This window comes from Vibrio sp. qd031, from assembly GCF_002100145.1.
In the GTDB taxonomy this organism is placed as follows: domain Bacteria; phylum Pseudomonadota; class Gammaproteobacteria; order Enterobacterales; family Vibrionaceae; genus Vibrio.
Window position 1 is genome coordinate 348,123 of sequence record NZ_JXQD01000024.1, and the last position, 57,671, is coordinate 405,793.

The window sequence follows — 57,671 nt, forward strand, 5'->3', positions numbered from 1 at the left end:
CGTTATATTTAAAATGCAGCTCTCGTGGTGGCATGCGAGATTTAATTCCTTGTGCATCCAACCACCACTGCTGAGTATCACTGATCGCTTTGAAGACGTAATGAGTCACGTCACGATCACCATTGAGAGGAATTTCTGCGCTCCATTGCGCAAGTCGCCCTTTGTCTTCGCCGCGCGTCATCTCAATCAAATACTCTTCATTATCCGGCTCAATACGAACATAAACCGTTAAAAGCTCATCGATTTTGGTTTGCAGTACAAGTCTAAGGGTTGAGGTGGTAGCAGTGACACCGTCGCACGTTGAAGCATGATGTAAAAAGGGAGCAGTCATGAAGCGCAATCTCGAAGTTTGTTTAGGCGGACATTGTAGAAAACCTTAGGCACAAAAAAAGCGCGATCCGAAATAGAGCAAGTAAACTCTAAACGTGATCACGCTTTGTAGGGACTGAGCGCTCAATAAAACGCTCATACCCCGTTGTCGGTTAACTCAATAGTAAGCTATCGTCAGCGAGTTCTTCACCCCGTACCTTGGTAAACATCTCTAAAAGGTCACTGACTTGCATGTTACTTCGCTGCTCCCCTGCAACATCCAATACGATTTCACCTTGGTGCAGCATCACCGTACGATCGCCACACGCCAATGCATCTTTCATTGAGTGAGTCACCATCATAGCGGTTAAGTTAAATTCCTTAATCACCGTTTTGGTCAAATCGATGACAAATGCAGCCATTCGGGGATCAAGCGCTGCAGTATGTTCATCAAGTAGCAGTAATTTGCTGTCCGACAACGTCGCCATCACCAAGCTAACCGCTTGCCGTTGACCACCTGAAAGTAGGCCAATGTTGTCACCCAATCGATCTTCTAGACCCAAGCCTAAAATACTAATACGGTCTTGAAACAATCGGCGACGTTTACTGGACAAGGCTAAACCCCAGCCCCGCTTTGAGCCGCGGCTAAACGCCAACGCCATATTTTCTTCAATAGTGAGATCAGCACAAGTCCCTGCTAATGGATCCTGAAACACTCGCGCACACAAACTGGCACGTTGATGAACATTATTACGTGTGACATCTTGGCCGTCGATGACCACTTTACCAGCAATCATCGGTGTTTCACCGGTCACGGCGCCAAGCAGCGTAGATTTACCCGCACCGTTAGAGCCAATAACGGTCAAAAACTGATCTTTTGGCACCTCCAAATCAATGCCTCGTAATGCCCTGTTCTCTAGGATAGTGCCCGGATTAAAAGTGACTTGAATATCGTCTAACTGGATCATACAGACTCCTTAGCGGCTTTCGCTTCCGCCATACGTCTTTTCGCTTTCATACGGCTTTTTAATTTAGGAGCTATTAAGGCCAAAGCAACTAACAGAGCAGTCACCAAGTTAAGGTCTGATGCTTGCAGACCAAACATCCCATTACTCAGCGCAAAAGCAACGGCTAGACGGTACAGCACCGAACCAAGAACAACCGCAATTACTGCAACCCATATTTTTGTGCTAGACAAAATAGTTTGACCCAATATTACCGCGGCAAGGCCAACCACGATAGTCCCCACACCTGAGGTAACATCGGCAAAACTGTTCGCTTGAGCAAACAACGCTCCTGCAAAGCCCACAAAGCCGTTAGAGAGAACTAAACCGAAGTAAGTATGAAAAGAAACGCTGACGCCTTGCGCTTTCACCATACGCTGGTTCACACCAGTGGCGCGCAGCGCTAGCCCAAAGTCACTATTGAGTAAGCGTACAACAAACCACATCGAAGCAAGTACAAGTACCGCAATCACTAGCGGGCGAATGTACATCGGGTTACCAAAGGCTTCGAACGGGGTGAGCAATGTGTCTTGGCCCAGCAACGCAACGTTTGGTCGGCCCATGATACGAATATTAATAGAAAAAGCGGCAATCATAGTGAGAATGGATGCGAGCAAGTGTAATATACCGCATCGAACCGCTAAAAATGCGGTGACCCATCCACTTAATCCAGCGGCGACAATGGCCATTGCCGTCGCAACCCAAGGGTCGATTCCTCCCACAATCGCGGTCGCCGCTACTGCAGCTCCCATAGGGAAACTACCGTCCACAGTAAGATCGGGAAAGTCCAGCACCTTAAACGTTAAAAACACGCCTAACGCAACCAGACCAAAAATGAGCCCTAATTCCAAGGCTCCAAAAAAGGCAAAAGCAGACATTACAACTCCCTCTCTGCTGCTTTAGGGCTGGTTAATACCAGCCCTTTAATGGTGCTAGTGTTCAACGTTATTTTACGCTAGTTGCTCTATCCATCACTGATTTAGGGATCTCAATACCTAGCGCTTTCGCCGCTGTCGCATTAACCACTAAATCAGAACCTTGAGCAACGCGCACATCCAAGTCACCCGGAGCTTGGCCATCGAGTATAGCGGCAACGTAGTCTGCAGTTTGTACGCCCACTTGGTAGTAATCAAAACCTAGGCTCGCAATAGCACCAGAATTCACATACGAGTTCTCGCCGCCAAATACTGGCGTTTTCGCTTGATTAGCTGCCACAATCATGCCTTCAATAGCGCTTGCCACGGTGTTGTCGGTTGGCGCGTAAATCACGTCAGATTTTGCGGCAATCGCCAGCGTGGCTGCTTGCACATCGGCAGTTTTTAGCGCGGTCGCTTCTACTACTTCTAAACCCGCTGCTTGAGCACTGGTTTTAAGAAGTTCAACCAAAGAGACTGCGTTTGCTTCACCTGGGTTATACACTACACCGATAGAGCTCACTTCTGGCATGATCTCTTTGATCAGAGCCACGTGCTGCGCAACGGGCGACAAGTCAGATAAACCCGTTACATTAGATCCAGGATTTTTAAGTTGATTGACAAGTTTTGCACCAAGTGGATCGGTAACTGCGGTGAAGACCACGGGAATCGTTTTGGTCGCAGAAACGAGAGCTTGCGCGGTTGGCGTTGCAATACCGACAAGTACATCTGGGTTTTCGCCGACAAATTGACGAGCGATTTGAACCGCAATAGCGGGGTTGCCTTGCGCCGTTTTATAATCAAAATCTAGATTTTCACCTTGCTTATAGCCATGTTTTTCAAGTCCGTCGATCAAACCTTGGCGTGTTGCATCGAGCGCAGGGTGTTCAACAATCTGCGAAACGGCTACTTTTGCCATGTCCGCCATAACACTGCCACTCGTAAGTAGCGCTGCGCCCGCGATGCACGCGGCAGCGATCAGTTTATTTGCTTTCATCTTCACTCCTTGATTCAGCATATTAATTGCAATGTTGTGTGTGCGTATTGCACTTTTAGGTCGTTCGACTGCTCATTTGGCAGCGAATCGTTGTTTTCTTCACCATTATTAACACCTTAGACGAAGAAAGAAAAGCCAAAGGGCAACATTATCGCAACATACGGAGCATCACACTGCTATTTTGTCGATGTGGCGTTAAGATGTTTATGGAATTTCAAACCTTCAACATCGCCGTATCAAACGTCGCCGCCAAACGGGTTAAACAAGCACAAATACTTAGTCGTGCTTGCAAAAAAAAACTCCACCGCATGGGTGGAGTTTACAATGAATCACTACGATTGAATTAGAACCAGCGCTCGAGTGAAGAGCGGTCGAGCTGCTTGAATGCTCGATTGAGTATTTGGGCTAACTCTTTATAACGAGGTTTACTCTTTGCTGGCTCCAACGCGACGCCTGTCTCGGCAATTTTGGCATGCAACTCTCGATACCATCCTGCCAATGCTGGAGGCAGCACACTGTGAGAGCGATGACCTAACCACCACATCCCTTGCAACGGCAAACTCATCGCAAACAACGCCACCACTATCGCTTGTGGCAAAGCGTGAGAATTTTGAAACGCCATCTGCGTCAAAACACTGATCGCAGCCACTGCAGGCATCACCTTAACAGCGAACTTAGTGGCTTTAATAATGCGCTGCTCTGGAAACAGTGGGCTCAGCTCTTTTCGCATTGGCCAAGTATCCATATATTTTTGCCCATCTTTTAAGCAATGGAACAATCCGGCTTGTTGACTCATGGATGCCTCACTAAAAAAATTTTAAAAACTAAAATAAACACGTAAAAAATTGACCAAAGTTAACAAAGCTTCAATTAATTTTGTTATATTTACACTCTGCCAGTACGTCAGGCCGATCATTTTCATTACGCTTACCTACACTTTAGGCGCAATTGAACCCTGATTGCAAGGATCGAACGTGTCGTCATGTAATCAACGTACGCGCTCACAAACGGAAGTGATCAATTTTTATACGAGAATAGTGTGATTTTTAATGGATCGACTATTCTTTTGATTATTTAATCCTACTGATGAAAATCAGCCATTAATAGGTATGCACTAAATGTCAAAGCTAGTCTTAGTTTTAAACTGTGGTAGTTCTTCTCTTAAATTCGCAATCGTAGACGCGGACAACGGCAACGAGCACCTAACCGGTCTTGCTGAATGTCTTCACCTTCCAGAAGCTCGCATCAAGTGGAAACTTGATGGTAAACACGAAGCACAACTAGGTGAAGGTGCCGCACACGATGAAGCACTATCATTCATCGTTGAAACCATCCTAGCCTCTAAGCCAGAGCTTGCCGATCAACTTAAAGCGATTGGTCACCGTGTTGTACACGGTGGAGAGAAATTCACTAGTTCTGTTCTTATCGATGACGAAGTCGTACGTGGTATCGAAGATTGTGCAACTCTCGCCCCTCTTCATAACCCTGCGGCAATCATCGGCATTAAAGCGGCTCAAAAAGCATTCCCAAGTTTGCCAATGTCTGCAGTATTCGATACCGCATTCCACCAAACTATGCCACAAGAAGCGTACCTATACGCGCTTCCGTACAACCTTTACAAAGAGCACGGTATCCGCCGCTACGGTATGCACGGTACATCTCACCTATTTATCGCTCGTGAAGTTGCAGAGCAACTTGGCAAGCCTGCGGACCAAGTTAACATCATTAACTGTCACCTTGGTAACGGCGCATCGGTATGTGCCATCAAGAACGGCCAGTCGGTTGACACCTCAATGGGTCTAACACCTCTAGAAGGTCTTGTTATGGGTACTCGTTGTGGTGACATCGACCCTGCAATCATCTTCCACCTGCACGACGCACTGGGTTACTCTGTTGAGCAAATCAACACCATGCTAACAAAAGAGTCTGGCCTACAAGGTCTCACTGAAGTGACGTCTGATTGTCGTTTTGTTGAAGACAACTACGGCGACAAAGAAGAAGCGACTCGCGCGATGGACGTATTCTGCCACCGCCTAGCGAAATACGTAGCAGGTTACACAGCGACTCTAGACGGCCGTCTAGACGCTATCGTATTCACTGGTGGTATCGGTGAAAACTCTGCTCCAATCCGTGAAATGGTTCTTAACCGTCTAGGTGTATTTGGCATCGAAGTCGATGGCGAAGCAAACCTTAAAGCACGCTTTGGTGGAGAAGGTAAAATCACTTCGTCTGACAGCCGCATCCCAGCGTTGGTAATTTCAACCAACGAAGAGTTGGTGATTGCTGAAGACACTGCGCGTCTCGCAAGCCTGTAATACTGTATTAGGCTGACCATCGGTCAGCCTTTTTTTTGATTCAGCGCCATGCGCCCCTCGTATGCGTGTTGACGATCTAATTATAAAGACAGAGGTTCTTAACGAATGTCCCGTACAATCATGCTTATCCCTATTAGTGCTGGTGTTGGTCTAACTAGCGTTAGTTTGGGTGTGCTCCGTGCCATGGAGCGTAAAGGTGTTAACGTTTCTTTCTTCAAGCCAATCGCACAGCCACGTTCTGGCAGCGACCAGCCTGATCTAAGCACTACTATTCTGAAGAACAGCAGCGACATCACAGTGGCAGAGCCAATGAAGATGAGCGAAGCTGAGTCACTGATCAGCTCTGAGAAAACCGATGTATTGCTAGAAAGCATCGTAGAAAACTACTCTCGAGTGAGCAAAAACTCTGAAGTGACTCTTATTGAAGGTTTGGTTCCGACACGCAAGCACCCATTTGCGAACCAGGTAAACCGCGAAGTGGCTCAAACTCTAGGCGCAGAGATCGTCTTTGTTGCGACGCCAGGCACCGACAATCCGTCACAGCTTAAAGAGCGCATCGAAATTGCGTGCTCAAACTACAGTGGCACAAAGAACAAAAACATCAGTGGCGTAATCATCAACAAACTGAATGCACCCGTTGATGATGATGGTCGTACTCGCCCTGATCTTTCTGAAGTATTTGACGATGGCGCAGCAGCGCAGCAAGCTAACCTTGAAGTAATGCAAATCTTCAACTCTAGCCCAATCCGCGTTCTAGGTTGTGTGCCTTGGAGCATCGAGCTTATTGCGACTCGTGCTATCGATATGGCGAAACACCTTAACGCAGAAGTGATCAACGAAGGTGAAATCCACACTCGTCGTATCAAGAGCATCACTTTCTGTGCGCGTTCTGTGCCACACATGGTTGAGCACTTTAAACCTGGATCACTGCTGGTAACGTCGGCAGACCGTCCAGACGTCATCATCGCGGCAGCTCTGTCTGCAATGAACGGTGTTGAAATTGGTGCAATGCTGCTTACTGGCGGCTACGATCTACCAAAAGAGATCCAAGACCTTTGCCAACGTGCATTCGACACAGGCCTACCTGTGATTAAAGCACAAGGTAACACTTGGCAAACATCACTTAACCTCCAGAGCTTCACTCTAGAAGTACCTGCAGACGATAAAGAGCGTATCGAATACATCAACGATCACGTTGCCAGCCACATCGATGGTCCGTGGATCGACTCTCTATCTGAAGGTACTCAAGGTACTCGTCGTCTAAGCCCACCAGCATTCCGTTACCAGCTAACAGAGCTTGCTCGTAAAGCGGCTAAGCGCATTGTTCTTCCTGAAGGCGAAGAGCCGCGTACTGTTAAAGCAGCAGCAATCTGTGCTGAGCGCGGTATCGCGAACTGTGTCCTTCTGGGTAACCCAGATGAGATTCGCCGTGTTGCAGCACAGCAAGGTGTTGAACTAGGCGCAGGCGTTGAAATCATCGATTCGAACAAGGTACGTGAAAACTACGTTCCGCGTCTTGTTGAGCTTCGTGGTAAAAAAGGCATGACGGAAGTTGTTGCCCGTGAAAAACTTGAAGACTCAGTGTACCTAGGTACGATGATGCTTGAGAACAACGAAGTTGACGGTCTAGTATCTGGTGCGGTTCACACCACAGCAAATACTATCGTACCTCCGTTCCAAATCATCAAAACAGCACCTAACACCTCAATCGTGTCGTCAATCTTCTTTATGCTTCTGCCTGATCAAGTATTGGTCTACGGTGACTGTGCGATCAACCCAGATCCAAACGCAGAGCAGCTTGCAGAAATCGCGATTCAATCAGCAGAATCTGCAGCGGCATTTGGTATCGACCCTCGCGTTGCAATGATTTCGTACTCTACCGGTGAATCAGGTAAAGGTGCAGACGTTGATAAAGTGCGTGAAGCAACTAAGATCGCTCAACAGAAACGCCCTGATCTTGTGATTGATGGTCCGCTTCAATACGATGCGGCAATCATGGAAAACGTGGCAGCGTCTAAAGCGCCAAATTCTCCAGTCGCGGGTAAAGCGACCGTATTTGTATTCCCAGACCTAAATACAGGTAACACGACATACAAAGCGGTTCAACGTTCTGCAGACCTAGTCTCTATCGGTCCTATGCTGCAAGGCATGCGTAAGCCGGTGAACGATTTGTCACGTGGTGCATTGGTTGACGACATCGTCTACACCATCGCACTTACAGCGATTCAAGCGAGCCAAGCTGACGCCTAATCGCCTCAGTAATTGATTGAAGCCCCAACTCGAAAGAGCTGGGGTTTTTTTATGTCCCAGTGTCACTAAGTCACTACCTTTGAAGGTGTGAAAAAGTGCGCTTTGCGACTGAGAGTGCTAATAGACTTAGTCGAGACATCACCAGACTTCCTGTTTATCATTGATGATTAAAGCCTTTTGGGTACCAATAGGCACACAACCAACACAATTGTGTCGCTACTGGATCGCATGTATGAAGCGACAATGATCGACTACCGATACTACTTTAAGGCTGGTATAGGCCAAAAATCGTGCAATAAAGGGGTATGGTATTCACAGACAGATGTTTTTCATCTGCTGCTGATCTTAAGGGTAGCCTACATCACAGAGGGCCTTTCTCTACTTACTATTGACACCAACCTTTAATGGCTCATTTAGGGAAGTGTGTATTCCAGCCAATAACGTCGAAACAGGAAAAACCCGATCAATAACTCGGATATGCATGAAACTATTAGCTTTTGTTGCATATGGAGTTTACCTGCCGTAGGGAATTTACTATGGTCAATAGATAAGCAATTTTGACTCGCATGGACTTGGCCGCATGAACCAAACACTCAGCACCATCTTGAATCACCGCTCAATCCGAAAATTTACCGACGAAGTCATCAAAGAGGCTCAGTTGTCGCAAATTATTAGCGCCGGATTAGCGGCGTCCTCGTCGAGCCTTTTACAAGTGGTATCCATTATTCGTGTCAGTGATAAAAGCAAACGAGCCGCGCTGGCTCGCTATGCTGGTAACCAGGCCTACGTTGAACAAGCTGCTGAATTCTTAGTATTTTGTATCGACTACCAGCGCCATGCGACTATTAACCCAGACGTCCAAGCAGACTTTACCGAACTCACTGTTATTGGCGCGGTTGACTGCGGAATTATGGCGCAAAATTGTCTCCTCGCTGCCGAGTCGATGGGATTAGGCGGGGTCTATATTGGCGGGCTACGTAACAGTGCGCAACAAGTCGACGAACTGCTTAATCTACCCAGCAATACTGCCGTATTATTCGGACTCTGTTTGGGTCATCCCGATCAAGATCCAGACGTTAAGCCTCGCTTACCTTCTCACGTCATCGTACATCAAGACCAGTATGAGCCGCTTAATATGACTGATATCGACGCCTACGACAGTGCCATGCAGCACTATTATGCCACTCGTTCCAGCAATCAAAAACAGAGCAAATGGTCGACGCAAGTGACGGGTAAACTCGCGGGTGAGTCACGCCCTCATATATTGCCTTACTTAAACAGCAAAGGGCTGACAAAGCGCTAGTTTCGAGAAGTGCGCAACCTAGCAGATAAAATGGTTCGACGGTGAGCAATCAAACACCAATCAGCGGCTCATTTTAGCACCCCCCTCGAGATAAATTGTCATTAGCAAAGGAGTTGCTTTTGTTCAAATTCAGAGTAAAAAACAAGCTGCCCATTCGTATTACGGTTGGTGGCATGTTTGTCATAGCCACTATTCTCACGGCAACCCTAGCCATCTTTTTACAATATTACTTTACAAAAGAACTGGCGAAAGAAAATACCTTATCACGATACGCGAACGCCTCTTCCATTATCACTAAATCGATCAGTGAGCTCGATCGTAACGCCAGCTATACGGCGGATCTGTTTGCGGAGATCACCGAAAAGCACCTCGACCACACCAAGGATATTTTACCTTTAGCACAAACATTTGCACGGGCATTAAGGGCGAACAATACCTTATATTCCCTTTATATTGGTAACGATGACGACGAATTCCTGCAGCTGATTAATCTAGAGGCATCGAGCCTGATAAGAGATGAAATTGGTGCATCTGCCGTCGACCGCTGGGTGCTCATCACCCATACATCGAGCAATAATGAACGTATTCGCCGCACAGCCTTTATGAATGATGAGTTCGTTACTCGAGAACTCGTCGAGGAGGCCAGTAACTACTACCCTACCCAACGTGCCTGGTATAACAGAGATGCTACTGAGTTAGTCTATAAAACCGACCCCTATCTGTTTCACAATTTAAAACTTACTGGGCAAACTTACTCTAAAGCCATTCCAAAACACAATGTGGTGCTCGGTGTCGACATTGTTTTATCGGCGATAGCACTGAGTATCTCGGAAAACATCATCACCCAAGATGAACGAAATCAAGCTGAAGCGTATCTGTTTAATGGCAGTGGCGACATCATTGCGTCCAACCAAAAAATCGAGCCTTCCATTACAATCCCAAAAAGCGCTCCTCTGGTTTTGAACCCACAACAGCAGCAGCTGATTCAAAGCACCCGCAACTTAGCCATCTCAAATCAGAATGACTGGGCTCCCATAGATTTTGCGTTGGCGGGTCAACCCAAAGGCTTCGCAATCGATCTTCTCAATCTTATAAAACAAAACACAGGTTTAACGTTCGATTACATTAATGGAAGAACTTGGGCAGAATTAGTCGACAGTTACAAAGTCGGCGCAATAGATATTTTGCACTCATTACAACACTATGACCAAAGCCTTGGCATCTATTCAAAACCCTTATTTGAGATGCCATTTGGGTTGCTCACCCACCATAAACAACGCTCGGTTACTCACTTAAAACAGTGGGGAAAGGGCAAAAAAATAGGCATGCTTACTGGATTGTCCATTATTCCAGAGCTTCAAAAACAATACAGTGAGTTAACCGTTGTTTCCTATACAGACCGCGATCTCGCATTAAAAGATCTCAAAAGTGGCAAGATTGACGGAGTGCTAGACAGCTCCGCCATACTCAAACAGGTATTGAGCATCGCCTTTGACGATGACTATATTTTACACTCGACACTCGAAGACGTGAACAACGACTTCCCCAGTGAATATTATCTGGTCATGCAACCTCGAGATGCTGATGTTCTCTCGGTTATCAACCTTGCGATTGACAACATCAGCGACGAGCAACGACAGGCCCTGAAACTCAAGTGGTTAGAATCTGAGTTTGGTCAAACCAACGCCGCATATTCGACCCATGTCCCGTATAAGGTTCTTCTAGACCTAGCGAGCGACACGGCAAAACACGACAAACTGCACCTGGTGCCAATAGAAGGTGAAATGCACTACTTTTATGTCACTACCGTTGGCCAAAGTGGGGTGTTTGAAGAATATTTTGCTGTGGTATTGTCTGTTGAAGCTATGACAGCGACGGCGCGGGAGAAAGTCGTCACTTCAATATTCATTACCGTGGGCGTAATGATTTTGTTGTTGCCACTTGCCTGGGTTTTCGGGACGCCTATTGTCTCCCCAATTACCCAACTGCAGCTTGAAACACAAAAAATCAAACAGCGCCGCTACGATGAGGTGAAACTCGTCGATACCCCAATCAAAGAGGTATGGGAATTATCACGCTCTATCCACGAAATGTCCCATGTCATTAGAGATTACGAATCAGCTCAAAAAGAATTTATTGAATCCACCATAAAGGTCATCGCCGAGGCCATTGATGACAAATCGCCATACACTGCAGGACACTGTAACCGTGTTCCAGAACTTGGCATCATGCTGTCACAAGCGCTGGAACAGGCAGACTCTGGCCCCTTCAAAGACTTTGCATTCAAAAACGATGACGAACGCCGCGAATTTCGTATGGCGGCATGGCTACACGACTGCGGCAAGATCACCACCCCCGAACACATCATCGACAAAGGCAGTAAACTAGAAACCATTTACAATCGTATTCACGAAATCCGTATGCGCTTTGAGGTGTTGTGGCGTGACGCGGAAATTAACACTCTCAAACAACTTCAAGGCACCTTAGAGTCGCATCAAAAACAAGCACTCATCGATCAACTTGCTGAACAGCAACGACAGCTTCAACTCGACTTTGCCTTTGTCGCAAAAGCCAACATCGGTGGCGAGTTTATGAGTGATGAGGACATAGAAAGAATCAATACGTTGTCGACTCAAACTTGGACACGGTACTTTGACAATCGTCTGGGTTTATCGCCTTTCGAAGAGTTGGCAATGAGCAATAGCGCAATTGACTACCCTTGTGAGGAGCCGCTATTGGCGGATAAAGCCGAGCACATTGTTCCTCGGACTCACGGTGGTGAGTTTGATCCCAAGCTCAACATCAATATACGAGTTCCAGAGCATCAATATAACTTGGGAGAGATATATAATTTAACCATCCGCCGAGGCACGCTTACTGATGAAGATCGCTACAAGATCAACGAACACATGATTAGCGGCATCAAGATGTTAGAACGCTTACCCTTCCCTCCTGAACTTAGCCGGGTACCGCGTTATGCTTCCACGCACCACGAAACACTCAAAGGCACCGGCTACCCTCGGAAACTCACCGCCGAGCAACTGTCTATTCCTGAGCGTATTTTAGTTATCTCGGATATATATGAAGCGCTTACCGCCTCAGACAGACCCTATAAAAAGGCCAAACCAATCAGTGTCGCAGTGGATATTATGTATAAGATGGCGCTGGATGAGCATTTTGATATGGCACTGTTCCAGTTTTTCTTAACCAGCGGCACCTATTTGAAATACGCCCAACGCTTCCTACCTAGCAAACAAGTGGACGAAGTGGATATCAGTAAGTACCTTAGCGATACTTAGCGCAACACAAAAAAAGCGCCGTATCGATATTGATACGGCGCTTCCTGTAAGCCTGTTGCTATTCTAGGCCACTGGCCATGGGATTAGCAGCGTTTAGCTACCTTGAATCCCCACAATCAGCCAAGGGGCGTTATCTTGGGTCATATCGCGCTCTAAATGCCATACATCGGTAATGTCTTCTTCGACACCTTCGACTGCGTCACGGTAACGGCCTTTAAATTGAAGACTCAGTTGCGCACGCTCAGCGTTGTAGTCAGCACGAACGATTTCAGCATCGATAAAGATGATATCTGTATGCTGCTCACCGTCTAACTCATTGCGATCAGCCACCAGTTCTTGATACAAGTCGTCACTCACGTACTCTTTAATCGTTTCAAGCTGATTGTGGTTCCACGCGCCTTGCAAAATACGGTAATGCTCACGAGAGCCGTCCACAAACGCTGACTGGTCAAAGCCTGGGTAGAAGTTATGCGGTACATCTGATTGTGCTTGAGTACCAAAACCACCACCATTATTAGGCGTGAAATTAGTATTGAAGTCATGATCGCCTTTTGCGTCACGCTGATAACCTTGTGAACCGGTTTGTGCGCCAGAATAGGCCGTGCGTTGCTGATTCATGCTTCCAGCCTTTGCACCAAGCATGCCTCGCAAGAACTTAAACCCAAAGAAGGCAATCGCACCAAGGATCAAAATATCCATAAAGTTGACGCCTTCAAATGCGCCACCAAAAAATGCGGCGAGCAAACCACCTGCAAGCAGGCCGCCCATTAGGCCACCCATCAAACCACTTTTATTCCCTTGAGTGGTGTTGTTGCGATTAATGTTGTTGGTATTTTGCTGTTGTTTCGGTGCAGGAGCCGTTTTAAAGCTCTTACCAAAGGATTTACCACCACCAAAGCGTTTTGCTTCAGCAATTGGTGATGCCACCAGCGACATACTGGCCACTAGGAGTACAAGTACAGATAGTAACTTCTTCATATTCACTCTTTTTATAATCAATTGGGTCCAAGATTGTAGGTAACTGGACAGCTTTTGGCGCGCATTAGATGTATCAAAGTGTAAAAACCATTGTAAATCATACATTTACATAAAATGAAAACTAAAAGCATTACCTTGTAGCACGCCGATAGATAAAGATATGGGGGTGGTATTGGCAAATTTCAATCGTGAACAGGTTGAACAAGAGAAAGGACTAAACTTGTTGCGTTGTTGGCTTAATGTTGCTCGCTCTATTGAGCATCTGATGGATCTTTTTTAGCACCCACTTTAAGGGCTGTCACGACCAACAACACCAAAAACGCCGCCAGCTGAGAGATTGACGAAACCAAGCCGTCGGTTACCAGGCCAACTCCTAACAACAGCAATACAATCGCAACGACCATAAGTTCCTTCCTAAACCATCTGTGTCAGGCAATTATTGAGCGTTGCGAGTAAAAGGTTAAATCACCTTTTCGCCTAACTAATAGGAAAGTGGTCTAAGTGCCTTCACACGATTACTGTCGCTGTTGTTTAACCCAATGGGTTAACTGTTTTCGGTTAAGCTTTACACCACCCTGCATTGAGGATGGAATCGGATAGTAGTCAATGGGCCATTTGAACTTGATCAATAAAGTCTGTAACTTCTGCTCAGTTTGCTTACGAGAAAAAGCGTGCGATGGGGTATATAAAGCGACAGGACGAAAGCCAAACTCATCATCTTCAACCGCGACAACCAACACTTGTTGAAAGCCGCCCGTGCTTAATAGCGCGGACTCGATCTCTTCGCAGTGAATGCTCTCGCCCCCCGAAATAAACGCATTATCTCGCCGGCCTACAATAAACCATTGCCCATCGCGAAAATGACCTAAATCGTTGGTGAGGTACCAACCGTCTTTCGTTGTAAGCGGCGTTAGAGCACCATCGACCAATACGCCTTTGGCTAGCATAGGACCTCGAACAGCCACTTCATCATCAATTGACGTTACTTCGCGACCTAGCAGTGCTTGACCCACGCCGTGCTGCCCATCAAATGCTTTAGCGCATATGGTCGATGCCATTTCGGTCATCGCGTAGCCCACATAGCAACTTGCACCTCGTAGCCTTGCTTGTTCAACGAGATTGGGGTCAATGTAACTGCCACCTAAAAGGATCTTGATTGGCGATGCGTAAGGCTGCGCTAACCAGCGCTGCAGTTGAATAGCAACCATTGAGGTCAGAGTAACAGGGATTGAGAGTGTCTGCGGTTTATCACTAATAGAAAGACAACTGCCGCTGACTAACCATCGCCACACCATTGCTAACCCTGAAACATGATAGAGCGGCAAGGTGAGCAGAGCATTATCACTTCTTTGCCATTGCATTAACTCACACACACCTTGTGCCGAGTGTATGTGAGCATTGGCATCATGAACCACCGCTTTTGGCGTACCGGTAGAGCCTGAACTTAACACCACAGAGGCAATATCCATTCGGGCTGGTAACACCGACTCCACGGATGAACTGGAATAGTTGTAACGGTCAAGTGTGGTAGACGATGGCAACACGTCTTCATCACTAAGTGGATAGTAATGGGTCGCACCCACCTGTTTGCCGATCTCTACCAGCGTGTTTAGCGGGAATCGATTGACCACAATCGCGACTGCGCCTAACCACAAACAGCTTAGATAGAGGTGTAACACCTCCGACTGATGACGCCCGATCACTAATATCCGAGAATCTCTACCCACCCCCTGTTGGTGCAGGTGATGGGCAAACCGTTCGATGCCTGTCTGCAATGTCGCCCACGTACAGTGACGATCATCAAGCTGAAGCGCAACCGAGTGTGGCTCTGTGCCAGCATGTTTACTCATTAGCGCTGCAAGCTCATTGGTCATCATGACTGAGAGACTCACGGCTAAAGGCTGAGCACGAGCTCTTGCGAATCTAGAGTCGCAATAGGCAGATCGCTTCCCGGCCATGGCGTATGAAGCTGCTGCTGAAACAGATCTAAAGTGTCCAAACCAGGTACATCTAGTGGTGTTAACCAGCGTGCAAAGCGTGCTAATTGTGTAAGGCCTATGCTCGTTTCTAAGGTCGAACTGATCACCGCTTTAAGGTTTAGCGCTTTTGCTTGCTCAACAATATATTGGCACTTAGTTACCGATCCAATCAAACTCGGTTTTATAACAATCGCTTTTGCACCAGTAAGCTGAGAGAGATCAAAGTTAGGTTCACGAACGGCTTCTTGAAGTGTTTCGTCCCAGCCAATTGCAATACCATTGTTAATGCCAAAGGTGAGGCTTTGCCCAGGTTTTGCGCACGGCTCTTCAATAAAAGAGATGCGTTGGCGATACGCCGGTTTCACGTACTGTGCAAACTTATCCGCCTGCTCAGTTGTCCAAGTGCGGTTAGCGTCCAGACGTAATTTTAAGTCAGGAATAGACTCTAAAAACAAATTCACCAACATGCCATCGCGAACTGGCTCATACAAGCCTACTTTAATTTTGGCCACTTTTTCGCCTTGCAACTTCGCGAGTCTTGGCAGTAGCTCATCCGGATCGCCAGTGCACAGTGGAGCCGATATAAAGTTACCTTCTTGCGGTAATTCTCCATGCAGCTCAAGCTCCGCCATGGATAGCCCAAACGCAACCGATGGTGAGGCCATGTGCAATTCAAAACGGCCAGTATCAATCCACGCATGCAAATAGCGACGCGCCTCTAGATACGCTTGATCAATCGTTTCTTCACTCCAGCCAGGAAGGGGAGAAATTTCACTCAGTGCTCGTCGATCATTTTCAATCAATTCAACAACCCAGCCTTCTCGCTCGGTTATTTTTTTATCGCGTAATACCACTCCGCTGTCCATAGGAAGTCTATATCGATAAAGTTGTGCTTTTCTCATTGTAAACCTTTTGTTTTATAACCACTGCGCAAGGGTGTTTGCGACAAATCGCGGGTTGTCTTTATGCGTATTATGTCCCGCGTTGGGCACGACTGTTGTAGGGATGCCCGAGTGTGTGTACAGCGTTCTAAACTTATTATCTTTTTCGCCCACGATAAGCTGTAACGGCGTATCGCAAGCAAGTAATTTGGGTAGCAAATAAGGTTGTTTGCCCAAACTGGTGGCTTCGAGCATCAATGCAACTGAGGACAGTCGGTTTCGTTTTCTTTGTGCAATTAGCGCTTGGCGTTGCTGCTCGCTTACATCCGAAAACACCGGCTGTTGATACCATAAACTTAATGCTTTCTCTGCGCTCATTGTATTGAAACGCTGCGCCCAAAGTTTGTCATGTTTACGGCGTTCTATTCTCAATTGATCATTCTCTAGACCAAAGTTTCCCCCTTCAATCACCAGGGTTTTCAGCTCTGAAAATTGCAGGTAGTGATGGGTCAGCGCGAACATTAACACTCGTGCACCCAAAGAGTAGCCCACCAACACTAAGTTGCTCATACCTAATTGGATGATCGATTGGCAACAAGAACGCAGCTGCTCACCAATAGCGTCAAACGTGATGGCAACATTGTAGTCAACCTCTGCAACAGATGCGGCATCTGCACCATGAGCAGGTAGATCAACGCCAAAACATCGTGCATCGGTTAAACCACCAAGCTGTTCAACCACACCACTCCAGTCTTGATGATCACCCAACAACCCATGAACAAACAGCACAGCCGTGTGATTGTCAGATTGTTGACGAATCCTAGGGTACTCAATCAGTTTCATGCAGTGTTTGTGCCAGACTGTTTTTTAGCGTTGCGATATGTTGCTTTGCTTGCCCTGGTTCGACCACGGCCTCGATAAGCAAAGCGCCACTGCCCGTTTTGAGATGCTGCTCCATACGAGCCAATAAAGATTGCACAGTTTTGGGCATCGCGTAGTCCAAACCAAACATTTGCGCCGCCATTTTAAACTGAAAGCCGTGCGGCATTTGATACAGTTTCTCTCGATGGTCGGGATCGACCGGCAGCATATCAAAGATTGCGCCGCCGTCATTGTTGACCACCACAATCACCAAGGGAGTAGAGATGGAAGATAGGCGCGCCAATGAATTCAAATCATACAGCATTGACGTGTCGCCAACGACGGTTACCATAGGCCGAGCTCGTAATTGAGCAACGCCACTTGCGGTGGCAACCAGTCCATCTATCCCACTGGCGCCTCGGTTGGAATACACTTCGATAGTGTTTAACCTACTGTACATATCCATCAACCTTACAATCAGGCTGTTACCGACAAACAGGTCCCACTGGGACGAAAGTTGGCTAAGCGCGTGTGCAATGCCCACTTCATTGATTGGTTGATGTGTTTGGCTGTGAGTGTCTAGAGCCAATAACAATTGAGTTGCAGCGCGTTTTTCTTGCGTGTACTCGCTCAATGAGGTCGATTGATAGGTTTGGACATCAATCCAATCCCCTATATCTGAATGATGCTGAGTGGCATTGAGTCTATTTGGATCGCACAGTCGCCAGTCTGAGCTCACTACGTGATAGTCCAACGACGCGTTAAGCTGATGCTGCTCCACCAACCATTGATTAAGCCTTTTCGATACTACCCGAGCGCCAAATTGCACCACTTGAGTAACGTCAGAAAACGCTCTGGTTGGGCACAAGGGTAGCCACACGTCATACCCCGAAAACTCACTCGACACACCACTTTGTATGTCACACAGCACCGGCCACCCTACCTGCTGAGCAAACTGTTTGGCTTTTTGAGCGTCATTGAGCGAAAGGCTGCCAATGATCACTAAACCTTGCGACTTTAGTGAAATCGCATCAGCGCTATGTTTTTTTGGCGATCGGCTCACTGTTGCTAAAGGTGGGAGTTCGCAAAATAGTGCATCCACTTCGGCCTCGTTATCCACATAAAGTGGCTCTCTAAACGGGCAGTTGAGATGAATGGCTCCGCCTTTGTGTTGCTGGTTCAGCAAAGCATCTCGCACAGGTTGTATTAACGCTTGAGATAAAGCATCGATTGTTGGACACGGCAGATCCACAGCCTCTGTCACATGAGTTGAGAACAGTCCTTGCTGAACGATCGCTTGATTTGCACCGATGCCAATCAGTTCGGGCGGGCGATCAGCGGTTAAAAGTACCAGCTTTTCACCAGTCAAGTTTGCTTCCGCTACCGCAGGAAGCAAATTAGCCACCGCTGTACCTGAGGTCACGACAATAGCAATGGGTGCTTGATGAACTTTTGCCATGCCAAGTGCCACAAAGCCTAAACCACGTTCATCAAAATGCGTATGCACTTCGATGGCGTTGTTTGCTTGAGCTTCTAACGTTAAGGGTGTCGAGCGAGAGCCTGGTGCAATACAGACATGGCGAACTCCGAACTGCTCAAGCAGACGAAACAGCTGCCTTGCCCAAACTCGATTCACCGCAGCTTGAGAGTGACTGGTAGGAATCATTACGACGCCACTTCCAACGAGCTGGATTCGACCATTAAACTTAACAGTGTGGACATTTTTTTATCCAGTTCATGCCATTCGTGCTCAGGGTTTGAACCCGTAACAATGCCGGCGCCGGTAAACAGTTTCACTTTGCCTGCAATAAACAAAGCAGAGCGGATCGCAACGCAAAACTCGGCGTGCTGCTGACTGATGTATCCCACCGAACCGCTGTACCAGCCTCTAAAGAAATGTTCGTTATCGGCAATAAATTGCATGGCAAGCTTTCTCGGCAGCCCAGCGACTGCAGCGGTAGGTTGCAAGGCATCCAAAATCACAAACTTTGGCACGTCGGTATTGAGCCTTGCCTCTATGTGTCGCCTTAGATGTTGTACACGTCGAAGTTTCAACAGCTTTGCGTCTTGTGCTATGGTCACTTTTTGGCAATAAGGGGCTAATCGCTGTGCAATATCATCGACCACCAACTGGTTCTCGTTGAGGTTCTTTTTGTCGTTCATCAACCAATGTGCCAGCTCCATATCTTTGTTGGCACTATCGCCGCGGCCAATGGTTCCAGCCAGCGCTTCCGTTTCTATATCCAGACCATTTCGGCGATACAAGCATTCTGGGCTCGCACCAATAAATTGTTGGTTGGCATCGACCGAAAACAAAAAATGATAGCTATAGGGATTGTTCATTAGGCTGGTTTTCAGCAGTTGATACGCTGAAATATCGTCGGCAAGTTTTACATTGGTTTCCCGTGCCAACACCACTTTTTGCAGCTCAGTGTGCTTAATGTCATTCAACGCTTTTTCTACTGTGGAATGCCACTGGACTTTATTAGGGGTATGTTCAAGCGATTGGACGTGGGTAGACAGCGTTTTTAATGGCTTAAAATCAAATTTGAGTTGGCGTAATACGTGGATCGTCAACGTCGGATCGTTAGCCACGTTCACCGACAAAAACCACTGATTATCTCGGCGGGTTAACTCAATTTGCGGCATAAAGTAAAACGATTTAAGGCAACGGTTGCGCTGAGGATTATCGTATTCGAAGGCTCTCCCCCCCCAAATACGTTGCGACGGCTGCAACACCAAATACGCGGGTGCGAGCTCAATAAAGGTGGCGACTTGCCCTAAAGCGATGACTTCTTCCGCACCACTGCGTGATTGCCAATAAAACTGCGGATAAATAACTTGGCTCGATAACCAATCCACAGGATGAAACTTAAGTGCAGGCAAAGGCACTTCAAGACGTGTCTTTGCTGGCGTCGTCGGTTCGATCTTTGCGATCAACTCGTTCACGTAGTTTTCTAGGTGCGCCAAACCAACCTCTAGTTATGGAAAGCCAAATTAGTGTTTGGGATAAAGTGGACTAACTCTATGGTGTGCAGGCAGTGAGATCAAGCCTCGACTATTGGAAATGAGGGCTTTTACTCACAGCCGGACAGTTTTACGTCAATTCTCAGTGTTAACTAGCAGATTTTTATACTAAATAGCTAACTTTTAGTGTAGCTTAAAATCCATAGTCATTAGAAATAACGGGGTCTTACGATGGAAAATATCGCAATGTCGTCAAAGCTCGATAATGTGTGCTACGACATACGCGGTCCAGTACTTAAACATGCTAAGCGCATGGAAGAGGAAGGGCACAAAATACTTAAACTGAATATTGGTAACCCCGCCCCATTCGGTTTTGATACACCGGACGAAATTTTGGTCGATGTATTGCGCAATTTGCCCACCTCACAGGGGTATTGCGATTCAAAGGGCATTTACCCTGCTCGCAAGGCGGTGGTGCAATACTATCAGCGCAAGGGGATCATGAGCCTAGACGTCGAAGACGTTTATATGGGTAATGGTGTGTCGGAGCTTATCTTGATGGCAATGCAAGCGCTGCTTAATAACGGTGATGAACTGCTGGTTCCCGCTCCCGACTACCCCTTGTGGACAGCCTCAGTGTCATTGTCTGGCGGAACGCCAGTGCATTATTTGTGTGACGAGTCCTCCGACTGGTATCCAGATCTCGATGACATCAAGAAGAAAATCACCCCTAAAACACGCGGTATTGTGCTTATCAATCCCAACAACCCTACGGGTGCGGTATACAGTCGTGACTTTTTGCAGCAAGTAATTGAAATTGCAAGACAACATGGACTGATCATCTTCGCTGACGAAATCTACGAGAAAATCCTTTACGATGGCGCAACACACACGTCTATCGCGACACTTACCGATGACGTTGTCTGTGTTACGTTTAATGGCTTGTCAAAAGCCTACCGTATCTGTGGTTTCCGCAGTGGGTGGATGTTTGTCACCGGCCCTACTCATCTCACTGCAGGTTATCGCGACGGTCTGGATATGCTTGCATCAATGCGCTTGTGCGCCAATGTACCGATGCAGCACGCGGTGCAAACCGCTCTAGGCGGCTATCAAAGCATCAATGAGCTGATTTTGCCAGGTGGCCGGTTGCTCGAGCAACGTGACAAAGCCTATGAATTGATCACTTCCATTCCTGGGGTCAGTTGTGTAAAACCCAAAGGTGCGCTGTACTTATTCCCTAAACTGGATCAAAAGAAATTCAATATTCAAAATGATCAACAAATGGTTTTAGACTTTTTACAGCAAGAGAAAGTACTGTTAGTTCAAGGCTCAGGATTTAACTGGCCAAAGCCGGATCACTTTAGAATTGTCTTTCTTCCGCATATAGAGGATCTTGAGGTGGCCATTGGCCGGCTTGAGCGCTTCTTATCGACTTATCGCCAGTAATACGTCTACGCCGCTGCAGCTATTGGTGCAGCGGCTAAAATAATAGGAGAACGTGCATGAGCCAACAATCTACCCCACATAGCCACTTCTTCGCACATCTTGCTCGAATGAAGCTGATCCAGCGCTGGCCGCTAATGCGCTCTATCACGGCAGAAAACATTTCAGAGCACAGTTTACAAGTCGCCTTTGTGGCACACGCATTAGCTGTCATCAAAAATAAAAAGTTTGATGGGCAAGTTAATCCAGAAAAAGCAGCGCTTATTGGTATGTATCACGACACCAGTGAGGTGCTTACCGGCGATTTACCGACTCCCATTAAGTACTTTAATCCCGACATTGCGAACGAATACAAGAAAATCGAACGCGCAGCAGAGCAAAAACTACTCGGTATGCTGCCAGAAGAGTTTCGTGACGATTTTGCCCCCTTTTTAGTCGAAGCAGAGTCTCACTGCGCTGAGTCTGTCATTGTTAAACAAGCCGATTCAATCTGCGCCTATTTAAAATGCTTGGAAGAGCTCGCTGCTGGGAATCACGAATACACCTTGGCTAAACGACGTTTAGAAGCGACTTTAGACAAAAGACGCTCACCCGAGATGGATTATTTCTTAGAGGTATTCGCGCCGAGCTTCGAACTCAACCTCGATGAAATAAGCTAACATTACGCGGCACAAGGAGTGCTTATGCAGCCTACGGACATGCAAAAATCTAAGCCATTTCAAGATCAAATGGCTTGGACGCAACGCCAAAATCAAGAACAAAAAACACGACAAAATGATCACCGTGACCCATACCAACGGGATCGCGCTCGTGTATTGCATTCCGCCGCTTTTCGACGCCTACAAGCAAAAACTCAAGTTCATGGCGCGGGCAGCCACGACTTTCATCGGACCCGATTAACACACTCTTTGGAGGCGGCGCAAATTGGCTCTGGCATTCTTGCCCAGCTGCAATCCAAACACCCCGAACATGGCGCATGGCTTAACTCCGACAGTCTTATTGAATCACTTTGCTTAGCCCACGACATTGGGCATCCCCCATTTGGTCACGGGGGGGAAATAGCGCTGAACTATATGATGCGTCATCACGGTGGATTTGAAGGCAACGCGCAGACGTTTCGCATTGTGAATCACCTAGAGCCTTATACTAAATCTAACGGCATGAACTTATCTCGGCGCAGCGTCCTTGGGCTGGTAAAGTACCCATGTTTGTTAAGTGAGGTGCGAAAGCAGCAACCAACCAAAGAAATCGACAATCCTCGCCAGCTCAAAGCCGCTGACTGGGCGCCCGCGAAAGGGATCTACGATTGTGACCACCTTGATTGGAAGTGGGTCTTAGAGCCGCTGTCAAACAACGATCAAAAGCGCATAAGCCAACGCCTTCCAGCCCCCGGGCCGGCAGCACACAGTAAAACGCGTTTTAAATCGCTAGACTGCTCTATTATGGAGTTGGCCGACGACATTGCCTATGGTGTGCACGATTTAGAAGACGCCATCGTCCTAGGAAAAGTCCACAAACATCAATGGATGGAGAGCGGCGCCAGTCGTCTAGCAGAGTGTGGCGATCCGTGGTTTGAACAAAACATTGGTCAACTGAGTGAGCAGCTTTTTTCTGGTGAGCATTACCTGAGAAAAGACGCCATTGGGGGGATTGTCAACGCACTATTAACCAGTGCCTACATTGTCGAACAGCCAGAGTTTGATCATCCACTGCTACGGCTAAACGCTATATTGAGCGAGCCACTGATGAATGCACTGACGGTGTTTAAGCACTTTGTGAGTCACTTTGTCATTCGGGTTCCTGAGGTCCAAATTATTGAATATCGAGGTCAGCAAATCTTGCTGGAGCTTTCCGAAGCGTTAATTACCGATCCCGAACGTCTGCTACCGGACGCAACACGGTTGCGTTGGCAGTTGGTTTCGCATCACAGCGCTGGCGATGGAATGAGAGTGATTTGCGACTACATCTCTGCAATGACCGACGGTTACGCGCAAAAACTGCACTCTCAGCTGTTTTCTTCCTCATACTAGGTGCGATAGTTGCGCGCTCTGACCTCATCGGGTATGCGCGCCATTTGCCGCTCAATCATGTGGTCAAAGACATTATGTAACTGCTCACTGGCCTGTTGATTGTCTTCTGCAATCGCTAGCAGCGCAGCAATGGACTCAACCGTCGACAACGCATTGTCCGATGGTGCTTTTCGTAGACGGTAATTGCCTTTTAGGGATTCGGGTAAATGGAACTGTGGCAACACATGTAGAGCCTGAGCCAACTGCCACATTTTATAGGCTTTTCGCCAAGTTCCATCAATAATTATCATCGCGTCTATTGCTGTTTTTGCGCTACGGGGCACCGTTTCGATAAGACCTGAATCTTCTGTAGGAAAAAGAACGCCAATCTTGCCTTTGTATTGCTCAAGGCGTCGATTCAGGCGTGGATCCGAACTAAAGTCTTCACCTACTAAAATGTCGCAAAACTGCAAATTTTGCTTAGCAATTATCGCTGTAGAAAGCGGGCGTTTGACTTCATCTGGGTGTTGCAGGATGATGATCTTAATGCGGTGAGTTTGCCGCACACTTTGCTGACAAATACACAAATACTGGGTCTTACCACATTGTTCACAATATCGGGACATCGCGCTCTTTACTTACTGTTACTCGTTGTGACATTGCTGCTTGCCCTAATACAGGCCATGCACCTAGAGCCCCTATTAGTCTGGGACAGATTGGCTATTAGCAACGGGGAATACTGGCGAATAGTAACAGGCAATTGGCTGCACACCAATTGGAATCACTTCTTTATGAATGCGGCAGGCTTTGTATTTATTGCGCTCATCTTTACCCCACCCGCTCGCATCTACCTAATTGCTACTTTGACTCTGACCCCTCTGGTTGGTTTTTGTTTGATCAACAGTGATTATCAGCAATACGCTGGGCTTTCGGGTGTTTTGCATGGCTTATTTGGGTGGTTTGCACTCAGAGAAGCGCTTAATGGTCGGCGAAGCAGTTGGTTGCTTGTTGGCGGACTGGTGCTAAAAGTAGGATACGAAACGCTGTTTAACCCCGAGTCTCCAACGCAAGCATTGATTGACGCACCAATAGCGTTTGAAGCGCATCTGTACGGCGCCCTTTTGGGACTCACTATCGCCCTAATTAGAGACCAGACTCGACTCTGACCCCATAATAGCTGTGCGCTTATTTAAGCTTATAAATAATGCCGGGATTGCAGCGTACCATCTCAAACCTGTCGGTCAGGCCAGTCAATGACTCAGACGCACCAAGCAACAAGTACCCCCCAGGGTTGAGACTGTTAGCAATTTGATTGAGCACTTTTGACTTCATCTCCGGTGAGAAGTAAATCAGTACATTTCGACAAAAAACCACGTCAAACTTTCCCAAAAGGGTGTAGTTTTCCATCAGATTTTGCTGGCGGAATGAAACGATCCGTTTTACCGAGTCCTTTATTTTCATTCGCCCGCCGTCTGCGGGCTCAAAAAAAGCGCGTTTTCGCTCAGCAGATAAACCTCGACCCAGGGCAAGGTTGTCGTAAACGCCAGCTTTACACTGTTGCAGCATACTGCTTGAAATGTCGGTACCAATAATAGAAATGTTGGGTAAAAATCCGGGACGCTTTGCTTGGATCTCGGATACCGTCATCGCCATCGAGTACGGCTCTTGGCCTGACGAACTGGCAGCAGACCAGATTTTGATTGGACGTTTCCTAGCTGCAAGCTCAGGTAAAATACGGTCAGCCAATACCGTGTAGGGATAACCGTCCCGAAACCATAAGGTTTCGTTGGTGGTCATCGCGTCTACTGCGGCTAATTGCAACTCACGGTTGCGGCCTGTGATCACCTCTTTAAGAAGATCATTTAAAGAGGCAGATCCAAACTTATTGACGAGTGGACTCAATCGGCTTCGAACTAAATATTGCTTACTGTCACCTAAGACAATGCCGCACTGTGATTCTAAAAAGCGACAAAAATCTCGATAACTTTGTTCGTTTATGGTGATTACACTCATCGACTACCTATATTAAATAACTGCGTTCTTCACTGCTGCACCCAACTCTTCTGGGTTAAACTTAGCAAGAAACTCGTTTGCGCCGACGCGCTCAACCATAGCTTGGTTAAACACACCGCTTAGTGATGTGTGTAGGATAACATGTAAATCTTTCAGTGCGGGATTTCGTCGAATTTCAGCGGTGAGCGTGTACCCGTCCATTTCTGGCATCTCAATATCTGAAATCACCAACGAAATTTGGTCGTAGATACTACCTTGCTCAGCCATTTCTTCCAGCTTATCGCGAGCTTCGCGTCCATCCTTTACCGCAATGGCTTCAAAGCCTAATGCTTCAATGGCGCGCTGTACTTGCTTCCTCGCAACCGTAGAGTCATCGGCAATCAGAATGCGGCGCACAATTTCCTTTTCACTGGCTTGTTCTTGCTGTGTAATTTCTTCCGCAAATCTAGAATCCATCTCTTCAGCTGGTGGAGAGATTTCTGCTAAGATTTTCTCTACATCTAGGATCTCAACAAGTTCATTATCAATGTTGGTCACCGCCGTTAGATAGTTGGCCTTACCTGCCCCTTGTGGTGGTGGCAAGATAGACTCCCAATGCATATTGATGATTCGCTCAACCGAGCTGACTAAGAAACCTTGAGTGGTACGGTTAAACTCAGAGATCACCACAAAACATTTTTCGATGTCTTGGGTTGGTCGCCCACCAATGGCTTTACTGAGGTCGATAACCGAAATCGTGTTCCCACGAATGTGTGCTACCCCTTTAACTAGAGGGTGCAAGTTTGGCATCGAGGTGAGTTTTGGGCATTGCAGAACTTCTTTCACCTTAAATACGTTAATGCCGTACCTCTGGCGTCCCATCAATCTAAATGTCAGCAATTCTAGGCGGTTTTGTCCCACTAATTGTGTGCGCTGATTCACCGAATCTAAAATACCCGTCATTGGCTCCTCTCCATGTCAATAATTTCCATGCGGTTCATGGTAGTCTTGTGGGGAATCCACTTTGCCCTGAAAGTTTAACGTATTATATACTGTAAACATGGGCGATTTCTACGATAATATGACGTATGACCTATCAAAATAGAAAAGTGACTTCCATCGTTACCAAGCTTATCGGCATTATAACGCTTGTCTTTAGTCTTTTTTGTACCGCCCAAACAGATAATGAGACATTAAGTGACACAGAGCGCGTTCAACGAGCTGCTGAAGAGTACGCTCGCACCGTTGTTACCGTTCCCGATTTTGGCGACATTGTCTTAGAAGCGGCACATATCGACTCGCGGCTAAAAGTGAGTGCTTGCGACAGCGGCTATGATCTCAGCACCTCTGGTTCGGCTAAATCCAGCGGAGTCACGGTGTTAGTTAAATGCCCAGGAGAAGACTGGCAAGTCTATGTCCCTGTGCGCTCAACCATTACCGTCCCTTTAGTGATCACAAAGTTGCCAATTGCTCGCGGGCAGCTCATTACTGCCAGTGATTTGGCCATTGAGTCCATTGAACAACGAGCTTACCGTCGTCAAGGATTCTATTCATTTGAGGCTATTGTTGGTTCAAAATCGAAGCGGGCGCTGCGAGTTGGCCAAGTGATTGAACGTAAAGATGTGTGTGCGGTGTGTCGAGGCGATACGGTAGTCATTAATGCCAATATGGGAGAAATGACCATTACTACGCGAGGAGAAGCGATGCGTGATGGATCGGTTGGTGAACAAGTAAAGGTGAAAAATAGTAAATCTCAACGTATAATTGATGCTACCGTAAGCGGCGTCGGTGAAGTGACGGTGCGGTTTTAAAAAAGATCCGTAATAGTGCTAAAGAACCTCCTCAATTGGTCGATATGGCTAGTACTGACACTATTTACGTAACTAAAAGGGGTATGTTATGCCCAGTATAGACCAAATCAGAACTGGACAGGCCTATTCGATGGCCCGTAACTCAAAAGCGGAATCGGGCGGTCAAACCACGAACACGGCAAAAAACGAAAGCCCAGTTCGTTCAGATTCTGTATCTGTGAGCGACCAAGGTAGAGCCATTAATCAAATGCAGCAACAAATGGCCGCAGAGCCGAGCTTCGATGCTGCAAAAGTGCAATCTATTAAAGAAGCGATTGCGAACGGGTCATACGTTGTCGATGCAGAACAACTGGCAACGAATATTTTAAAGTTTGAACAAGAGCTGACTGATATTTAACCGCCCATTAGTCAGCCAATTTGAGAGAAAATGGCTGCTTTAAACGATTTGCTGGAGTTTCAGGTTAAAAATACCCGTGAGCTCCTAGATGTTTTACAACTCGAACAACACGCGATCACCGCTAGACATTCTGCGGAGATTGAGTCGATCGCGCAAAAAAAATCTCAACTGGTTACACAAATCCAGTCTACCGATCAGCGTATTGCCGCACATCCAGATCTCGAACAGTTATCACAATCTGACGCATTCGATACCCAAGTAACTACCGTTCGAAACATTATGCAAGAGTGCCAAGTTCTTAACCAACTCAACGGTGAGGCATTGCAACGTGCCAATATCAGCTACACAAAATTGAACAATTTGTTGCAGCAAAGCCACGGAAAAATTGGCATGACCTACAATTCTGGCGGATTGACTCACACCTCCTCAACGTTAGGGACGAAAGTCAAAGCTTAATCCCGTTACAGCTTAGAGTGTGAATGCTGCTCGCGAATGCGCATTACTCGCCAATACACAAAGCCAAACGCTAATCCCCACAACGTCGAACTGATTCCTAGCAAAGTAATGCCAGATAACGTCACTAAAAACGTAATCAGCGCTGACTCTTGATTGCCCTCCAAGCTAAAAGCAGAGTGCAAACACATAAGTAGTGTTCCTAACAAGGCAAATCCGGCCAGGATTGTTGACACTTCACTCGGCAGCGAAAGAAAAAGCGCTACAACACTAGTAGCAAATACCCCGGCCAATAAATAAAACACCCCTGCCCACATGGCAGCTCGATACCGTTGCGCCCGATCGTAATCAACGTCTTTATTCATACAGATCGCCGCCGAAATAGCAGCCAAATTGACGCTAAATGCTCCCAACGGGGCAAATAATAGGTTAAATAGCCCTGTCCCAAGCAAAATCGAACCCACAGGAACATCGTAGTTATGGCTTTTTAACATCGCGATCCCTGGAAGGTTTTGCGACAACATGGTGACTAAGTACAAAGGCAATGCAATGTTGATGATCGCAGCGATATTCCATTGAGGGGCGATCCAATCGGGCCTGGCCATGTCGAAGGTACTGGGCAACAGTGCCGCTTGGGGGCTTATTAATGTCGCTATAATACCGACGACCAGCACCACCAACATTGTGTATCGAGACGCCAGCTTTTTTGTGATGATATACGCTAGAAACATCACAACAAATAGTACTGGGGTGCTCGATAAAGTACCAAAGGCCGCTAAGCAAATAGGCAGCACAATCGCCGCTAACATAGCGCTCGCAAGTGAAGCAGGCACCGCTTTGATGAGTTTATTCAAGGGCTTAATCAGCCCGGTAAGCACAATCAAAAAGCCAGACACCATGAATGCCCCAATAACGCTTTGCAGATCATAGATATAACTGCCACTGGCCAATATAGCCGCTCCTGGTGTTGACCAAGCGGTTAGTATTGGCGTTTTAAGAAACCACGAAAAAGTCATCGAGGTTATTCCCATCACCACGCCTAACGCAAGCAACCAGCTTTCAATTTGACTTGGGGTGGCCCCCAGTGTCGTGGCGGCTTGTATGACGATAACCACTGAGCTGGTATAACCAACCAAAACAGCAGTAAATCCTGCAGTAATATGACTCACATTTAACAGCTTATTCATCCATGATTGCCTTAACGTTTGTGGTAAACTTGTTGTGCGTTATTACGCACGAACAATATCATTGTGCGCTTTAACGCACAACAAAGGACGTATAATGAAAGATGCCAAATTTAAGGCTGAGATATCCAACCAGCTGAAAAGTCTTAGAAAAAAACGTGGATTAAGTTTGGATGCCACTGCGCAGCTTACCGGAGTATCCAAAGCGATGTTGGGCCAAATAGAACGTAGAGAATCGAGTCCAACGATCGCTACGCTTTGGAAAATCAGTAGCGGCCTAGACAGTTCATTTTCCGCTTTTTTTAGCAACGATCCGCAATTGCAGCAAAGTGAAAAAACCTTTCCTTGCGATGCGCATATGCAGGTAAATACGCTATTTCCTTTTCAATCAGACACCAATATAGAGGTGTTTGAAATTACGCTAACCGATCGTCACCAGCAATTATCATCGCCGCATCAGGTTGGGGTAATTGAGCATGTACATGTCATAAGTGGCAAGCTCAAGCTGATGTTTAATGACACTTGGCATACGCTCACCGCAGGGGAAAGTGTACGGTTCTACGCGGATCAACCACACGGTTATGAGGCTGTCACTGAGACCGTGATCTTCCATAATATTGTCAGTTATCCAATAATCTAAGTTTCACCTAGAGGCATGGACCGAATGAAGGGTTTAAAAAACATCCACCATATAAAAGTTGAATCAGATTGTTTAATGTGTCCTCCAATAAAAAAAAGCCATCGGTGTAGACCACCAATGGCTTTTCCAACAGGCTCGCACAATAAAGCCTTAGAATAAAGTTTGTTGACGCTTCGCCGGCACATGTTGCACTTCACCGTAGTCGCGCAGCATATCCATTTTGTTAATGTCTAGACGAAGCTCAGTAACGTAACTATCGCCAACGGTGTATGTTCTCACCACTTCAGCACCGCGAACAACACCATCAACAGCACCAAACGTTTCTTCATCGTACAAACGTTGATTCTGCACATCCGAACGACCGGATATTCGCATACCGTAAATTTGCTCAGCCAACTCGCGATACGCATCTAACTTGGACGCGCGCATTGCTTTAATCTGCTTTTCTTGACTATCACGACCGCTTTGGTCAGTAATACTCGAATAACCTACTGCGGTTAACACTTCACCTTGACGAGTGGCGTTTAAAGGTTGGCACCCAACTAGTACTAAAGCCACCAGGCAAAAAATCCAATTTCTCATCTCGATCTCCTACAGACTCTCTCAATCTGTGTATCCTGCTATGGACGTAACACGACAGTATATGGGTTAGAGTATTTTGGGTCAGTGCGAATAAGCACCCCGTCTTGTTGACGTACACTGTTCATCGTATCTAGGTCGCGACCAATGCGATCCGATGGTAAGAAGCCTTGTGCTGACGCCACAACTACGTGGGACTTCATACCGACGAGTCGAGCATTCACCATAACGCCACCTTCTTGACGCAGCATTGTGCCGGTCAGAATGTATTGAACTTCATGGCTGTCTTGTAGCTCTTTCAAATCGCGGCTCAGCGCAAAGTCGCCATGTTGCGTAACTTTGATTGATCCTGTTGTTTTGTAGTCAACAATCCGAAACCCTCGGCGTTGCAACTGATGTATAAAACTCTCTGATACGGTGTTGCCCAACCAACTCGCACTGCCCATGTCCTGAAGGTCTACAAAAGACGCAACGGCTACGGGTGTTCGTTGCGACACAGCCGTATTCGATGTCACCAATTCTTCAGTCATCGATTCGACGAAAAAGTCGAGGGTGTGTTTTGGGTTATCCATCAACATAAAGCGCGAGCCTTGGTAAGGCGTTTTACCGTTGTATATGGGCGAATAGCCACATCCAACGACTAAAATTGGTAACAGCAATACCATCCACTTCTTTACTGCCATCCATTTATTCATGTCCATCTCTCTCCACTGGAACGGTTCCTAACTCGACATTGGAACAATCTTTGCTTTTAAATTTGTGCGTCAAATAAAAAGCTCTGTTTATACGCTCTGGTGATTATCATTTTGCCGATGCTAGAAACTTAGCAATAACCATACCAAAACGGATTTAGAGATCATGAAGAGAGCATTATTGTTCCTTGTTCACCTTATAACGCTAGTTACTGCACCAATAGTTCAAGCCGAATGGTTTGAAGTCGAAGGCAGCGCAACCGTTGTGGCGTCGGACAGTACCGCCCGATATCACGCATTAAACGACGCGATTTATCAAGCAATGGCGTTCGCGGGTGCCGATATAGGGACCATCAGCCTGCTGACCGAATTTATCGAAGTTGACCGTGAACAATATCAATTCACTAACCACGAAATCCGGTTTATTGAAGTGATAGATGAGCGAACTCGAAACGGCAAAAAAACGCTGCGTGTCCGCCTCGATATCTACCCATCGGCAAATGGTTGCCAAGTGGGGCAATATAAAAAGACGTTTCTGGTCGGCAATTTTGATATCGAAAGCCCACAGCAAGCGGTGATGGGACAAATATACTCACTAGGCGACGACTTTAGCCGGGTGCTAGACAGGCAAATTGACCAACAGTCTTTAAGCTTTTTGTCGGTTGGCACCACTAACTACCCATTAAATAAAGACAATCCGTCAATGGTCACTATGGTAGCTCAAGACTATGCGGCTCAATACTTAATTTCAGGAAAAATCACCGATCTCACCGCCACCATAGAGAGCAGCCTTCTATCGTCGGATGTGATTAATCGTCAATTTGCCGCTGATGTAAGTATTTTGGATGGCAAAACCGGTCACGAAGTGTTTCGCAAAAACTACCGCGAAATTGCGCGCTGGCCATTTGCAAAAACCAGCTTAGTGGATACCTCGAGTGGGCGATTTTGGAGCTCTACTTACGGAGAAATGCTGCTGCGCGTAAGCCGTGACATCATGCTCGACTTAGAGTCCGAGTTATCATGCAAAATTACGCTTCCTCAAGTGGTCAAGGTCTATGGTGACACAGTAACGATAGATTTAGGGCGAATACACGGAGTACAAGTGGATGATGAATTGTCACTTTGGCATACCGGTGCATTCATTGATCAGGCGGGCAATCCTCGCAACAAAGTCACCGCCAGTAATATCACGCTGAAAGTGTCTCGAGTTTACGACCAAGAGGCTGAGCTGAAAGTGATGCAGCCAGAGCTGGCAACGAGCATCCAGTTAGGCGATGTGATGCACAAAGCGGTTCACTAGCCGTTCATACTCTGCGCTGATTGGTTGCAAGTAGCTAAAACGCGTCGCTGCTAATCAGCGCGAGAAAAAAGTTGGGTGCGGCGATACCTTGCCACATCCAACAACCACTTTCATAATCCTATTATCCATAAGACATAGCCTGTTAGCACACTCGGTTTAGACTAAACCGAGTACACGATATCAGTCTGAACACTTCTGCATAATGTCCAGGACTTCAGGTTTAAACTTGAGAAACATCTCGGCCAATACAGGGTCAAAGCGCTCCTTTTTCCTTTTTAATAAGGCTAAACGCCGCATCAGCAATCCATGCCTTTTTATACGAACGCGTTGAGGTAAGCGCATCGAATACATCGGCTATTGCCGAGATTCGACCTATCTGAGGGATCTCTTCTCCCGTCAAGCGGTGCGGATAACCTTTTCCATTGTATTTTGTGATGGGTTTGCGCCACTGTCTTGGCCATTTGCAACAATTTTGTGTGACTATCTCCCTCTAAGATATCTATGCCTATCGCGACGTGCGTCATCATCACCCACAACCTCTCATTTTTACCACTAATTGTGCATGCTCAGTTAGCTAAAGCTAACTAAATCATTCTACGCACTTTGTGACATTGATCTCTATTGATCAAGGACACAAAACCTCCTAGTACTTTCGGTTAAAGTGCCGAACCGTAACAAATCGTAACAAGAGCTAGCGATGTCCATGGTTGACGTTTCATTTGAAAAGACGTCAATGCATACGACGGAACAAGAATTCGAAATAGACTAGTAGGTATGACTACATGGAATACAAACAAATAATGTTTGATGAAAACGCCACATTGGTTTCAGTGACCGATTTAGATGGCGTCATCCAATATTGCAATCGCGACTTTATAGAGATTAGTGGGTATTCAGAAGATGAGCTGATTGGTGCCAATCACAATATCGTGCGCCACAAAGATATGCCAAAGGCGGCTTTCGAAGATTTGTGGATGACAGTGAAAGCGAATAAACCCTGGAAAGGACTAGTAAAAAACCGCTGTAAAAATGGAGATTTCTATTGGGTTGACGCTTACGTCACCCCCGTATTTGAGAACGGCAATAAAATTGGGTATCAATCGATACGCAGCTGCCCCACTAGAAAGCAGATCACCGACGCCCAATCTTTATATTCCACATTAAATGCAGACCCACAAAAGAAAATTTCTAAGCCTAATGTTCTTTTGACCTTAAGCTTGGCAGCAAAAACCAATGTTATGGTTGGCTTGCTCTTTTTGTCTGTATTATTGATGGAATGGAGCAATGGGACACTCTTTAACCTCGATGCTGTTCATATTGCCGCAAACCTTTGGATCGTCGGTCTAATGGGCTTGCTGCTCTATGTGATCAATGTCGATTTTATTAAAAGAGTTCAACGACTCAACACCATTATCCAACGTATTTCGGCAGGGGACCTGACCGAAAAAATTGAGGTTATTAAACAAGACGAAATTGGTGAAACCGTCATGTCTGCTAAGATGCTTCAGGGTCGACTAAAAGCCGTTATTGGTCGATTTAGCGAATCCTCGCAAGATCTCATTCACGCAACGAATGCTCTTAGCACCGCGAGCACCACAACCAGAGGAAGTATGGATGCGCAGCACGTCGAAACTGAATTGGTGGCTACCGCGATGAATGAAATGAGCGCAACGGTAAATGAAATTGCTCAAAATACATCACGCACATCAGAGCTGGCAGCTAATGCTAATAACGCAACAGATAGCGGAAAAACCGTGGTGTTATCCACGCGTGACACCATTATCGAGCTGTCAGAAAGTCTATCAACCATTGCAGCTTCGATTAATGAGCTTGCAAGCGAATGTCAGCAAATCCGAGATATCACCGACTCCATCAGCGGTATATCGGATCAAACAAACCTGTTAGCCCTAAATGCGGCAATTGAAGCAGCGCGCGCAGGGGAGCATGGCAGAGGCTTTGCGGTTGTCGCCGATGAAGTAAGAGGTTTGTCATCCAGAACCCAACAATCGACGGTAGAAATCTCAACCATGATCGACAGTCTTCAGCACAGAAGCGCCCTCGCGGTTGAAGCCGTAGATGCTGGACTAGAGAAAGTGCGTTTTTCGGTCGAGCAAATTCAGCACACAGAGGATGCCTTTACCGATATCGCCAACTCCGTGGCCGACGTCAATGACATGAATATGCAAATTGCCACCGCAGCCGAAGAGCAATCTAGCGTTGCCGAAGAGATGAACCAAAACGTCACCTCAATCAGCACTCACTCGTACAAAACAATGGATAATGTTGACTCGCTGGAAAACGAAATTGCTACATTGACCAAAATGTCTGAGTCACTAAAGCTGCAACTGAATCAATATAACCTCGGAGCGACTGTCTCAGTGACTCGCTAGACTAGCACCGCAGCAGCGTGGATAAGCTTCAAGCCGCACCTAGGGGATCTGACCTATCATTTCGGTGAGTCCCCTACATTTATCAAAACAGCAACTTGGATAAAAGTAACAGCGCAATACGTCGTATTATCTTACTTTCAAGTACCGCATATCTGCTTTAGGATTAGAGAGTTGCACAAATTTCACTTTATCAAACACTGTGTTAGCATACGCAATGTGTCCCCTTAGTTCATTCGGATAGAACGCGAGCCTCCTAAGCTTGAGAGACAGGTTCGAATCCTGTAGGGGACGCCACTTGCCGCTATTTTTCGTTAAAAATCAGACATGCAATAAAAAAATCCCAATCTGTGGTGCCGACGAATTAAGTAAAATCTAGAGTAATTAGGTCTTTTCACCTATTTTTCACGCTTCAACAATTAAAAATGGTGCCGTCTTTCATTATTTTTGAATGGTAAAGCACAATGACAAACCAATTTAGTTAGATTTGCTCTGTGATCTGCTCCAGCAAGACTGGACACTTCATTAAGCGACATTTTGCTGTTCAAAGTTAACTGGGCTTAGATACCCAAGAGCACTTTGCCTTCTCGTCCGATTATAATCAACCTCAATGTACTCGAAGACCGTTTGGCGAATCTCACTTCTGGTCACGATCGGTTCGTATTGGATCGCCTCGACTTTCATAGAATGGAAGAAGCTCTCAACATACGCATTATCCCAACAGTTTCCTTTTCTATTCATACTTTGTTTTAGATTATAAACACTTATTATGTCCCTATAGTCTTGTGAGCAATACTGGCTACCTCGATCACTATGAATAATAACATGCTCAGGGAACCCTCGACGAACCAGAACCAGAGCCATAGACAATGCATCGCAGACCAGAGTTGCCGTCATCCTCGTATCCATTGACCAACCGATCACTTATCGTGAGTAAAGGCCGATGATGACAGTCAAATACAACCAGCCTTCGCTCGTGGCAATATATGTGATATCTCCCGCCCATTTTTGATTCGGAGCCGTTGCGTTAAATCCTGTCGCTTCATACTGGCGGCAATGGTCTTAACATTACGGCTATCACCATTCCCAATCAGCTCTTTCTAGAAGCACCTTGAGCCATCACGACCTTTACTATTGTTAAAAGCCTCTTTGACTTTTTCATCAAGCTTTTGGCGTATTGCCTCATGCTAGATGGCCTTGTGGCAATGCTTAATCCAGTAATAAAACCCACTTCGTGAAACTTCGAACACCTTAGCCATGTGGACAACATTGAAGCACAGAGGGTGTTCGAGCATAAATTCGAAACAATCTACTTTAGATTTTTCGCGAAGTAGGTGGCGGCCTTTATTACGATATCTAGCTCTTCTGCTTGCTCAGCCAATTGCCTCTTTAGCTTGGCGACTTGAGCAGCGAGATCTCTTTCACGCTGACTGGTATTGGTGTCTTTTTTAATTGCCTTACGCCGACCGTAGAGCTGGGATTCGTGCAACCCAAGCTGCCTCAGCAACTCCCACTTTCTCTGATAGCTTCAAAGCTTCTGCCTTAAATTCAGGGGAGTGTGTAATTCTAGTTTTGTTAGTTGTCATTGTTCACCTCGTTAGTGATTGTGCTCACTTAACTCGGTGTCTTAAACTGCTGGGGCGGATCACGCCATTTTATTTTCCAAATTTAGGGCGCAAAAAAAAGCCGAGTATTGCTACACGGCTTAACATGATAGAAACGAACTGGTAAGTTACTAGCCTTCCAAATTCGTAAAATTCAGCATTACAAGTCGATTTAGAGGCGTTCCATTAATTATGTAGTTATCCACTAAACCTTGCTCAAGTTCATAACGTTGGTGCATTAGCTCTAAGGCAAGGTTACTTGTCCCGCTACCGCAAGACTCATAAGTGATTTTAACGCCTGTAACATCCATCAAAGAAGCGTAGTGGTTTGCCCCGTCACAGTCCCTTCGAAAATACATCCCTGATAGGTCAGTGTGAATTTATCATTGACTATCTCAAGTGTGTCGTTTGAATCGTTTGAGTGCAGCATTAGTGAGTCAAAGTGTCCTGGTTCGTAGTCTTGATCGGGCCAACCCATTGGTGTTACCTGCCCTAGAACAGATTTAATGTTGATATTATGTGAGTCGATGGACGCAGAAATTGGCACTTGTACATTTGTATAGGCATCTAACCCTAGATCCTCAAGCGTAAAACTTAACTCAATCGTTTCGTTGTTTTGCCCAACTAATTCCATCGTATGAGAGAACGGCTCTACTATCTTGTTAACATGGCCGAACGCCTTGTAGGGTTCGCCATGTGCGGCAGCGAATATGTCGCTTCGACTTGATGGCCTTTAGCATCACCATCGCGGCCACTGTCACCACTGCCGCCATCACCACTGCCACTGCCACCGCCACAACCGGCAATCAATCCAACTGATATGAGTGCAGTGAAAAAGAGTTTTTTCATTATTAGTTCCTTCTAATTTAAAAGTTTAAGGCTTGATGAAATCCAGTTGGCGACCTTCGGTGTAGATTGATGGGACTGTTTTGTTAATGCTGTATTTCACTGTCATGCCGCCATCTTGTCGTTCGTACTGTGTAGGAAAAGACGGGCTATATAGATGAAATCCACTTGGCAATAAACTAGTAAATTCGCGCATCATTTCATCATAGTTTTGATTAACCCCTCCCTTCACTTGCAATGCGTGTGGCGTGAAAGTTCCTGCTACAGAGTATTGTGATTGTTCAGCCCTTCTATCAGCACCAAACAAGTAAACAGGCTCATTATTTAGTGGTGTCGTAGCCACAACACCTTTAACACGATTCCTGATTTCAGTGTTTACCGGAGTATAAAAACCTACATCGTAAGACTCAGAACCGATGGTCAATGTGGTGTTTCTAAGTCCTTTTGAATAAGGATTGTCTTGAGTAGATACCAAACCAAATTGAGATAGGTATTGCACCTTTGCCGCTTCAATTGTGTCTTGCACATACACTTGAGCATCTTCTATGCTCGCGAAATTTGACTGCGGAACAGCAATAATCCAACGAGGTTCACTTGCCGCATGGTTGCTATTAGCAATCATGGCAGCACTACCACCCGCAATGTCGATCACCCCTGTTAAGTTTCCACTTAGTACGCTCAACGCACCAAGAGCGGCCACATACTTGCCACCGTTGCTTTGCTTGGTAAGCTCAGTCTGAATAGCTGCAACTTCCTCTAGAGTGAAGTCCTTTAGTGGGCTTTTATCGCGCAATAAAGCCGTTTGATTTGCAATGTTGTAGGCTTCACTGTGATTCGTCATCAAAGGTTGAGTATCAATTTGATCAGGTGTTGACTTACACCCAAACAAACCAAACGAAGAAATAGTGATACAAACGAGCGCTAGTTTTTTCATGGGAATACCTTGTTGTTCCATCTAATTAATAAAATAACGTGCTAATTTAACTTCCAAGATCTACTGGTTTTTATTCCATCCATCTTCGTAGGCGCTGCGTCTGATCTCATCAATATCCACATCTTCAAAGCGCTCTTGATTTCGTTCGAGTACATTTTGTCGTGACCCATCATCGGTAAAGTCTAACGACGAATTTATCATTGACTATCTCAAGTGTGTCGTTTGAATCGTTTGAGTGCAGCATTAGTGAGTCAAAGTGTCCTGGTTCGTAGTCTTGATCGGGCCAACCCATTGGTGTTACCTGCCCTAGAACAGATTTAATGTTGATATTATGTGAGTCGATGGACGCAGAAATTGGCACTTGTACATTTGTATAGGCATCTAACCCTAGATCCTCAAGCGTAAAACTTAACTCAATCGTATCGTTGTTTTCCCCAACTAATTCCATCGTGTGAGAAAATGGCTCTACTATCTTGTTAGCATAGCCGAACGCCTTATAGGGTTCGCCATGTGCGGCAACGAATATTTCGAAAGTATTGTCCTTCCAAAACTTTGCCATCATAAGCAACTGCGGATCATTTAAGCTAGGGGCTACTAGCGAATATGTCGCTTCGACTTGATGGCCTTTAGCATCACCATCGCGGCCACTGTCACCACTGCCACTATCACCACTGCCACCGCCACAACCGGCAATCAATCCAACTGATATGAGTGCAGTGAAAAAGAGTTTTTTTATTATTAGTTCCTTCTAATTTTAAAGTTTAAGGCTTGATGAAATCGAGTTGACGACCTTCGGTGTAGATTGATGGGACAATATGATTTAGTGCCTGATACTTGCCCTCACCGTGAATGTACTGTTGCGGGAACGAGGGTATATACATATAAAATCCACTAGGTAGGTATGCTGTGAACTCTTTTTGGATCTGGCTATAAGATTTATCGGTCACTTTGTTGACGAGTAGGTGAGATAAAGCAGGTGGTCCAATAGCCACTTCTGATGTGACATACGCCCTCTTAGCTGCCCCAAATAAATAGACATCTTCATCGGTCACGTTCCAATATGTTTCTACCCCATGTACGTTGTCTTGAAAATGCGGATTAGAATACAGACCGAGGTTTATTTTTTGTCCCTCGTAATCTAGGAACAAGTTAATATGTCCTGATAGCGATGAGTCTCCAAAATACACTTTTCCATACTGCCCAAAGTATTGTATTGCTGCATTTTCGATTTCACTTAGCATGTACTTTTGTGCTTGACCGATGTCACTAAACTCTGATTTGGGAATCGCGACAATCCAACGAGAATACGCAGACGCATGATCACTATTTGCTATCATTGACGCACTACCACCCGCAATGTCGATCACCCCTGTTAAGTTTCCACTGAGTACACTCAACGCACCAAGAGCGGCTACATACTTGCCACCGTTGCTTTGCTTGTTAAGCTCAGTCTCAATATCTGCAACTTCCTCTATAGTGAAGTCCTTTAGTGGGCTTTTATCGCGCAATAAAGCCGTTTGATTTGCAATGTTGTAGGCTTCACTGTGATTCGTCATCAAAGGTTGAGCATCAATTTGCACAGGTGTTGACTTACACCCAAACAAACCGAACGAAGAAATAGTGATACAAACGAGCGCTAGTTTTTTCATGGGAATACCTTGTTGTTCCATCTCATTAATGAAATAACGTGCTAATTTAACTTCCAAAACCTACTGGTTTTTATTCCAACCATCTTCGTAGGCGCTGCGTCTGATCTCATCAATATCAACACCTTCAAAACGCTCTTCATTTCGTTCCAGTACATTTTGGACCCATCATCGGTAAAGTCTAACGACGACCCTGCGCCTGTTAATGTGCCCATATTGACGTTACTAGCATCCACGAAGCTCCCTGTTTTAATGAGAATAGCTACCCATTCATCGAGGTTCACCAAGCTCCAATCGACCTGTGTAATGTCTTCAATAGATAGGCCAGAGCATGGAGGGTTCTTGGGTGTGCCCCATGACAACCCCATATGTGGTTATTTTGCGACCTGTTCCACAATGATTCTGGACATTTTCATGCTATAGATTTCGCTGTATTGGTTGAGAACTAATTAGCTAATCTATGGCAAAACACAACTAGCAACAGACAAGAACTGAGTATGATGTTTCTACAAAGGAAGGCATTGACATAGTGGGCGCTGGCATTCTAAATAAAAAGCCAACTTAGGTAGCGGTTGGCTTTTCTTAAGGGACTTTAAGTTACCCGAAGCAGCACTTTAAATATTGCTACCTGAATCTAACCACGGCGTACCTTGCAATTTGGGATACCCTTCCAAATAGGAGATGGTTGCCCCAGCTTCATCTTGTATTTTGCGTACGATATCGAGGAACGTTTTTTCAGTCCACTCTTCAGGTGTGCCGACCATCGCATCAGCCATGGAGCGCGAAATCTGTTCTAGTCCACCCGTTTTTTTAGAAAATTGTGCGTAGAGGTTGAGGTGATAACCTTCAGTAGCGTCATTTTTGTATGGAAATAAACAAGCTGTCAAATCGAGACTGTCAGAACCAACCACTTCACGTTTCGCTTTTGCTATCCACGTCGCATCTTTACAAACAACCATTTTAATGCTGTTTTGTGCACCCATTAACGCTTCAAGTTGGTGACCTTCAAATGGATTAACCAATTCAAATTGGCCTGCTTTTTCGGGTGCCTGATAACCAATCATCAATGGTTGTGATTCTTCAGCTGAATTGACGTTTTGACCCAGCCCATTGCTTGCCAGTTCAGCTACAGTTTGACGATCAATATCCGTTTGAATGTCAAAAATGCGGTAATACTCGACCATTTGTGTTTTTTCAGCTAGAGAGTTATTAACCGCACCACACCCGCTGATTATCCCAGTTGCGGCAGCAATGGTGACTAAACTTAATTTTTTCAATTGTATATTCCTTTAAGTAAATACCGGTCCGAAGTTACAGAATATCAACCTGTATAATATAAGCCTTTGATATATATCAAGTTATACATCTATAATGGCAGCTTAGGCGGCGCTTATTAGTACGCACTGTGAGGTCTGTAACTTACATGATGACAATTCTAATAGTGAAAGTTTAATGCCATCAAAACACGTTTCGAGGCATATAAGCCATCTACCTTATTGCCACCAATACCAGCATCCGAGCAAAAGTGAGCGGTTAATTTGAGTTCATATTCTTAATCATATGGGGTACGCTAAAAGAGACATGAATCATAAGTTTACGATTAGTAACAATTAAGCCTTTAGTCTTTTTATCAATTTAGAAGTTTGACCCATTAGCAGACATAAACTTTAACACTGCAAAAGTTTATTTCTTTTTGTCCACTCTATTACGCCAAACCAATACTCAGAATAAATAGCCGCGTTCTCCCATTTATCACTACCAACTGTAAGCAAGTGCCAAATAGTGACTAATTGCGTCAGCGCATTACTGCTCATCGCAGCGATTAAAAAAAGCGATAGCTACTCAGATATAGACAAGAAACTGATTAAAAAAAGAGCTTTATTGTATTGTTTTGTGACAATATTAACTGCCAATTTGATGCCGTTTTTCTTAAAGTAGAGGTTGGTTTTAAATATGGACACATTAATTAATGCTCTCCCTAAAGGATTTCAATGTTCGCAACAAAATGCGAGTGCTTATCTCTCTTTCAGTTGCACTACTTTTCGTCAACTGCTACGTGATTTTGCATCAAAACTATCTTGATATGCACCAGACTCGGCAGCAAAGCATTCAGCAACAAGTCGAAACGGCGGCTTCTATGTTAAGTGGCTTTGCGGCCCAATACCCAAGCGATAAAGAGCTGGCCAAACAGCAGGCGATTGACGCCCTACGTCATGTTCGGTACGACGGCAGCAACTACTTTTGGGTTACCGATACAAATAGCAATTTGGTTTTACACCCTTTGCGTAAATCAAGTGAAGGAAAGTCTATGGCGCAAGTTTCCGATGCAAGTGGTCATTTGCATTGGGCGGAGATGACTCGAACAGCGCTATCGAATAAAGCGGGTTTTGTTAAGTACGATTGGTTGTCACCTCAAAACGACGTCCACCATAAAGTCTCGTACGTTCAACTGGTGCCTGAGTTTGGGCTTATCGTGGGGAGTGGTGTATTTACCGACGACATCGATCAGGCATTTTGGTCTGCTATTCGCTCAACGTTAATTTTTTCGTTCGTCAGTATCGCTATTTTGCTGTTTTGCTCTCGTTGGATCGTTTTGGATATTACACGCCCACTTCAACAACTCAGAGTGCGAGTCGGTGAGCTTGAAAAAGGCGACCTATCGGTTGATTTCTCACTGGCTCGCAAAGACGAAATTGGCGACATTGCTTTAGCTCTTGAACACTCAACAAGCATGCTTAGAAACACCTTGGTCAGAGCCAAAGAAGCAGGTAAGAGCGCCGAAGAGATGGCGCAAAATGTCTCGGTAATAAGCTCACAAAGTGCAAAGAGCATAGAGGAGCAGCAACAACAACTCTCTCAGCTGTCAGTGGCAATGACAGAAATGAGCGCAACCATTAATGACGTTGCTCGCAATACTCAATCTGCGTCAAGCAATAGCAGCAGTGTCAAAGATGATCTCAATGTGAGCTATGAGCTAATGAATGAAACCTTATCAGCGGTGCAGCAGATGACTCAGTCTATAAGTCACTCTAGCGAAATGACTCATGCGCTCGAACAGGGCGTTAGTGACATTACATCTGTTACTAAAGTGATTCAGGACGTGTCAGAGCAAACCAACTTACTGGCTCTCAATGCAGCCATTGAGGCCGCTCGCGCAGGAGAACAAGGGCGTGGTTTCGCCGTTGTAGCCGACGAAGTAAGGCAATTGGCTGGGAGGACACAATCGTCTACCAACGAAATCCAGTCCACTATTGATGTGCTCACTCGCCAGTCGAATGAGGCGGTTAGCTCCAGTGAAGAGTCAAAGACTATTGTGCAGTCGACTAACGAGTACGCTAAGCAGACGCAAACTTTATTAAACGGCGTTCAGCAAGCGTTATCCGATACGGACGACCTGATTTCTCAAATCGCTACCGCAACCGAGCAACAAGGTAGCGTGACCGAAGAAGTAAATAGTAATGTCGATCATATCAGCGAAGCAGGTTTGGAAATCAGCAAATCGGCGCAACACCTTAACCACCAAATAGAAGCGCTAGCCCAATCCGCAAACCAGCTCAATCAAGAACTTAAGCAGTTCAAAATTTAGTGACGAGAGCAACTTAGACTGAATGGGGTACGCAGTAGCGACTGTGTACCCCTTTATTTGAGCAATATTAAATACTCGAAGCCTTCAAGAAAGGTGCCCCCCGCCCTCGCAGCGCATATACTTATCCCATATTTAACAGCACAACGATGGGATCACGATGCTTCGCTACACTCACTGAGTACCGTCTGCAATGAGTGGCTTCTTTTGGATTGGCAATGTACGCCGATGATAAACAGAAAAGCATGCAGGCTAGCATTGCTACCGTCACACTTTCCTGACATCATTCACCCCATAGGTCGATATGAACCTACTTATCCATTAAATGAGGCTCGAACATATGTCTATTTCGAAAGACCCAACCGAACGTATGAATCAATTTTTTAAGGCGGCAGCGTCGCAACGTAAGATTTGGCTTTTAATTGACGAGCATGGAAGTGTATTACTCAATACCGAAGAAGAAGAATGCGTGCCAGTTTGGCCTTCGGAAGAAGATGCGCTTGCTTGGGCAACACAAGAGTGGGAAGGGTTTACCGCAGAAGCTATTTCTACCGCTAAATGGCAAAGCCGCTGGACTGTTGGCCTAGCAGAAGACGATCTATCTGTGGTGGTCTATCCCGACGAAAATGGTGAAGGGATCGTGCTGTTTCCAGACGAATTTGAATTTGAGCTCAAAAAGCGTATGTAATTTGATTTTTTGTGGGGCTGATGCCCCACAAACCTTAAGCCATCTCTTTTTCTATTTGCAACAATATCTGCTCACTTGCTTCCTCAATAAGATCGAGTACCACTTCAAAGCCTTTATTGCCTCCATAATAGGGATCAGGGACCTCTGAATGTCCACTGTGACCAAACTCTAAGAACAGTTTTACTTTGTGTTTATGCTCAGCAGGTGCCATTTCGAGCATATCGGCGAGGTTTGCATGATCTGCGGCCAATAGCAGGTCAAACGTTTCGAAATCCTTCTCGACAAGTTTGCGCGATTTTATTCCTTTAAACGAATAACCTCGAGCTTCACCCGCTTTTTTACTTCTTGGGTCGGGAGGATTGCCTTTGTGATAGCCAATGGTGCCTGCCGAGTCTATATGAAGATCATCCAGTCCTTTTGCTTGAGCTTTTGCTCGTAGTACAGCCTCACCCGTTGGTGAGCGGCAAATGTTGCCCATACAAACCACTAAAACGCTATATTTATTATTATTTTTCATAAACTTAAACACTAAGAAAAACCTTTGCATTACCCTTGTTAGCTGTCATTTACTCTAACAGATTCAGTGAAGGGTGAATAGTTTTGCACCACCCAATTCAGCACCCAGCGGCCTATTACAAGGCGCTGTACAACCAGACAACTTAAATAAAGCGATAGCTCGCAACAAAAAAGCGCAAGCAGAAAATCACCTGCTTGCGCTTTATAACGTTTTACCAATAGGTTCTGATTACACCTAGGGAATTCTTAGCCTTGCTGCTCAGTTTCGCTAGATTTAATATTAAAGAAAATAGCGTACAGAACAGGGATGATCACCAATGTCAGCAGTGTCGCGAAGGTTAGACCAAACACCAACACAACAGACATCGATTTAAAGAACGCATCAAAGAACAGTGGAATGACCCCTAAGACTGTCGTCAATGCCCCCATGATTACCGGTCTAACACGACTCGCTGAAGCATCAACAACCGCGCTGAATCTTGCCTTACCTTCCGCAATCTCTAAATCAATTTGGTCCACCAGAACGATCGCATTTTTAATCAACAAACCCGACAACGAGAAAGTACGCTCGAATAACTGACATAAATCAATAAACCCTACTAAAATTAGGCTCAATTAAGCAGAAAGGTCTTTTCTAAACTTTTTCTAAACCGAAGCTTGTATGACAAATGCTAGGTTTATTCAGTTACATACAATGTAAGTCTACAGATTTGTATTTAAGGAGAAATCAAATGCACGGTGAACAAGCATCAGCAGGGAAATGTCCCGTCATGCATGGTGGCAATACCACTCTTGGCGGTAAAGCAACAAAAAACCTAGATTGGTGGCCAAACCAACTGAACCTCAAAATTCTTCATCAAAACGACACCAAATCCAACCCGTTGGGTGAAGAGTTCAATTACCCTCAAGCGTTCAAAACACTTAACTTAAAAGCGGTTAAACAAGACCTTGAAGCGCTAATGACCGACTCAAAAGAGTGGTGGCCAGCGGATTATGGTCATTATGGACCCTTTATGATCCGTATGGCTTGGCATGCCGCCGGTACCTATCGTACTGCCGACGGTCGCGGGGGCGGCAACACGGGCAACCAACGTTTTGCACCGCTAAACAGCTGGCCAGATAACGGTAACTTGGACAAAGCACGTCGCCTATTATGGCCGGTGAAAAAGAAATATGGTGCCAACCTCTCTTGGGGTGACCTGTTTATTCTTGCGGGTAACGTAGCGATTGAGTCTATGGGACTTAAGACCTTTGGTTTTGCCGGTGGTCGTGAAGACATTTGGGAGCCAGAAGAAGACATTTACTGGGGTGCAGAAAGTGAGTGGCTAGGTGACGAACGTTACGATGGTGAGCGTGACCTTGAAAATCCACTAGCAGCGGTTCAAATGGGGCTGATTTACGTCAACCCTGAAGGCCCTAATGGTAACCCAAGTATTCTCGCTTCTGGTCGTGACATTCGTGATACCTTCGCGCGTATGGGTATGAACGACGAAGAAACAGTCGCACTGGTTGCCGGTGGTCACACCTTCGGTAAGAGCCATGGTGCTGGCGACCCTGAACTAATGGGACCTGAACCAGAAGCTGCGCCTCTGGAAGAGATGGGCTTTGGCTGGAAAAACGGCCACGGCAGTGGTCTTGGCGACGACACCACCACCAGTGGTATTGAAGGTGCTTGGACACCAAACCCAATTCAGTGGGATAACGGCTACTTTGACATGCTCCTTGGCTACGACTGGGATCTGGTTAAGAGCCCAGCAGGTGCTTGGCAATGGGTACCAGTAGGTGTGACAGACGAACATAAAGCACCGCAAGCGCACGATGCGACAAAACGCGTTACGACCATGATGACCACCGCCGATATGGCGATGCGCATGGATCCAATTTACGGTGAAATTTCTAAGCGCTTCCACGCCAACCCAGATCAATTTGCCGACGCATTTGCCAGAGCTTGGTTTAAGCTAACGCACCGCGATATGGGTCCTAAGAGTCGTTATTTAGGCGAAGAAGTGCCGAGCGAAGATTTGATCTGGCAAGATCCTCTGCCAGCCGCGGCAGCAACGACGATTAATGACAGTGACATTGCTGAACTTAAGCAGATGATTGCCGACAGCGCGCTTACGATTGCTGAACTTGTTTACACCGCTTGGTCTTCAGCCTCAACGTTCCGAGGTTCAGACTACCGTGGTGGTGCCAACGGTGCACGTATCCAACTTGCTCCGCAAAAAGACTGGGAAGCGAACCAACCTGAGCAGTTAGACAAAGTATTGACCATCTACAAAGGCATTCGGGCAACCTTTAATGCCCAAGGTAATACCGTGTCATTGGCTGACCTTATTGTCTTAGGTGGTAATGTGGCAATAGAGCAAGCCGCTAAAGCTGCGGGTTACGAAGTGACGGTACCTTTTGCAGCAGGTCGCGTTGATGCAACAGAGCAAGACACAGACGCGGAGTCGTTTGAGGTGCTAGAGCCGATAGCCGATGGCTTCCGTAACTTTGCCAAGAAGACCTACTCGGTCCCTGCTGAAGAGCTTCTTCTCGATAAAGCGCAACTGCTGAAACTGACCGCACCAGAAATGACGGTATTGATCGGTGGTATGCGTGTCTTGGGTGCGAACCACGATGGCACACCGCACGGCGTCTTTACTGACAAGCCAGGTACTTTGACCAACGACTTTTTCGTCAATTTGACTGATATGGACACTGAGTGGAAACCGGTTTGTCCCCACAACAGTGCTTATGTAGGTACAAGCCGCAGCACGGGTGAGCAAAAGTGGACAGCAACTCGCGTCGATCTCGTCTTTGGCTCTAACTCGCAACTTCGCGCGTTGGCCGAAGTGTATGCGTGTGACGATGCTAAAACTAAGTTTGTTGACGACTTTGTTGCAGCTTGGGTGAAAGTGATGAACGCAGACCGTTTCGATCTAGCGTAATTGACTCTTCAACTCAACATAAGGTGAGCATTTTGCTCACCTTTTTTGTTAGCCGCTCGTCTAGTTGACTGAAACAGTCATACCTATCTTCGCTACGTTTGATGCGGCAGGTGAATGATAAACTTTGTGCCCTTTACCCCATCAGAGTGCGCTGTAATCTGCGCACCATGCATATCCAATATACCTTTGGCAATCGTCAGTCCTAATCCTGAGTTTCCATCTGATCCACTTCGTGCACGCTCTATACGATAGAAACGATCAAAAATATGCTCAAGCTGTTCTGGTGCAACTCCACACCCGCTATCTTCAATACGCACTTCACAATAGTCGTTACACTGCTTCGCACTGATCACGATTTTGCCATTATTCGGAGTATGTCGAATTGCATTTTCCAGTAGGTTGCCCAGTACTTGAAGCATACGCGCTTCATCCAAATACAAACTGGGTAACATAGACTCAAGGTTGAGCAGTAGGGTGATATGTTTATCTTCGCATTTTGGTAAAAACCGTTGATGCACTGCCACCAACAACCGATCAAGTGGGACTTCTGACATTTGTAAGCTCAGCGATTGCGAATCGGTTTTAGCCAACAAATTCATGTCTCTAATTAAGCGCTCAACCAGTTTAAGCTCGTTGCTCACAATATTAAGGCGATCGTTGTTAAGCTCTACATCACCGTGTTGCGCCATTTCAATATACCCAGAGATAACTTGAATAGGTGTACTAAGATCGTGGGTAAGGTCTGCCGTTAGGCGTCGCCGTTTTTGATCCGCTTGAGTGATGCTCTCACTCATTTGATTAAACCCAATGGTCAATTCTGCCAACTCATTATTCGAGGTCACCGGTACTTGCTGATAGAGTCGTCCGTTCGCCATCGATGACATGGCGCTATAAAGCCTATCCATTGGTTTAAGCAGCCAACGAGAAAAGACCAATCCAAAAATCAGGGATACAATCACCCCAACCAAAATGGAAATTTTGAGAATTTCAGTGAAGTTTTCTTGAAACAGTTGACGCTGAGAAGCAAGACTCAGTCCAGTCGCTTCAGGGGGAACTATCCACGCAACGACCGCTCCATTCACCGTTATCGGTTGCGCCTCTTTTAGATACGCCTTAGATATAACGTCGCCAACTCGAAAATCGAGAAAGTTGGCGAGAACAGTATTGGTGTCACTCACCACGCCATGACGTTTAGGACCACCGGGGCTTCTCGGAGGAGTATTGCTCGAGTTTGATGGCGTTGGTTGAATGTCAGTCTCTGGACCTGGGTTGTCAGATCGCGTACCAAAGTACGGAAGGTATTGCGGGTGTAATGAGGCAAAATAGGCTTCAAAACCATCCCAGCTTTCTTCAGCTTCGTACCAACTTGTCACTTCAATCACCATCTCTTCTGTTTGGTAGCCAAGCTTAAGCTGTGAAATCCGCAGTTCCGACGTAAAAGCCACCAGCGCATACATCACACACGCGGTAAACAGGCTCACTAATAAATAGGTGGCAATAAATTGATAGCGAAGCGGCCACTTCATGAAAGAACGACCTTCAATCGATACCCCACGCCAAACACCGACTCAATTTCAATCTGATCCATTGTTGAGGGCTGTAATTTTTTGCGCAGATTTCGGATGTGGATCTTAAGAGTAGATTCGCTGCCACTAAACCCTTGTTCAATAAGGCTGCATGAAATTTCTGCCTTGTTGACCGCACTTTCTGCAGACTGCATCAACAGCTTTAATAACGCGCATTCTGCTTTCGTCAAATCGATAACGTCATCGGACACCCGCACTTCATTACGGTTTAGGTCGAGAGCAAGTGGCCCGACTAATAGCTGATCATGGTGAATAAAACTGTGATTGCTGCGCTTCAACACCGCTTTAATTCGCGCCAACAATTCTTGCATGCGAAAAGGCTTACTTATGTAGTCGTCAGCCCCATGGTCAAAGCCTCGAACAATATCTTGCTCTTCTTGTTTCGCACTGATCAAAATAACAGGTAACTGACTGTTTTCACGTATCTTATCCAACAATGCATAGCCATCCATTAGCGGCATCATAATATCGAGCAGCACTAAGTCAGGCTTTGATTGTCTGATTTTTTGTAAGGCTTCTACTCCGTTTGAAGCGCTCATTACCAAAAAATTGTGGCTGGCTAAAAAGTCTTTTAGCAGTTGCTGGACACTGTGTTTGTCATCAACAACCAAAATGCTCAGCGTTCTAGGTTGGTTCTCCAATGCTTCGTGCCCTGTGGTTAAATACTACTTAAGAGTTACAATAATGCTGTGGATAAGCAAGAGAAATGAGTGATCATGTGAAGCTTAAACAAGAATTGAAAAAGACTAACCTACAGTGTGGTCGATTGGTCTTATAACAGCGGTTAACTTATTGATGTTAGTCACTTGGTAATCTGGGTCCGCAGTGTCTACGGTAACCATGGAAAGCGCGTCAACTTACGCCTGTAATTGCCCTTTCAATTGCTGCCCCATCAACGGATGGCTAACCCACCCGTGGCTGTTAACTCATTCCTTGTAAACGATTGTACCGACTCCACCATCATCAAGGATGATGCGTTTGCAGTATCAATCGTTGTTTGTGTGTCTGCTTGCCTACAAGCCTTCTAGCCCAAAGATAGTCAGTGAGGCTACTATCACGCTTGAAAGGAGGGTTTCATTCATCTTTGTTGGTTTTTTGTAGTCTTTTCTTAGAGTGTGTAGGGTCTAGCGACTCACAATGAGCCGCTAGTTTTAGATAAAGTTAGCAATCTGTCGCGAGGTCTGGTTGTTCAACGTTATCGTCAACCGCCTTAACCAGCAGTAGACCCACCAAGAACACAATGGCACCACATAGAACAAATATCATGCGTCCCCATAATGGGTTAGGCAGTGCAAACATTGCCATCACTCCCACGCCAGCAACAGCGATCAGTGAGCCAAGCATGCGGCGCTGTTTGTTATCCAGTTTTTTCTGCTCAGTAGATTCTGCGACTAGTGGTGTATTTAGATTTTCGAAGAACTTGTCTACGTTCTTCTGGCGCTCTTCAGACAATGGCTTATAGAACAGCGTGGTTAGACAGAAGAAACCAGCCGTAAAGATCAAGTGACCAATAAGACCTATCGCGACTTTTAAATCAGACCATTCACGTCCTGTTAGCGGCTCTAGGTTGAACCAGTTCGCGACCATCTCGGCGTTGATCACAAAGCCAACGAAGTAAGAAACGATTGCACCTACCACCAAGGTACCCCAACCTGCCCAATCTGGTGTCTTTTTAATAAAGAAGCCACAGAACGCCGGGATGGTCATTGGGAATCCAATCAACGCGCCAACGTACATCATGGTGTCAAACAGGCTTAGCCCTTTCAGTGAGTTGATGAACAGCGCCACCAAAATAATGGCGATACCAAAGAACGTTGACGTCAATTTAGACACTAACATCAGCTCTTTTTCAGATGCTTGAGGACGAACAATCGGCTCGTAGAAGTTTTTAACGAAAATGCCCGAATTACGGTTAAGTCCTGAGTCCATAGACGACATGGTTGCTGCAAACATTGCCGCAATCAATAGACCGACCATACCTGCTGGCATGTACTCTTGAACAAAGTATAGGTAAGCAAAATCACCGGCTTTTGAGCCTGCATCTGGGTAAGTTGCTGCAAGATCAACGCCTTGACCCGCAATGAACCAAGAAGGCATAAACCAAATGATTGGGCCCATTGTCATGAGAATACACGCCAATAGCGCTGCTTTTTTAGCGTTTTTGGAGTCTTTTGCCGCCAAATAGCGGTAAGAGTTCAACATGTTGTTGGTGATGCTGAACTGCTTGAAGAAAATAAAAAATGCCCAGATGCCAAAGATGCTTAGGTAGTTAAGATCGTTGCCTGAAACAAACGATCCCCCCTCTTGAATTGGGAAGTTGTTGACGATTTCACCAACGCCGCCACCTTGAATAATAGCAACCACTGCACAGGTAACCGTCACAGCCATAATAATGACCATCTGCATAAAGTCAGAGGCAATAACCGCCCACGAGCCACCAGTAACCGACATCACCAATACAACCAATCCGGTCAAAATGATGGTAGTGGTCATATCAAAACCAAAGATACCCGAGGCAATGATCGCTAGACCATTTAGCCAAATACCGGCCGATATCACGCTGTTTGGCATACCAGACCAAGTGAATACTTGCTCGTTGAGTTTACCAAAACGCATGCGAATTGCTTCAATCACCGTCACCACACGTAGTTGGCGGAATTTTGGAGCGAAGTAGAGGTAGTTCATCAAGTAACCAAATGCGTTGGCCAAAAAGATAAACGCAACCGCGAAACCATCGGTATAGGCTTTACCCGCAGCACCAGTGAACGTCCAAGCACTAAACTGCGTCATAAACGCAGTCGCACCGACCATCCACCACAACATGCTGCCGCCTCCGCGGAAGTAGTCACTAGTGGTACTTGTGAATGTTCTAAACATCCATCCAATGGCAATTAAAAATAAGAAGTAAATGCCGACTATTGCAGTATTGAGATCCATTATATTTTCTGTTTACTAAAGTGTGAAAGAGATATTTGGATAATAACCAGGCCGAGATTAACTTGTAGTACAATAATTCAAATAGGTGATTACGCTCAGAGTTTTTTCCATTATTTTAACCGTAGAAGTGATCGAGATCTTACCTTTACTTTTCCACGACAAATAATAACAAAGAGAAATATTCAGTAATAACTAAGGCACTTATAAAACAACAAGTTACAAATTTACGTCGAAATTTGTGATTATTATTTGTACTGGCAATTCGATTTTATATGCAGGGAGAAATGTTTACTTACAGGAGGAGGCAATTTGCAACAATTGGATGCAATTGTTACCTTATAAAGATGAACATAGTGTTTGAAATTGACATTTCTCTATTGATGGATACGTTCAACCATCCAAAATAAAGTATAGGTATGTTTTATTGCTGCTTTTATACAGGCCACGTAAAAGCCATTTGTATTATGTAACGTCAACAACTTGCATTAAATATCATCAAATAGCAACACTGCTCGCCTTGCTTCAGCCTCGGTGCAGTGAGTACTTGCCACCAAGTGGCTAATAGAGGTGGCAGGGTTTTGTTGTAGAAGCCGTCTTAGCTTCTCTTCCAATGGGATAAGCAGATCTTCATAAGGAGCGAGTCCTTGGCGGAGCTTTTTTATCAGGTAAAATTTATTGTCAATGCTCAGTGTGTCGATTGTCTCGATAAACGCATCAACATCAATCGCACGCCCCACTAGCTGCCAGTGTCGTGAACGACGAACGCGACCTAATAGACATTGGTGCTGCTGTGCCACCACTTTTAACTCGCGAGCACTTTGCCCACCAATACGATGAACAAGCGATGGCAGCGCGATAGTGATAGGTTGGTTGGGCTGTGAGGGTGAGTGAGTCAAAACACAAATACGTTGTTTAATAAACGTAATAATATACCGCAAAGAAGTGACAGGCGCAGCCTGCTAGTACAAAGGCATGCCATATCGCGTGGTTATAGGGTATCCGCTTAGCCACATAGAATATCACCCCTAGTGAGTAGATAAGCCCTCCCGCTGCAAGCAGTGCTAATCCACCTGGCTCGAGATGTTTTGCGAGTTGGTAAATCACGATCAGCGACAGCCACCCCATAATCAGGTAGGTGATGAGCGACGCCTTTTTAAAGCGATACACAAACGCAACTTTCATTATCACGCCAATAATTGCAATGGACCAAATCACTATCATCAACCCAATGGCCAGGGGCGTGCGCAAACTCACCAATAGAAATGGGGTATAGCTGCCGGCAATAAGCAGGTAAATGGCACTGTGATCAAATGTTTTGAGGGCACGTTTTAAATGTTGATGTGGAATGGCGTGATATAAGGTTGAGGCTAAAAACAGCACTATGATGCTGCCCCCGTAGATACCCATGCTCGCAATAGTCAACGCATCCGCATTGTTATTAACCGATTTAACCAACAGCATGATCAGCCCACTGATTCCAAGCACCATACCAACAGCGTGTGAAACGCTGTTTAATAGCTCTTCTTTCGCGGTATAGTGTGCAGGACTTTTTTCTGTCATTAGGCGCTCTCCTCATCAAAGATCGCCAGTATCGCACATTTCAGCGTACAAGTGTTAGCTGAAATGTGCGAGGTATGAGAGTTGGCAATTGAAGCTGCTTTGGCTCAATAAAGCATAGCTAACGTTATCGAAACTGCGGCATGAAATCGAGATTAACCTCGATGGTCTCATCTAAGGCGTTTTCTAACATCGTACCTGTCGTCACTAATGGATTAAGGATTAGTGCGCTGGTACTGTAACCCTGTAACGCTAACGGTAGTATTGTTGCTCTCGTTCAATATCGGTGTCATCTTCCGATGGCCTTGTAGGCCCAAGATATTCAGAAGGCAAAGTGGCATCGTAGCTCTTTCGGTAAAGTGCAGGGCTTAATGCATAACGTTTTTTGAACAGTGTAGAAAAGTAAGCGGGGTCAGAGTAACCAACTTGCTCCGCAATGACCGACACCGGCATATCGGTACTGATCAATAAGTTCGCAGCTTTAGTTATCCTGACATCCATCTGATAGGTTTTTGGACTCACCCCGTAAAGCATGATCCAAGAACGCCTAAAGCTTGAGTACGACAAGCCCATTTGCTCAGCCAGTGTCCAGAAATTTAAGGGTTGATGACAATCTTGCTTAATACTCATAGCAAGATCTCGAATGGAGCTGATCACTTTATCTTGATGGTCCACTTGCTTGGGCATTTTGGATGTCACTAGCAAGGTTTCACATAACTGCTCAATGACATCGGCAGGTTGGTTTGAGTCTATGGCGTCGGTGAGCGCGAGTATGCAATTTTCTACCGCGAAAAAGTTATGAATAGGCCAAAACATCTCGTCGCTTTGCAAAATGTTTGACGACCTATAGCGACAGAGTTCATCGGGCTCATAGATAAAATAAAACTCTTCCCATTTACCGTTTTTTAACGGCCCGTACTGACAGTGGTCGCCGGGTTTTTGAACCAAAACACAGGGGGCTTTAACAAACACCCGCCGACCATTTATCTGATAATTGCCTTCACCCGAAATTAAAAACGAGAAGTTAAGCGTGGTGTTGTCATAGGTAAGAATGAATGGCTTGTTGGGGAAGTAGCCAAACTCGACCAGCCCTAAATTGCTAAGGTGACGACGCGCATTGGTAAGCACATGCAAAAAACCGTGGTTATACAGATAATTCATATACTTTCTCACCCGTTTCTAAGCCGGATTTCCATTTTAGAACAGCTATTGCAATTAGGTTATTAATTCGCCACCTGACGATCCGAATATGTGACTGCTCACGCGCTATTGGGGTAGAACCGCTATAGACACGATCCCAGTCACATTGAACGATTTGTTAAAGTCGGTTGAACAGTTTCTCTATTAATTTGCCCACTTCTTCTGGTTAACATTCAGTTGTGCTTGGATTATTTGGAGAGATGACCATGAAATGGATATGTTCCACAGAACACAATAAGTGGCAACACAAAACTATTAACACAAGTCCTCCTCCTATCGAAGCAGACTGTCATCTGTTATTAGGTGCTGGCCGAGACCAAGAAATGCTGGGCTTTGGTGGGTGCTTTAACGAATTGGGCCACATCGCGCTGCTTAAACTTAACCCAACCGATCAAGCGGAGCTTCAAAAGCTTCTATTCGATCCCAACTACGACGGTTTGCGCTTTAATTTCTGCCGCATGCCCATTGGTGCCAGCGATTATGCAGCGTCATGGTACAGCCACAATGAAGTGGCAGATGATTTCTCAATGGATTACTTTTCAGTAGACCGAGATGAAGAGCATCTACTGCCCTATATCCAGTGGGCAAAAGGCATGAATCCCGATTTAGAGCTGTTCGCCTCTCCTTGGAGTCCACCAACCTGGATGAAGTTTCCACAAGCGTACAATTATGGTCGTCTGAAAATGGAAGACGCCTACCTCACTGCTTACGCAGACTATTTTGTTCGGTTTATTGAAGAGTATCGACTTCGCAACATCAACATTGCGCAGATCCACGTGCAAAATGAGCCGATGTCTTCGCAGAAATTTCCTTCTTGCGTCGTGACAGGCGACGAGTTTGCGCGATTTATTGGCGACTACTTAGGTCCAGCCTTCGAACGCAATCATATTAACAGTGAAATATGGCTTGGGACGCTTAACGGGCCCGAAATAGACGAACGTAAATTTTCTTCTAGCTATCACAACTACGCCAACACGGTATTACATGACGCCAATGCCTATAAGTACATACGTGGCGTCAGTTACCAGTGGTGCGGAAAATATGCTATGAAGCCAACCCGCGACAGTTGGCCTGAGCTTAACCTCATTCAATCTGAAAATGAGTGCGGCGATGGAGAGAACAGCTGGGAGTATGCGCGCTACGTCTTTGATCTTTTCCAACACTATCTCAGTTTAGGTGCTTATGCCTATGTCTACTGGAACATGATTTTGGAAAAAGAAGGTGAAAGCACTTGGGGGTGGAAACAAAACTCTCTGGTTGTGGTGGACCAAGAAACACAGTCCTATGAGCTTTCCCACGAATTTTACGTCATGAAGCACTTTTCACGTTACATTCAAAAAGGCGCTCATCGCATTGAGCACAGCGGCAGCTTTAGTGCTAGCAGTGTGGCATTTGAAAACCCGGACGGCTCCATTGTCGCGGTAGTGTTTAATCCGCTTGCACGTGATATGACGCTTGAGCTCACCATCAAAGGCACAACAACTTGCTTTGAATTACCGGGTGACTCTATCAATACCCTAGTCTTTGAGTAAGCGGACATTATTTCCAGTGTTGATGGTTAAGCATTCACCAAATCAGTCACTTGGCTAAAATTACGCTATATTGACATGAGTACCCCACTGCAAACTGGAGAAACGACAATGCAACTTGCCCAACTCAATGTAGCCTTAGCCAAATACAACTTAGAGGCGCCTGAAATCGCTGACTTTGTCGATAATCTGGATACCGTGAATGCAATTGCTGAGGCCAGTGATGGGTTTGTGTGGCGTTTAAAAGATGAATCAGGCGATGCCACTAATATACTGCTGTTTGACGACCCCAAAATGATCGTGAACTTATCGGTTTGGGAAAATGTAGAGTCGCTTAAAAACTTTATGTTTCGTACTCATCATCGCGACTTTATGCGCCGTAAAAGTGAATGGTTTCACCCACTCCCTGAAGATACTTACGTATTGTGGTGGGTGGAAACTGGTCATATCCCAAGCGCTCAAGAAGCACTTGCGAAACTGACCTATTTACGCGCCAATGGAGACTCACCTCAAGCGTTCAGCTTTAAAAGCAATTTTACACCCGAAGATTTAATGTAAGTACTCACTTTCATCTTAGTGCTAAATAATATGTAAAATCTAGTTCCAAGTAATGATAAGGCAGCGTGTCGCTATGCTGCCGCTTGCGACAACTTATACCCCCGAGACGTATAGGCAAATATTGCCATAAAGACCGCTGCTGCAATCACTCTCACAATAAGTGACATATCTGGCCAAACTAATGCAAGCCCTGCCACCAATAACACCGCTCTAAGCGCAATATTCAGCTCGTACTCTAAGTAGCCCTCTATAGCAGCCACAAAACAGTAAGTGCCGATAATGGCAAATACACCTGTAACAATCACCGTTTGTACATTCCAGTCCACCAAACCGCAGTAAGCAATGAGTAGCGGAACCAAATACAAGCCTTTTGCGATTTTCCACGCCATAAGACCGGTGCGCATGGGGGGAGTTTTTGCAATGGTCGCTGCTGCGAACGCCGTCAAACAGACCGGTGGCGTGACATTACTGTCTTGGGATAACCAAAAAATAATCAGGTGTGCAGCCAATAGGGCCAATGCAATCGATTCAGCGCCTAGGCTCTGCTCGAGTAGCATGGTTTTGAAGTCCGCAGGCACCAGACCCAGTAGCGCAATGGCATCAACTTCCGACA

At 45.8% G+C, this 57,671-nt stretch carries 52 protein-coding genes, 1 tRNA gene and 3 pseudogenes (2 of these 56 cut by a window edge); 20 read left to right on the forward strand and 36 right to left on the reverse strand.

What is annotated here, in order from left to right; genetic code table 11:
* The 5 genes from malZ to yfbV all read right to left on the reverse strand — a co-directional run.
* Positions 1-331 carry the 5' end (the start) of a maltodextrin glucosidase gene (gene malZ / locus ST37_RS10395; RefSeq protein WP_084885998.1) on the reverse strand. It extends 1,511 nt beyond the left edge of the window, so the window shows 331 of its 1,842 coding nt (coding positions 1-331); the start codon lies at positions 329-331; the stop codon falls past the left edge of the window.
* Between the two features lie 151 nt (positions 332-482).
* On the reverse strand, positions 483-1,277 hold the full coding sequence (locus ST37_RS10400) for an ABC transporter ATP-binding protein (RefSeq protein ID WP_084886000.1): 795 nt from the start codon (positions 1,275-1,277) through the stop codon (positions 483-485).
* Positions 1,274-2,191, reverse strand: coding sequence for an ABC transporter permease (locus ST37_RS10405; protein WP_084886002.1), 918 nt, complete (start codon positions 2,189-2,191; stop codon positions 1,274-1,276). The genes ST37_RS10400 and ST37_RS10405 overlap by 4 nt, the downstream gene beginning before the upstream one ends.
* A gap of 67 nt (positions 2,192-2,258) precedes the next feature.
* Positions 2,259-3,224, reverse strand: a complete 966-nt coding sequence (locus ST37_RS10410; protein WP_084886004.1) for an ABC transporter substrate-binding protein — start codon at positions 3,222-3,224, stop codon at positions 2,259-2,261.
* A 343-nt stretch (positions 3,225-3,567) separates the two neighbouring features.
* Positions 3,568-4,020: a terminus macrodomain insulation protein YfbV gene (yfbV, locus tag ST37_RS10415; RefSeq protein WP_084886006.1), complete on the reverse strand. Its 453-nt coding sequence runs from the start codon at positions 4,018-4,020 to the stop codon at positions 3,568-3,570.
* 322 nt (positions 4,021-4,342) lie between these two features.
* Here yfbV and ST37_RS10420 point away from each other — a divergent pair, with 322 nt between their 5' ends.
* From ST37_RS10420 to ST37_RS10435, 4 genes are all read left to right on the forward strand, one after another.
* The gene (locus ST37_RS10420; protein ID WP_084886008.1) at positions 4,343-5,539 is read left to right on the forward strand and encodes an acetate kinase; all 1,197 of its coding nucleotides are present in this window, start codon (positions 4,343-4,345) and stop codon (positions 5,537-5,539) included.
* A 105-nt stretch (positions 5,540-5,644) separates the two neighbouring features.
* The gene (gene pta / locus ST37_RS10425) at positions 5,645-7,789 is read left to right on the forward strand and encodes a phosphate acetyltransferase (protein WP_084886010.1); all 2,145 of its coding nucleotides are present in this window, start codon (positions 5,645-5,647) and stop codon (positions 7,787-7,789) included.
* A 580-nt stretch (positions 7,790-8,369) separates the two neighbouring features.
* Complete coding sequence (nfsA, locus tag ST37_RS10430; RefSeq protein ID WP_084886012.1) at positions 8,370-9,092, forward strand: oxygen-insensitive NADPH nitroreductase; 723 nt, start codon at positions 8,370-8,372, stop codon at positions 9,090-9,092.
* Positions 9,093-9,265: 173 nt separating this feature from the next.
* Positions 9,266-12,391, forward strand: a complete 3,126-nt coding sequence (locus ST37_RS10435) for an HD domain-containing phosphohydrolase (protein ID WP_084886653.1) — start codon at positions 9,266-9,268, stop codon at positions 12,389-12,391.
* A 93-nt stretch (positions 12,392-12,484) separates the two neighbouring features.
* Here the strand turns inward: ST37_RS10435 and ST37_RS10440 are convergent, their stop codons facing one another.
* The 7 genes from ST37_RS10440 to ST37_RS10465 all read right to left on the reverse strand — a co-directional run bounded on the left by ST37_RS10440 (position 12,485) and on the right by ST37_RS10465 (position 20,039).
* A complete protein-coding gene (locus ST37_RS10440; protein WP_084886014.1) occupies positions 12,485-13,369 on the reverse strand; it encodes a TIM44-like domain-containing protein in 885 nt (294 codons plus the stop codon).
* A gap of 251 nt (positions 13,370-13,620) precedes the next feature.
* Complete coding sequence (locus tag ST37_RS20000) at positions 13,621-13,773, reverse strand: hypothetical protein (protein ID WP_172400979.1); 153 nt, start codon at positions 13,771-13,773, stop codon at positions 13,621-13,623.
* A gap of 111 nt (positions 13,774-13,884) precedes the next feature.
* Positions 13,885-15,219 carry an AMP-binding protein gene (locus ST37_RS10445; protein WP_172400980.1) on the reverse strand — a complete coding sequence of 445 codons (1,335 nt, stop codon included), beginning with the start codon at positions 15,217-15,219 and terminating at the stop codon, positions 13,885-13,887.
* 44 nt (positions 15,220-15,263) lie between these two features.
* Positions 15,264-16,250: an o-succinylbenzoate synthase gene (gene menC, locus ST37_RS10450; protein ID WP_084886017.1), complete on the reverse strand. Its 987-nt coding sequence runs from the start codon at positions 16,248-16,250 to the stop codon at positions 15,264-15,266.
* Positions 16,251-16,265: 15 nt separating this feature from the next.
* Positions 16,266-17,072 carry a 2-succinyl-6-hydroxy-2,4-cyclohexadiene-1-carboxylate synthase gene (gene menH, locus ST37_RS10455; protein ID WP_084886019.1) on the reverse strand — a complete coding sequence of 269 codons (807 nt, stop codon included), beginning with the start codon at positions 17,070-17,072 and terminating at the stop codon, positions 16,266-16,268.
* Positions 17,059-18,756: a 2-succinyl-5-enolpyruvyl-6-hydroxy-3-cyclohexene-1-carboxylic-acid synthase gene (gene menD, locus ST37_RS10460; protein WP_084886021.1), complete on the reverse strand. Its 1,698-nt coding sequence runs from the start codon at positions 18,754-18,756 to the stop codon at positions 17,059-17,061. The genes menH and menD overlap by 14 nt, the downstream gene beginning before the upstream one ends.
* Entirely contained in the window at positions 18,756-20,039 is a 1,284-nt protein-coding gene (locus tag ST37_RS10465; RefSeq protein WP_242426276.1) for an isochorismate synthase, read from the reverse strand. The genes menD and ST37_RS10465 overlap by 1 nt, the downstream gene beginning before the upstream one ends.
* 249 nt (positions 20,040-20,288) lie before the next feature.
* Between ST37_RS10465 and ST37_RS10470 the strand changes: the two genes are divergently transcribed.
* The 3 genes from ST37_RS10470 (at position 20,289) to ST37_RS10480 (ending at position 23,530) form a co-directional block, all read left to right on the forward strand.
* Entirely contained in the window at positions 20,289-21,503 is a 1,215-nt protein-coding gene (locus ST37_RS10470) for a pyridoxal phosphate-dependent aminotransferase (protein ID WP_084886024.1), read from the forward strand.
* Between the two features lie 56 nt (positions 21,504-21,559).
* On the forward strand, positions 21,560-22,159 hold the full coding sequence (gene yfbR, locus ST37_RS10475) for a 5'-deoxynucleotidase (protein ID WP_084886026.1): 600 nt from the start codon (positions 21,560-21,562) through the stop codon (positions 22,157-22,159).
* A gap of 69 nt (positions 22,160-22,228) precedes the next feature.
* Positions 22,229-23,530: an anti-phage deoxyguanosine triphosphatase gene (locus ST37_RS10480; protein ID WP_143698195.1), complete on the forward strand. Its 1,302-nt coding sequence runs from the start codon at positions 22,229-22,231 to the stop codon at positions 23,528-23,530.
* Here the strand turns inward: ST37_RS10480 and ST37_RS10485 are convergent.
* The gene (locus ST37_RS10485) at positions 23,527-24,135 is read right to left on the reverse strand and encodes a tRNA-uridine aminocarboxypropyltransferase (protein ID WP_084886028.1); all 609 of its coding nucleotides are present in this window, start codon (positions 24,133-24,135) and stop codon (positions 23,527-23,529) included. The genes ST37_RS10480 and ST37_RS10485 overlap by 4 nt on opposite strands.
* Between ST37_RS10485 and rrtA the strand changes: the two genes are divergently transcribed.
* Positions 24,115-24,675 (forward strand): rhombosortase, encoded by a 561-nt coding sequence (gene rrtA, locus ST37_RS10490; protein ID WP_242426278.1) that lies wholly within the window; start codon positions 24,115-24,117, stop codon positions 24,673-24,675. The genes ST37_RS10485 and rrtA overlap by 21 nt on opposite strands.
* Positions 24,676-24,694: 19 nt before the next feature.
* On the opposite strand, the gene ST37_RS10495 is transcribed toward rrtA, so the two are convergent.
* Positions 24,695-25,522, reverse strand: a complete 828-nt coding sequence (locus tag ST37_RS10495) for a protein-glutamate O-methyltransferase (protein WP_084886031.1) — start codon at positions 25,520-25,522, stop codon at positions 24,695-24,697.
* Positions 25,523-25,534: 12 nt separating this feature from the next.
* Complete coding sequence (locus ST37_RS10500; RefSeq protein WP_084886033.1) at positions 25,535-26,464, reverse strand: chemotaxis protein CheV; 930 nt, start codon at positions 26,462-26,464, stop codon at positions 25,535-25,537.
* Between the two features lie 125 nt (positions 26,465-26,589).
* Here ST37_RS10500 and flgA point away from each other — a divergent pair, with 125 nt between their 5' ends.
* From flgA to flgN, 3 genes are all read left to right on the forward strand, one after another.
* A complete protein-coding gene (gene flgA / locus ST37_RS10505) occupies positions 26,590-27,312 on the forward strand; it encodes a flagellar basal body P-ring formation chaperone FlgA (RefSeq protein WP_084886035.1) in 723 nt (240 codons plus the stop codon).
* 88 nt (positions 27,313-27,400) lie between these two features.
* Positions 27,401-27,709: a flagellar biosynthesis anti-sigma factor FlgM gene (flgM, locus tag ST37_RS10510; protein ID WP_084886037.1), complete on the forward strand. Its 309-nt coding sequence runs from the start codon at positions 27,401-27,403 to the stop codon at positions 27,707-27,709.
* Positions 27,710-27,739: 30 nt separating this feature from the next.
* The gene (flgN, locus tag ST37_RS10515) at positions 27,740-28,165 is read left to right on the forward strand and encodes a flagellar export chaperone FlgN (protein WP_084886039.1); all 426 of its coding nucleotides are present in this window, start codon (positions 27,740-27,742) and stop codon (positions 28,163-28,165) included.
* Between the two features lie 5 nt (positions 28,166-28,170).
* Here the strand turns inward: flgN and ST37_RS10520 are convergent.
* Positions 28,171-29,361, reverse strand: a pseudogene (locus ST37_RS10520) (benzoate/H(+) symporter BenE family transporter); the annotation flags it as partial.
* 82 nt (positions 29,362-29,443) lie between these two features.
* On the opposite strand from ST37_RS10520, the gene ST37_RS10525 reads away from it, so the two are divergent.
* Positions 29,444-29,986, forward strand: a complete 543-nt coding sequence (locus ST37_RS10525; protein WP_084886042.1) for an XRE family transcriptional regulator — start codon at positions 29,444-29,446, stop codon at positions 29,984-29,986.
* A 150-nt stretch (positions 29,987-30,136) separates the two neighbouring features.
* On the opposite strand, the gene ST37_RS10530 is transcribed toward ST37_RS10525, so the two are convergent.
* Together ST37_RS10530 and ST37_RS10535 are read right to left on the reverse strand one after the other, a co-directional pair.
* Entirely contained in the window at positions 30,137-30,568 is a 432-nt protein-coding gene (locus ST37_RS10530; protein WP_084886044.1) for an LPP20 family lipoprotein, read from the reverse strand.
* 38 nt (positions 30,569-30,606) lie between these two features.
* Entirely contained in the window at positions 30,607-31,248 is a 642-nt protein-coding gene (locus ST37_RS10535; protein ID WP_084886657.1) for a FlgO family outer membrane protein, read from the reverse strand.
* A gap of 175 nt (positions 31,249-31,423) precedes the next feature.
* Between ST37_RS10535 and ST37_RS10540 the strand changes: the two genes are divergently transcribed.
* The 3 genes from ST37_RS10540 (at position 31,424) to ST37_RS10550 (ending at position 35,241) form a co-directional block, all read left to right on the forward strand.
* Positions 31,424-32,557, forward strand: coding sequence for a flagellar assembly protein FlgT (locus tag ST37_RS10540; RefSeq protein WP_084886046.1), 1,134 nt, complete (start codon positions 31,424-31,426; stop codon positions 32,555-32,557).
* A gap of 782 nt (positions 32,558-33,339) precedes the next feature.
* Complete coding sequence (locus tag ST37_RS10545) at positions 33,340-34,947, forward strand: methyl-accepting chemotaxis protein (RefSeq protein WP_084886048.1); 1,608 nt, start codon at positions 33,340-33,342, stop codon at positions 34,945-34,947.
* Between the two features lie 218 nt (positions 34,948-35,165).
* Positions 35,166-35,241 (forward strand) — tRNA-Arg (locus tag ST37_RS10550).
* Between the two features lie 228 nt (positions 35,242-35,469).
* Here the strand turns inward: ST37_RS10550 and ST37_RS10555 are convergent.
* From ST37_RS10555 to ST37_RS10595, 9 genes and pseudogenes are all read right to left on the reverse strand, one after another.
* Positions 35,470-36,530 (reverse strand): annotated as a pseudogene (locus tag ST37_RS10555) (IS3 family transposase).
* Between the two features lie 328 nt (positions 36,531-36,858).
* Positions 36,859-37,182, reverse strand: a complete 324-nt coding sequence (locus ST37_RS10565) for a hypothetical protein (RefSeq protein WP_084886052.1) — start codon at positions 37,180-37,182, stop codon at positions 36,859-36,861.
* A gap of 20 nt (positions 37,183-37,202) precedes the next feature.
* Positions 37,203-37,397: a hypothetical protein gene (locus ST37_RS10570; protein WP_084886053.1), complete on the reverse strand. Its 195-nt coding sequence runs from the start codon at positions 37,395-37,397 to the stop codon at positions 37,203-37,205.
* A 25-nt stretch (positions 37,398-37,422) separates the two neighbouring features.
* On the reverse strand, positions 37,423-38,328 hold the full coding sequence (locus ST37_RS10575; protein WP_143698183.1) for a hypothetical protein: 906 nt from the start codon (positions 38,326-38,328) through the stop codon (positions 37,423-37,425).
* A 60-nt stretch (positions 38,329-38,388) separates the two neighbouring features.
* On the reverse strand, positions 38,389-38,529 hold the full coding sequence (locus ST37_RS20010) for a hypothetical protein (protein WP_172400982.1): 141 nt from the start codon (positions 38,527-38,529) through the stop codon (positions 38,389-38,391).
* Entirely contained in the window at positions 38,498-39,025 is a 528-nt protein-coding gene (locus tag ST37_RS10580; RefSeq protein ID WP_084886057.1) for a hypothetical protein, read from the reverse strand. Before ST37_RS10580 ends, ST37_RS20010 begins: the two co-directional genes overlap by 32 nt.
* Before the next feature lie 64 nt (positions 39,026-39,089).
* Positions 39,090-39,977: a hypothetical protein gene (locus ST37_RS10585; RefSeq protein WP_143698184.1), complete on the reverse strand. Its 888-nt coding sequence runs from the start codon at positions 39,975-39,977 to the stop codon at positions 39,090-39,092.
* Positions 39,978-40,018: 41 nt separating this feature from the next.
* The gene (locus tag ST37_RS10590; protein ID WP_143698185.1) at positions 40,019-40,342 is read right to left on the reverse strand and encodes a hypothetical protein; all 324 of its coding nucleotides are present in this window, start codon (positions 40,340-40,342) and stop codon (positions 40,019-40,021) included.
* 246 nt (positions 40,343-40,588) lie between these two features.
* A complete protein-coding gene (locus tag ST37_RS10595; RefSeq protein WP_084886062.1) occupies positions 40,589-41,251 on the reverse strand; it encodes a hypothetical protein in 663 nt (220 codons plus the stop codon).
* Positions 41,252-41,943: 692 nt separating this feature from the next.
* Between ST37_RS10595 and ST37_RS10600 the strand changes: the two genes are divergently transcribed.
* Together ST37_RS10600 and ST37_RS10605 are read left to right on the forward strand one after the other, a co-directional pair.
* Positions 41,944-43,560 (forward strand): methyl-accepting chemotaxis protein, encoded by a 1,617-nt coding sequence (locus ST37_RS10600; RefSeq protein WP_084886064.1) that lies wholly within the window; start codon positions 41,944-41,946, stop codon positions 43,558-43,560.
* A gap of 367 nt (positions 43,561-43,927) precedes the next feature.
* Positions 43,928-44,245, forward strand: coding sequence for a DUF2750 domain-containing protein (locus tag ST37_RS10605; RefSeq protein ID WP_242426287.1), 318 nt, complete (start codon positions 43,928-43,930; stop codon positions 44,243-44,245).
* Between the two features lie 34 nt (positions 44,246-44,279).
* Here the strand turns inward: ST37_RS10605 and ST37_RS10610 are convergent, their stop codons facing one another.
* Both ST37_RS10610 and ST37_RS10615 read right to left on the reverse strand, forming a co-directional pair.
* Positions 44,280-44,723 carry a low molecular weight protein-tyrosine-phosphatase gene (locus tag ST37_RS10610; protein WP_084886659.1) on the reverse strand — a complete coding sequence of 148 codons (444 nt, stop codon included), beginning with the start codon at positions 44,721-44,723 and terminating at the stop codon, positions 44,280-44,282.
* 284 nt (positions 44,724-45,007) lie between these two features.
* Positions 45,008-45,319, reverse strand: a pseudogene (locus ST37_RS10615) (efflux RND transporter permease subunit); the annotation flags it as partial.
* Positions 45,320-45,492: 173 nt separating this feature from the next.
* Between ST37_RS10615 and katG the strand changes: the two are divergent.
* Positions 45,493-47,691: a catalase/peroxidase HPI gene (gene katG, locus ST37_RS10620; protein WP_084886068.1), complete on the forward strand. Its 2,199-nt coding sequence runs from the start codon at positions 45,493-45,495 to the stop codon at positions 47,689-47,691.
* A 92-nt stretch (positions 47,692-47,783) separates the two neighbouring features.
* Here katG and ST37_RS10625 read toward each other — a convergent pair whose 3' ends face one another.
* The 6 genes from ST37_RS10625 to ST37_RS10650 form a co-directional block, all read right to left on the reverse strand.
* On the reverse strand, positions 47,784-49,217 hold the full coding sequence (locus tag ST37_RS10625) for a HAMP domain-containing sensor histidine kinase (protein WP_084886070.1): 1,434 nt from the start codon (positions 49,215-49,217) through the stop codon (positions 47,784-47,786).
* Complete coding sequence (locus ST37_RS10630) at positions 49,214-49,918, reverse strand: response regulator transcription factor (RefSeq protein WP_084886072.1); 705 nt, start codon at positions 49,916-49,918, stop codon at positions 49,214-49,216. The genes ST37_RS10625 and ST37_RS10630 overlap by 4 nt, the downstream gene beginning before the upstream one ends.
* 520 nt (positions 49,919-50,438) lie before the next feature.
* Positions 50,439-52,214: a sodium:solute symporter family protein gene (locus tag ST37_RS10635; protein ID WP_084886074.1), complete on the reverse strand. Its 1,776-nt coding sequence runs from the start codon at positions 52,212-52,214 to the stop codon at positions 50,439-50,441.
* 485 nt (positions 52,215-52,699) lie between these two features.
* Entirely contained in the window at positions 52,700-53,110 is a 411-nt protein-coding gene (locus ST37_RS10640) for a ribosome recycling factor family protein (RefSeq protein ID WP_172400983.1), read from the reverse strand.
* Between the two features lie 16 nt (positions 53,111-53,126).
* Complete coding sequence (locus ST37_RS10645; RefSeq protein ID WP_084886077.1) at positions 53,127-53,774, reverse strand: hemolysin III family protein; 648 nt, start codon at positions 53,772-53,774, stop codon at positions 53,127-53,129.
* A gap of 249 nt (positions 53,775-54,023) precedes the next feature.
* Positions 54,024-54,932 carry an AraC family transcriptional regulator gene (locus tag ST37_RS10650; RefSeq protein ID WP_084886079.1) on the reverse strand — a complete coding sequence of 303 codons (909 nt, stop codon included), beginning with the start codon at positions 54,930-54,932 and terminating at the stop codon, positions 54,024-54,026.
* A gap of 245 nt (positions 54,933-55,177) precedes the next feature.
* Here ST37_RS10650 and ST37_RS10655 point away from each other — a divergent pair, with 245 nt between their 5' ends.
* Positions 55,178-56,503 (forward strand): glycoside hydrolase family 30 protein, encoded by a 1,326-nt coding sequence (locus ST37_RS10655; RefSeq protein ID WP_172400984.1) that lies wholly within the window; start codon positions 55,178-55,180, stop codon positions 56,501-56,503.
* A gap of 108 nt (positions 56,504-56,611) precedes the next feature.
* Positions 56,612-57,058 carry a DUF3291 domain-containing protein gene (locus ST37_RS10660; protein WP_084886083.1) on the forward strand — a complete coding sequence of 149 codons (447 nt, stop codon included), beginning with the start codon at positions 56,612-56,614 and terminating at the stop codon, positions 57,056-57,058.
* A 71-nt stretch (positions 57,059-57,129) separates the two neighbouring features.
* On the opposite strand, the gene ST37_RS10665 is transcribed toward ST37_RS10660, so the two are convergent.
* On the reverse strand, positions 57,130-57,671 hold the end of the coding sequence (locus ST37_RS10665) for a TRAP transporter permease (RefSeq protein WP_084886085.1). 1,573 nt of this gene lie beyond the right edge of the window; the window shows 542 of its 2,115 coding nt (coding positions 1,574-2,115); its start codon lies off the right edge, out of view — the gene reads right to left on this strand; the stop codon is at positions 57,130-57,132.

Bases quoted from the DNA above. Each gene is read 5' to 3' on its own strand.
- ST37_RS10400 (WP_084886000.1), bottom strand. From the start codon at position 1,277: ATGATCCAGTTAGACGATATTCAAGTCACTTTTAATCCGGGCACTATC.
- ST37_RS10405 (WP_084886002.1), bottom strand. From the start codon at position 2,191: ATGTCTGCTTTTGCCTTTTTTGGAGCCTTGGAATTAGGGCTCATTTTT.
- ST37_RS10410 (WP_084886004.1), bottom strand. From the start codon at position 3,224: ATGAAAGCAAATAAACTGATCGCTGCCGCGTGCATCGCGGGCGCAGCG.
- yfbV (WP_084886006.1), bottom strand. From the start codon at position 4,020: ATGAGTCAACAAGCCGGATTGTTCCATTGCTTAAAAGATGGGCAAAAA.
- ST37_RS10420 (WP_084886008.1), top strand. From the start codon at position 4,343: ATGTCAAAGCTAGTCTTAGTTTTAAACTGTGGTAGTTCTTCTCTTAAA.
- pta (WP_084886010.1), top strand. From the start codon at position 5,645: ATGTCCCGTACAATCATGCTTATCCCTATTAGTGCTGGTGTTGGTCTA.
- nfsA (WP_084886012.1), top strand. From the start codon at position 8,370: ATGAACCAAACACTCAGCACCATCTTGAATCACCGCTCAATCCGAAAA.
- ST37_RS10435 (WP_084886653.1), top strand. From the start codon at position 9,266: ATGTTTGTCATAGCCACTATTCTCACGGCAACCCTAGCCATCTTTTTA.
- ST37_RS10440 (WP_084886014.1), bottom strand. From the start codon at position 13,369: ATGAAGAAGTTACTATCTGTACTTGTACTCCTAGTGGCCAGTATGTCG.
- ST37_RS20000 (WP_172400979.1), bottom strand. From the start codon at position 13,773: ATGGTCGTTGCGATTGTATTGCTGTTGTTAGGAGTTGGCCTGGTAACC.
- ST37_RS10445 (WP_172400980.1), bottom strand. From the start codon at position 15,219: ATGAGTAAACATGCTGGCACAGAGCCACACTCGGTTGCGCTTCAGCTT.
- menC (WP_084886017.1), bottom strand. From the start codon at position 16,250: ATGAGAAAAGCACAACTTTATCGATATAGACTTCCTATGGACAGCGGA.
- menH (WP_084886019.1), bottom strand. From the start codon at position 17,072: ATGAAACTGATTGAGTACCCTAGGATTCGTCAACAATCTGACAATCAC.
- menD (WP_084886021.1), bottom strand. From the start codon at position 18,756: ATGATTCCTACCAGTCACTCTCAAGCTGCGGTGAATCGAGTTTGGGCA.
- ST37_RS10470 (WP_084886024.1), top strand. From the start codon at position 20,289: ATGGAAAATATCGCAATGTCGTCAAAGCTCGATAATGTGTGCTACGAC.
- yfbR (WP_084886026.1), top strand. From the start codon at position 21,560: ATGAGCCAACAATCTACCCCACATAGCCACTTCTTCGCACATCTTGCT.
- ST37_RS10480 (WP_143698195.1), top strand. From the start codon at position 22,229: ATGGCTTGGACGCAACGCCAAAATCAAGAACAAAAAACACGACAAAAT.
- ST37_RS10485 (WP_084886028.1), bottom strand. From the start codon at position 24,135: ATGTCCCGATATTGTGAACAATGTGGTAAGACCCAGTATTTGTGTATT.
- ST37_RS10495 (WP_084886031.1), bottom strand. From the start codon at position 25,522: ATGAGTGTAATCACCATAAACGAACAAAGTTATCGAGATTTTTGTCGC.
- ST37_RS10500 (WP_084886033.1), bottom strand. From the start codon at position 26,464: ATGACGGGTATTTTAGATTCGGTGAATCAGCGCACACAATTAGTGGGA.
- flgA (WP_084886035.1), top strand. From the start codon at position 26,590: ATGACCTATCAAAATAGAAAAGTGACTTCCATCGTTACCAAGCTTATC.
- flgM (WP_084886037.1), top strand. From the start codon at position 27,401: ATGCCCAGTATAGACCAAATCAGAACTGGACAGGCCTATTCGATGGCC.
- flgN (WP_084886039.1), top strand. From the start codon at position 27,740: ATGGCTGCTTTAAACGATTTGCTGGAGTTTCAGGTTAAAAATACCCGT.
- ST37_RS10525 (WP_084886042.1), top strand. From the start codon at position 29,444: ATGAAAGATGCCAAATTTAAGGCTGAGATATCCAACCAGCTGAAAAGT.
- ST37_RS10530 (WP_084886044.1), bottom strand. From the start codon at position 30,568: ATGAGAAATTGGATTTTTTGCCTGGTGGCTTTAGTACTAGTTGGGTGC.
- ST37_RS10535 (WP_084886657.1), bottom strand. From the start codon at position 31,248: ATGGCAGTAAAGAAGTGGATGGTATTGCTGTTACCAATTTTAGTCGTT.
- ST37_RS10540 (WP_084886046.1), top strand. From the start codon at position 31,424: ATGAAGAGAGCATTATTGTTCCTTGTTCACCTTATAACGCTAGTTACT.
- ST37_RS10545 (WP_084886048.1), top strand. From the start codon at position 33,340: ATGGAATACAAACAAATAATGTTTGATGAAAACGCCACATTGGTTTCA.
- ST37_RS10565 (WP_084886052.1), bottom strand. From the start codon at position 37,182: ATGGAATTAGTTGGGCAAAACAACGAAACGATTGAGTTAAGTTTTACG.
- ST37_RS10570 (WP_084886053.1), bottom strand. From the start codon at position 37,397: ATGAAAAAACTCTTTTTCACTGCACTCATATCAGTTGGATTGATTGCC.
- ST37_RS10575 (WP_143698183.1), bottom strand. From the start codon at position 38,328: ATGAAAAAACTAGCGCTCGTTTGTATCACTATTTCTTCGTTTGGTTTG.
- ST37_RS20010 (WP_172400982.1), bottom strand. From the start codon at position 38,529: ATGATAAATTCGTCGTTAGACTTTACCGATGATGGGTCACGACAAAAT.
- ST37_RS10585 (WP_143698184.1), bottom strand. From the start codon at position 39,977: ATGAAAAAACTAGCGCTCGTTTGTATCACTATTTCTTCGTTCGGTTTG.
- ST37_RS10590 (WP_143698185.1), bottom strand. From the start codon at position 40,342: ATGGGGTTGTCATGGGGCACACCCAAGAACCCTCCATGCTCTGGCCTA.
- ST37_RS10600 (WP_084886064.1), top strand. From the start codon at position 41,944: ATGCTCTCCCTAAAGGATTTCAATGTTCGCAACAAAATGCGAGTGCTT.
- ST37_RS10605 (WP_242426287.1), top strand. From the start codon at position 43,928: ATGAATCAATTTTTTAAGGCGGCAGCGTCGCAACGTAAGATTTGGCTT.
- ST37_RS10610 (WP_084886659.1), bottom strand. From the start codon at position 44,723: ATGGGCAACATTTGCCGCTCACCAACGGGTGAGGCTGTACTACGAGCA.
- katG (WP_084886068.1), top strand. From the start codon at position 45,493: ATGCACGGTGAACAAGCATCAGCAGGGAAATGTCCCGTCATGCATGGT.
- ST37_RS10625 (WP_084886070.1), bottom strand. From the start codon at position 49,217: ATGAAGTGGCCGCTTCGCTATCAATTTATTGCCACCTATTTATTAGTG.
- ST37_RS10635 (WP_084886074.1), bottom strand. From the start codon at position 52,214: ATGGATCTCAATACTGCAATAGTCGGCATTTACTTCTTATTTTTAATT.
- ST37_RS10645 (WP_084886077.1), bottom strand. From the start codon at position 53,774: ATGACAGAAAAAAGTCCTGCACACTATACCGCGAAAGAAGAGCTATTA.
- ST37_RS10650 (WP_084886079.1), bottom strand. From the start codon at position 54,932: ATGAATTATCTGTATAACCACGGTTTTTTGCATGTGCTTACCAATGCG.
- ST37_RS10655 (WP_172400984.1), top strand. From the start codon at position 55,178: ATGAAATGGATATGTTCCACAGAACACAATAAGTGGCAACACAAAACT.
- ST37_RS10660 (WP_084886083.1), top strand. From the start codon at position 56,612: ATGCAACTTGCCCAACTCAATGTAGCCTTAGCCAAATACAACTTAGAG.